The 53,813-nt window shown below is 59.4% G+C and carries 63 protein-coding genes (1 of these 63 running past the window's edge); 44 read left to right on the top strand and 19 right to left on the bottom strand.

Going from position 1 to position 53,813, the window contains the following annotated elements; all coding sequences use genetic code 11:
* The 9 genes from ACK8OU_RS14420 to ACK8OU_RS14380 form a co-directional block, all read right to left on the bottom strand.
* Positions 1-272: the 5' portion of a hypothetical protein gene (locus ACK8OU_RS14420; RefSeq protein WP_410304122.1), read on the bottom strand. Its footprint begins 61 nt before the window's first position; only the first 272 of its 333 coding nucleotides appear in the window; the start codon lies at positions 270-272; its stop codon lies beyond the left edge, outside the window.
* The gene (locus tag ACK8OU_RS14415) at positions 269-1,300 is read right to left on the bottom strand and encodes a hypothetical protein (protein WP_410304121.1); all 1,032 of its coding nucleotides are present in this window, start codon (positions 1,298-1,300) and stop codon (positions 269-271) included. The genes ACK8OU_RS14420 and ACK8OU_RS14415 overlap by 4 nt, the downstream gene beginning before the upstream one ends.
* The gene (locus ACK8OU_RS14410; protein WP_410304120.1) at positions 1,297-2,277 is read right to left on the bottom strand and encodes a hypothetical protein; all 981 of its coding nucleotides are present in this window, start codon (positions 2,275-2,277) and stop codon (positions 1,297-1,299) included. Before ACK8OU_RS14410 ends, ACK8OU_RS14415 begins: the two co-directional genes overlap by 4 nt.
* Positions 2,274-3,023: a hypothetical protein gene (locus tag ACK8OU_RS14405; protein WP_410304119.1), complete on the bottom strand. Its 750-nt coding sequence runs from the start codon at positions 3,021-3,023 to the stop codon at positions 2,274-2,276. Before ACK8OU_RS14405 ends, ACK8OU_RS14410 begins: the two co-directional genes overlap by 4 nt.
* Positions 3,016-3,471: a hypothetical protein gene (locus tag ACK8OU_RS14400; protein WP_410304118.1), complete on the bottom strand. Its 456-nt coding sequence runs from the start codon at positions 3,469-3,471 to the stop codon at positions 3,016-3,018. Before ACK8OU_RS14400 ends, ACK8OU_RS14405 begins: the two co-directional genes overlap by 8 nt.
* Complete coding sequence (locus tag ACK8OU_RS14395) at positions 3,468-3,641, bottom strand: hypothetical protein (RefSeq protein WP_410304117.1); 174 nt, start codon at positions 3,639-3,641, stop codon at positions 3,468-3,470. Before ACK8OU_RS14395 ends, ACK8OU_RS14400 begins: the two co-directional genes overlap by 4 nt.
* A gap of 63 nt (positions 3,642-3,704) precedes the next feature.
* Complete coding sequence (locus tag ACK8OU_RS14390; protein ID WP_410304116.1) at positions 3,705-4,625, bottom strand: DnaA N-terminal domain-containing protein; 921 nt, start codon at positions 4,623-4,625, stop codon at positions 3,705-3,707.
* Between the two features lie 340 nt (positions 4,626-4,965).
* Positions 4,966-11,166 carry a strawberry notch C-terminal domain-containing protein gene (locus tag ACK8OU_RS14385; protein WP_410304115.1) on the bottom strand — a complete coding sequence of 2,067 codons (6,201 nt, stop codon included), beginning with the start codon at positions 11,164-11,166 and terminating at the stop codon, positions 4,966-4,968.
* Between the two features lie 15 nt (positions 11,167-11,181).
* Positions 11,182-12,450: a hypothetical protein gene (locus tag ACK8OU_RS14380; RefSeq protein WP_410304114.1), complete on the bottom strand. Its 1,269-nt coding sequence runs from the start codon at positions 12,448-12,450 to the stop codon at positions 11,182-11,184.
* A gap of 666 nt (positions 12,451-13,116) precedes the next feature.
* Between ACK8OU_RS14380 and ACK8OU_RS14375 the strand changes: the two genes are divergently transcribed.
* On the top strand, positions 13,117-13,815 hold the full coding sequence (locus tag ACK8OU_RS14375) for a ParA family protein (protein ID WP_410304113.1): 699 nt from the start codon (positions 13,117-13,119) through the stop codon (positions 13,813-13,815).
* Positions 13,815-14,168 (top strand): hypothetical protein, encoded by a 354-nt coding sequence (locus ACK8OU_RS14370; RefSeq protein ID WP_410304112.1) that lies wholly within the window; start codon positions 13,815-13,817, stop codon positions 14,166-14,168. The genes ACK8OU_RS14375 and ACK8OU_RS14370 overlap by 1 nt, the downstream gene beginning before the upstream one ends.
* Positions 14,169-14,434: 266 nt before the next feature.
* Here the strand turns inward: ACK8OU_RS14370 and ACK8OU_RS14365 are convergent, their stop codons facing one another.
* Positions 14,435-15,370, bottom strand: coding sequence for a site-specific integrase (locus ACK8OU_RS14365; RefSeq protein ID WP_410304111.1), 936 nt, complete (start codon positions 15,368-15,370; stop codon positions 14,435-14,437).
* A 167-nt stretch (positions 15,371-15,537) separates the two neighbouring features.
* On the opposite strand from ACK8OU_RS14365, the gene ACK8OU_RS14360 reads away from it, so the two are divergent.
* The 23 genes from ACK8OU_RS14360 to ACK8OU_RS14250 all read left to right on the top strand — a co-directional run bounded on the left by ACK8OU_RS14360 (position 15,538) and on the right by ACK8OU_RS14250 (position 34,347).
* Positions 15,538-15,678, top strand: a complete 141-nt coding sequence (locus tag ACK8OU_RS14360) for a hypothetical protein (protein WP_410304110.1) — start codon at positions 15,538-15,540, stop codon at positions 15,676-15,678.
* Positions 15,678-16,745 carry a hypothetical protein gene (locus ACK8OU_RS14355; RefSeq protein ID WP_410304109.1) on the top strand — a complete coding sequence of 356 codons (1,068 nt, stop codon included), beginning with the start codon at positions 15,678-15,680 and terminating at the stop codon, positions 16,743-16,745. Before ACK8OU_RS14360 ends, ACK8OU_RS14355 begins: the two co-directional genes overlap by 1 nt.
* Positions 16,745-17,050 (top strand): hypothetical protein, encoded by a 306-nt coding sequence (locus ACK8OU_RS14350; protein ID WP_410304108.1) that lies wholly within the window; start codon positions 16,745-16,747, stop codon positions 17,048-17,050. The genes ACK8OU_RS14355 and ACK8OU_RS14350 overlap by 1 nt, the downstream gene beginning before the upstream one ends.
* 8 nt (positions 17,051-17,058) lie before the next feature.
* Positions 17,059-17,967, top strand: a complete 909-nt coding sequence (locus tag ACK8OU_RS14345; protein WP_410304107.1) for a type IV secretory system conjugative DNA transfer family protein — start codon at positions 17,059-17,061, stop codon at positions 17,965-17,967.
* A gap of 2 nt (positions 17,968-17,969) precedes the next feature.
* Complete coding sequence (locus ACK8OU_RS14340; protein ID WP_410304106.1) at positions 17,970-19,139, top strand: ATPase, T2SS/T4P/T4SS family; 1,170 nt, start codon at positions 17,970-17,972, stop codon at positions 19,137-19,139.
* Positions 19,129-19,695 carry a YcbK family protein gene (locus ACK8OU_RS14335; RefSeq protein ID WP_410304105.1) on the top strand — a complete coding sequence of 189 codons (567 nt, stop codon included), beginning with the start codon at positions 19,129-19,131 and terminating at the stop codon, positions 19,693-19,695. Before ACK8OU_RS14340 ends, ACK8OU_RS14335 begins: the two co-directional genes overlap by 11 nt.
* A complete protein-coding gene (locus ACK8OU_RS14330) occupies positions 19,692-19,979 on the top strand; it encodes a hypothetical protein (RefSeq protein WP_410304104.1) in 288 nt (95 codons plus the stop codon). The genes ACK8OU_RS14335 and ACK8OU_RS14330 overlap by 4 nt, the downstream gene beginning before the upstream one ends.
* Complete coding sequence (locus tag ACK8OU_RS14325) at positions 19,964-20,500, top strand: hypothetical protein (RefSeq protein ID WP_410304103.1); 537 nt, start codon at positions 19,964-19,966, stop codon at positions 20,498-20,500. Before ACK8OU_RS14330 ends, ACK8OU_RS14325 begins: the two co-directional genes overlap by 16 nt.
* Before the next feature lie 137 nt (positions 20,501-20,637).
* Positions 20,638-21,387: a hypothetical protein gene (locus ACK8OU_RS14320; protein ID WP_410304102.1), complete on the top strand. Its 750-nt coding sequence runs from the start codon at positions 20,638-20,640 to the stop codon at positions 21,385-21,387.
* Between the two features lie 85 nt (positions 21,388-21,472).
* Complete coding sequence (locus ACK8OU_RS14315; RefSeq protein WP_410304101.1) at positions 21,473-22,225, top strand: hypothetical protein; 753 nt, start codon at positions 21,473-21,475, stop codon at positions 22,223-22,225.
* Positions 22,225-22,560, top strand: coding sequence for a hypothetical protein (locus ACK8OU_RS14310; protein ID WP_410304100.1), 336 nt, complete (start codon positions 22,225-22,227; stop codon positions 22,558-22,560). The genes ACK8OU_RS14315 and ACK8OU_RS14310 overlap by 1 nt, the downstream gene beginning before the upstream one ends.
* Positions 22,561-22,569: 9 nt before the next feature.
* Complete coding sequence (locus ACK8OU_RS14305) at positions 22,570-23,220, top strand: DotI/IcmL family type IV secretion protein (protein WP_410304099.1); 651 nt, start codon at positions 22,570-22,572, stop codon at positions 23,218-23,220.
* Between the two features lies 1 nt (position 23,221).
* A complete protein-coding gene (locus tag ACK8OU_RS14300; protein ID WP_410304098.1) occupies positions 23,222-24,610 on the top strand; it encodes a DotH/IcmK family type IV secretion protein in 1,389 nt (462 codons plus the stop codon).
* A 15-nt stretch (positions 24,611-24,625) separates the two neighbouring features.
* Positions 24,626-26,233 (top strand): DotG/IcmE/VirB10 family type IV secretion system protein, encoded by a 1,608-nt coding sequence (locus tag ACK8OU_RS14295; RefSeq protein ID WP_410304097.1) that lies wholly within the window; start codon positions 24,626-24,628, stop codon positions 26,231-26,233.
* Positions 26,234-26,242: 9 nt separating this feature from the next.
* Positions 26,243-26,527 carry a hypothetical protein gene (locus tag ACK8OU_RS14290; RefSeq protein ID WP_410304096.1) on the top strand — a complete coding sequence of 95 codons (285 nt, stop codon included), beginning with the start codon at positions 26,243-26,245 and terminating at the stop codon, positions 26,525-26,527.
* Entirely contained in the window at positions 26,524-26,850 is a 327-nt protein-coding gene (locus tag ACK8OU_RS14285; RefSeq protein ID WP_410304095.1) for a hypothetical protein, read from the top strand. The genes ACK8OU_RS14290 and ACK8OU_RS14285 overlap by 4 nt, the downstream gene beginning before the upstream one ends.
* Positions 26,850-29,810: a hypothetical protein gene (locus ACK8OU_RS14280; protein ID WP_410304094.1), complete on the top strand. Its 2,961-nt coding sequence runs from the start codon at positions 26,850-26,852 to the stop codon at positions 29,808-29,810. Before ACK8OU_RS14285 ends, ACK8OU_RS14280 begins: the two co-directional genes overlap by 1 nt.
* A 26-nt stretch (positions 29,811-29,836) precedes the next feature.
* Complete coding sequence (locus tag ACK8OU_RS14275) at positions 29,837-30,241, top strand: hypothetical protein (protein ID WP_410304093.1); 405 nt, start codon at positions 29,837-29,839, stop codon at positions 30,239-30,241.
* A 94-nt stretch (positions 30,242-30,335) separates the two neighbouring features.
* Complete coding sequence (locus ACK8OU_RS14270) at positions 30,336-30,908, top strand: hypothetical protein (protein ID WP_410304092.1); 573 nt, start codon at positions 30,336-30,338, stop codon at positions 30,906-30,908.
* Between the two features lie 6 nt (positions 30,909-30,914).
* Complete coding sequence (locus ACK8OU_RS14265) at positions 30,915-32,714, top strand: secretion/conjugation apparatus DotM-related subunit (RefSeq protein ID WP_410304091.1); 1,800 nt, start codon at positions 30,915-30,917, stop codon at positions 32,712-32,714.
* A 27-nt stretch (positions 32,715-32,741) separates the two neighbouring features.
* Positions 32,742-33,869, top strand: coding sequence for an LPD7 domain-containing protein (locus ACK8OU_RS14260; RefSeq protein ID WP_410304090.1), 1,128 nt, complete (start codon positions 32,742-32,744; stop codon positions 33,867-33,869).
* Positions 33,866-34,102 (top strand): hypothetical protein, encoded by a 237-nt coding sequence (locus tag ACK8OU_RS14255; RefSeq protein WP_410304089.1) that lies wholly within the window; start codon positions 33,866-33,868, stop codon positions 34,100-34,102. Before ACK8OU_RS14260 ends, ACK8OU_RS14255 begins: the two co-directional genes overlap by 4 nt.
* Entirely contained in the window at positions 34,099-34,347 is a 249-nt protein-coding gene (locus ACK8OU_RS14250; RefSeq protein WP_410304088.1) for a hypothetical protein, read from the top strand. The genes ACK8OU_RS14255 and ACK8OU_RS14250 overlap by 4 nt, the downstream gene beginning before the upstream one ends.
* Positions 34,348-34,352: 5 nt before the next feature.
* On the opposite strand, the gene ACK8OU_RS14245 is transcribed toward ACK8OU_RS14250, so the two are convergent.
* Genes ACK8OU_RS14245 through ACK8OU_RS14235 form a run of 3 tightly spaced genes read right to left on the bottom strand, consistent with a single transcriptional unit; the run spans position 34,353 to position 35,438 of the window.
* Positions 34,353-34,823 (bottom strand): thermonuclease family protein, encoded by a 471-nt coding sequence (locus ACK8OU_RS14245; protein WP_410304087.1) that lies wholly within the window; start codon positions 34,821-34,823, stop codon positions 34,353-34,355.
* Positions 34,816-35,232: a PIN domain-containing protein gene (locus ACK8OU_RS14240; RefSeq protein ID WP_410304086.1), complete on the bottom strand. Its 417-nt coding sequence runs from the start codon at positions 35,230-35,232 to the stop codon at positions 34,816-34,818. The genes ACK8OU_RS14245 and ACK8OU_RS14240 overlap by 8 nt, the downstream gene beginning before the upstream one ends.
* Positions 35,232-35,438, bottom strand: coding sequence for a type II toxin-antitoxin system VapB family antitoxin (locus tag ACK8OU_RS14235; RefSeq protein ID WP_410304085.1), 207 nt, complete (start codon positions 35,436-35,438; stop codon positions 35,232-35,234). Before ACK8OU_RS14235 ends, ACK8OU_RS14240 begins: the two co-directional genes overlap by 1 nt.
* 137 nt (positions 35,439-35,575) lie before the next feature.
* Between ACK8OU_RS14235 and ACK8OU_RS14230 the strand changes: the two genes are divergently transcribed.
* The 5 genes from ACK8OU_RS14230 (at position 35,576) to ACK8OU_RS14210 (ending at position 37,062) form a co-directional block, all read left to right on the top strand.
* A complete protein-coding gene (locus ACK8OU_RS14230; RefSeq protein ID WP_410304084.1) occupies positions 35,576-35,947 on the top strand; it encodes a hypothetical protein in 372 nt (123 codons plus the stop codon).
* Between the two features lie 2 nt (positions 35,948-35,949).
* Positions 35,950-36,168: a hypothetical protein gene (locus ACK8OU_RS14225; RefSeq protein WP_410304083.1), complete on the top strand. Its 219-nt coding sequence runs from the start codon at positions 35,950-35,952 to the stop codon at positions 36,166-36,168.
* A gap of 90 nt (positions 36,169-36,258) precedes the next feature.
* Positions 36,259-36,507, top strand: coding sequence for a type II toxin-antitoxin system Phd/YefM family antitoxin (locus ACK8OU_RS14220; protein ID WP_410304082.1), 249 nt, complete (start codon positions 36,259-36,261; stop codon positions 36,505-36,507).
* Positions 36,497-36,781, top strand: a complete 285-nt coding sequence (locus ACK8OU_RS14215) for a type II toxin-antitoxin system RelE family toxin (RefSeq protein WP_410304081.1) — start codon at positions 36,497-36,499, stop codon at positions 36,779-36,781. Before ACK8OU_RS14220 ends, ACK8OU_RS14215 begins: the two co-directional genes overlap by 11 nt.
* Positions 36,782-36,783: 2 nt before the next feature.
* Positions 36,784-37,062 carry a hypothetical protein gene (locus tag ACK8OU_RS14210; protein WP_410304080.1) on the top strand — a complete coding sequence of 93 codons (279 nt, stop codon included), beginning with the start codon at positions 36,784-36,786 and terminating at the stop codon, positions 37,060-37,062.
* A gap of 1 nt (position 37,063) precedes the next feature.
* On the opposite strand, the gene ACK8OU_RS14205 is transcribed toward ACK8OU_RS14210, so the two are convergent.
* A complete protein-coding gene (locus ACK8OU_RS14205) occupies positions 37,064-38,344 on the bottom strand; it encodes a Y-family DNA polymerase (protein WP_410304079.1) in 1,281 nt (426 codons plus the stop codon).
* Here ACK8OU_RS14205 and ACK8OU_RS14200 point away from each other — a divergent pair.
* Positions 38,334-38,657, top strand: a complete 324-nt coding sequence (locus ACK8OU_RS14200) for a hypothetical protein (RefSeq protein WP_410304078.1) — start codon at positions 38,334-38,336, stop codon at positions 38,655-38,657. The genes ACK8OU_RS14205 and ACK8OU_RS14200 overlap by 11 nt on opposite strands.
* 4 nt (positions 38,658-38,661) lie before the next feature.
* Here ACK8OU_RS14200 and lnt read toward each other — a convergent pair whose 3' ends face one another.
* On the bottom strand, positions 38,662-39,996 hold the full coding sequence (lnt, locus tag ACK8OU_RS14195) for an apolipoprotein N-acyltransferase (RefSeq protein WP_410304077.1): 1,335 nt from the start codon (positions 39,994-39,996) through the stop codon (positions 38,662-38,664).
* A gap of 48 nt (positions 39,997-40,044) precedes the next feature.
* Between lnt and ACK8OU_RS14190 the strand changes: the two genes are divergently transcribed.
* The 10 genes from ACK8OU_RS14190 to ACK8OU_RS14145 all read left to right on the top strand — a co-directional run bounded on the left by ACK8OU_RS14190 (position 40,045) and on the right by ACK8OU_RS14145 (position 47,863).
* Positions 40,045-40,593 carry a single-stranded DNA-binding protein gene (locus ACK8OU_RS14190; RefSeq protein ID WP_410304076.1) on the top strand — a complete coding sequence of 183 codons (549 nt, stop codon included), beginning with the start codon at positions 40,045-40,047 and terminating at the stop codon, positions 40,591-40,593.
* Positions 40,565-40,918, top strand: coding sequence for a hypothetical protein (locus ACK8OU_RS14185; RefSeq protein WP_410304075.1), 354 nt, complete (start codon positions 40,565-40,567; stop codon positions 40,916-40,918). The genes ACK8OU_RS14190 and ACK8OU_RS14185 overlap by 29 nt, the downstream gene beginning before the upstream one ends.
* Positions 40,919-40,935: 17 nt before the next feature.
* Complete coding sequence (locus ACK8OU_RS14180; protein WP_410304074.1) at positions 40,936-43,224, top strand: DNA topoisomerase; 2,289 nt, start codon at positions 40,936-40,938, stop codon at positions 43,222-43,224.
* Between the two features lie 105 nt (positions 43,225-43,329).
* Positions 43,330-43,629 carry an SPOR domain-containing protein gene (locus ACK8OU_RS14175; RefSeq protein WP_410304073.1) on the top strand — a complete coding sequence of 100 codons (300 nt, stop codon included), beginning with the start codon at positions 43,330-43,332 and terminating at the stop codon, positions 43,627-43,629.
* A gap of 86 nt (positions 43,630-43,715) precedes the next feature.
* The gene (locus ACK8OU_RS14170; protein ID WP_410304072.1) at positions 43,716-44,822 is read left to right on the top strand and encodes a protelomerase family protein; all 1,107 of its coding nucleotides are present in this window, start codon (positions 43,716-43,718) and stop codon (positions 44,820-44,822) included.
* Positions 44,823-44,832: 10 nt separating this feature from the next.
* A complete protein-coding gene (locus tag ACK8OU_RS14165) occupies positions 44,833-45,114 on the top strand; it encodes a hypothetical protein (RefSeq protein ID WP_410304071.1) in 282 nt (93 codons plus the stop codon).
* Between the two features lie 27 nt (positions 45,115-45,141).
* Positions 45,142-45,378: a glutaredoxin-like protein NrdH gene (gene nrdH / locus ACK8OU_RS14160; RefSeq protein WP_410304070.1), complete on the top strand. Its 237-nt coding sequence runs from the start codon at positions 45,142-45,144 to the stop codon at positions 45,376-45,378.
* Between the two features lie 16 nt (positions 45,379-45,394).
* Positions 45,395-45,700: a hypothetical protein gene (locus ACK8OU_RS14155; protein WP_289896635.1), complete on the top strand. Its 306-nt coding sequence runs from the start codon at positions 45,395-45,397 to the stop codon at positions 45,698-45,700.
* A 14-nt stretch (positions 45,701-45,714) separates the two neighbouring features.
* Positions 45,715-47,349 carry a hypothetical protein gene (locus tag ACK8OU_RS14150; protein WP_410304069.1) on the top strand — a complete coding sequence of 545 codons (1,635 nt, stop codon included), beginning with the start codon at positions 45,715-45,717 and terminating at the stop codon, positions 47,347-47,349.
* Between the two features lie 19 nt (positions 47,350-47,368).
* A complete protein-coding gene (locus ACK8OU_RS14145) occupies positions 47,369-47,863 on the top strand; it encodes a lysophospholipid acyltransferase family protein (protein WP_410304068.1) in 495 nt (164 codons plus the stop codon).
* Here ACK8OU_RS14145 and ACK8OU_RS14140 read toward each other — a convergent pair.
* On the bottom strand, positions 47,860-48,303 hold the full coding sequence (locus tag ACK8OU_RS14140; protein WP_410304067.1) for a hypothetical protein: 444 nt from the start codon (positions 48,301-48,303) through the stop codon (positions 47,860-47,862). The two genes, ACK8OU_RS14145 and ACK8OU_RS14140, sit on opposite strands and share 4 nt — an antisense overlap.
* A gap of 185 nt (positions 48,304-48,488) precedes the next feature.
* On the opposite strand from ACK8OU_RS14140, the gene ACK8OU_RS14135 reads away from it, so the two are divergent.
* Genes ACK8OU_RS14135 through ACK8OU_RS14125 form a run of 3 tightly spaced genes read left to right on the top strand, consistent with a single transcriptional unit; the run spans position 48,489 to position 52,235 of the window.
* The gene (locus ACK8OU_RS14135; RefSeq protein WP_410304066.1) at positions 48,489-50,066 is read left to right on the top strand and encodes an RcgA family putative transporter; all 1,578 of its coding nucleotides are present in this window, start codon (positions 48,489-48,491) and stop codon (positions 50,064-50,066) included.
* The gene (locus tag ACK8OU_RS14130) at positions 50,047-51,066 is read left to right on the top strand and encodes an alpha/beta hydrolase family protein (RefSeq protein ID WP_410304065.1); all 1,020 of its coding nucleotides are present in this window, start codon (positions 50,047-50,049) and stop codon (positions 51,064-51,066) included. Before ACK8OU_RS14135 ends, ACK8OU_RS14130 begins: the two co-directional genes overlap by 20 nt.
* A gap of 17 nt (positions 51,067-51,083) precedes the next feature.
* A complete protein-coding gene (locus ACK8OU_RS14125; RefSeq protein WP_410304142.1) occupies positions 51,084-52,235 on the top strand; it encodes an OmpP1/FadL family transporter in 1,152 nt (383 codons plus the stop codon).
* Between the two features lie 71 nt (positions 52,236-52,306).
* Here the strand turns inward: ACK8OU_RS14125 and ACK8OU_RS14120 are convergent, their stop codons facing one another.
* The 3 genes from ACK8OU_RS14120 to ACK8OU_RS14110 are packed head-to-tail and all read right to left on the bottom strand — an operon-like array spanning position 52,307 to position 53,531.
* Positions 52,307-52,678 (bottom strand): hypothetical protein, encoded by a 372-nt coding sequence (locus tag ACK8OU_RS14120; protein ID WP_410304064.1) that lies wholly within the window; start codon positions 52,676-52,678, stop codon positions 52,307-52,309.
* Positions 52,675-53,175: a hypothetical protein gene (locus tag ACK8OU_RS14115; RefSeq protein ID WP_410304063.1), complete on the bottom strand. Its 501-nt coding sequence runs from the start codon at positions 53,173-53,175 to the stop codon at positions 52,675-52,677. The genes ACK8OU_RS14120 and ACK8OU_RS14115 overlap by 4 nt, the downstream gene beginning before the upstream one ends.
* Positions 53,169-53,531, bottom strand: coding sequence for a hypothetical protein (locus ACK8OU_RS14110; RefSeq protein WP_410304062.1), 363 nt, complete (start codon positions 53,529-53,531; stop codon positions 53,169-53,171). The genes ACK8OU_RS14115 and ACK8OU_RS14110 overlap by 7 nt, the downstream gene beginning before the upstream one ends.
* Between the last annotated feature and the right edge of the window lie 282 nt (positions 53,532-53,813).

Here is a 53,813-nt window from a genome sequence, read left to right as displayed (position 1 = left end):
ATAGATACCCCCGTTGAATCGACGCCCAGAGAGCGCAGCCGCTCCAAGAACAGATCGCCCGGCATCTTCGGGGTCTGATCGGCCATCGGTTTCAGATCTCGCACAAACGCCTGCAAGCCAGCGCCCAGCACAGCCGGGTTCTGCTTCCACCCAGCAACCCCTCCCTCAAAGATTTCATCGGACTGGCCGACCATGCTGGCCGGGGCCAGCTGATCGGCAATGTCGTCAGCGTCTACATCGAAGGGGGCAAGGGATGGCAGTGCGAGCATCATTGTGCGGATTCTCCTGCCACGAGCGTTCCGACGATGACGGTCATACGATCCGTCGATTCCTCGCGCAGCTGACGAACCGTCATCGCAAGTGAACGGATGCGGGCAATCTCTTTCAGGATGCCCGGCTCCGACTTCGTGACCATCGATGCCGCCCATTGCTCATATTCGGGACCGCCGCCATAGCGGGAGAGCATCCATTCAAGGTGCTCATGCACATCGGCCGAGGAAGACTCTGGTCCTGCGCTGACACCAGCGCGGATGGAGCGGATATGCCCCAGGGACACCAGCGCCGGAGACTGGAATGCTTCCAATCGCGCAGCGAACAGATTTTGGGTGGCCTGTGCCGCGCCCCCTGCCGAGGCCGAGGCACCGCCCTCGCCCAGCGCGAATTTCTGCAAAGGAAGGCCAGTCAGGTTGTTGATGAATGCCTGAACGTCTTCCTCGCTCGCATTGGGATCAAGCAGCGATGCTCGCACATTCAGCGTGACCTCATTCGCGTCGGCAATCCGGCGACGGATGATCTCGTCAACATTCGGCGTCCCACCCGGACGAACATCAATCCCCTCATCCGTCACAAAGTCCCGTGCAGCTGCGCTGGCAACAGTGACCGACTGCGAAAAGTCGGAGAGCCGGGCTACAACCGCACAGTTGTCGGGCGGCTGTCCCGCATCGCCATAGGTCTCATAGGCCCGCGCAACGGCAAGCCGAGCCATATTGGCCGAGACGGCCTCGGCATTGGCTTCGTTCGCCTTCAGATCGGTCGTAGCGATCTGGTTGTCAGTGACAGCCCGCTGCGCGGTAAGCACCCGGATTGCCGAGGTCACATCACGCGCTGTTTGCGCATTTTCGCGAGCAACAGCCGCCGAATAACCATCGACCGCCGTCTGTATGGCCGTCTGGGTGGATGAATGCTGGTTCTGCCAAGTCGGATCGAACACCGAACACACCGCGCCACCGCCCGCAAAGGCAGGAGCGGCGCCAAAGGCGATGAATGATCCGAGCAGAGAAATGCGGAACAGCGTCTTCATTGTCGAACCTCTGCTGTTGTCGTTGCCTCAACCATTCTGGTCGCCCGTGCCAGGGAGAAGGACGCAAGCCCAAGCTCAAGATCGAGCTGATGTTCAAGAGCACGAATTTCGGCCACGAGGTTCGCGGCCTCGGCGCGGCTCATGTCGAGAAGAACCGCTCGAAGTGGCGAAGTGGCGAGGCGAGCCGCCCATTCCGCACCGCCATCTGTTCCTGTCCAAGTTCCCGACAGCTCCGAAATCGCAGCGTCAACGCTCCCCTCTTCGTTGCTGACGGCCGAGCGCATCAGCAGATACTGCGACACCGACCGCTGCGCATCGCGCTGCAAGCGATCTACTTCCTGGATTGCGCCAGCGGCATTGCCCTGCCCGCTCTGCGGTGGCCCCATCAGCCAGTCGATATAGCGAGCGATTTCGGCATCCGTTCCGCCGTTGAAAATGACCGAGCTTGACGTGCCCTCGCCTCCTTCGGTGAGGGCAAACCAATCCGCAGTTGCTCGACCATCCTGAGCGACGTAAGGGCGATTGACGATCTGCGCCTGGATAGCATCCATCCGTGCCTGTTCGCTGGCACGAGCGTCGGCCACCGCCCGGCTACGGTCCACCACAGCGCAGGCGTTGAAACCTACGTCACCATAACGCTCCTGTGCATCAAGCACTGCTTGCCGGTTCTGCGCCGCTACAATCGCCTGCGCATTGGCCTCTTCGGCTCGCAGCCGCACAGCTGCGTCCTGGTTCCCGCTCACAGCCGTCTGCTTGGTCGCGACCGCGAGGGCCGAAAGGATCTGCGCCCGTTGCGCCGCCTCTGTCTGGATCATCGTCGTCTGATGCCCGCGGATCAGCTCGACAATCGACCGCTCCAGGGCGGTCGTTCGATTGTTGACGCGCATTTCGACGCCAGCACATGTTGCCGCGATGGCGCTTCCCGCGCCCGACAGCATCAGAGCCGTCGAAACAGCCCAGATACGGATACCCTTCATTCCAGGCCCTCCATGATCGACCCGCCGATGATCTCTCGTGCCATGCTGCGCTCCGCTGCTTGGCGCTGTGCGATCAGGCGGGAAATGGCACTTGCGGCCCCGGTCTTCGGAACCACGGTCGGCAGTGGTGCAACGCGGTCGATGTAGTCGATGCCGGTTGCCACCTCTTCAGCGCCGGATGCACCGCCATTCATCCAGATCGAGGCGTTGGTGTCGCCAGCTGTCGGACCAGTGTTGTAGCCGACGCCAGCAAGAGACGCGCAAAGCCCCGCGTCGAACTCTTCCTGCGAGCAGTAGAATTCTGCGCGGCGGCGGTTGAGCGTGGCCTGAACCATACCGGCATCCCCATGGCTATCCATGAACGCTTGATCGGCTTCGGCTAAGACCGACCCAAGCTGCGCATTGCGCTGCGCCGCCGTCTGCGCCAGCTGGCGCATCTGGACAGGGCCACAAGCCGCGTTGGTCTGGTCCCGGCCGACCGAGAAAGCGCTGACAGCAGCATTCAGGCCAGATCGCACATCAAACTGCGCGATTGCGGTCGCGTTGGCTTCGGCGCTTTTCAGCGCGGCCGTCGCAACCTGGTTGCCGCTTGCACCTGTCTGGGCCGTCTTGATCCGCAAGCCAGACACCAACTGCTGGAACGCAACTTGCAGCTCGCCCATCGCCTGGCCGAACTGCTGTGCGGATGCGGGTGTGGTTGCGACGGCCAACGCCAGAACAAGCGCTGTCCCTTTGATCTTAGCCATTGCCGCCGCCGACCCGTATCTGGCCGTCCGAGATGATCCCCCGGATTTCCTCGGACAGTCCGCTGTTCCAATCGACCAGAGACGTATTCAGGTTGTTGGTCACATCCCCGATTTGCTCATTGGCAATATCGCAGGCTTTCTGAACTGCGTCGTTCAGAAGGTTGTTCACCACATCCTGACCAAGGTTCGCAACCAAACCGGAAAGGTCTGGAATCGCGCGGCTAAAGTCGATGACGTTCAGAAGGTTCGAGTTGATGCAGCTGCTCTCGCCCTGGAAGAACGAGGCCACATCCGTTTGCGCGGCTTCGATGCTCTTGATCTGACGTTCAAGCGCTGCCTGCGCTGCCTGCTCAACAACGCACCCGCCACCCGCAGTCTGTGCGCTCGCGACGGATACCATTCCCATGCTGGCGATCACCGCCAGAAACGCAGACGCTCGATGCTTCACGGCTCATCTCCTTCCGAAAGAACAGCTTCAACCGTAGGCGCACTCTCAACGAGCTGATGGAAAATCCAGGTGCGGATCAACGATCCGTCATCCACTTCCTCGGCGTCCGGTTCATTACCGGCGAGCGTGAGGACGGCCGCACCAACCTGTTTTTCTGCCAATTCACTCATGCAGAGCACTCCTATCCGTAAAACAACAATATGTTTTTAGATAGTATTGGTCAATCTGGAACTCTACCGGAACTCCACCTGAACCGCTGGACCGGCTGCACGGCTGATCTCGTCTGCAAAGTGTTGGGAAACATGCGATTTGATGAAGCTGGTAGACGAGACAACCGTAAGGATTGACCCGGTGCGTCGAAAGGTCAGCCGCTCGATCCATGCCTTGAAGACGCACGGGTCCATGTGCTTCCGAAGCGCAGCTTTTGCCGGATCTTCATCCTTCGGCGCAGCAGCCACGGGCGCAGCCCGTGTGACCTTTGCAGCTGCGGGCTGATAGCTTGGAGCCTTGGGGCGCTGGAACTCGGTAAAGCGCTTGGCAAAGCCAATAAGAGCTGCAACCCCGATCTGGGTGGTTCCTTTGCGCATGTTGTAGGATCGGAATTTATCGAAGACGAGCTGGCAATCCGCCCTGTCACCGCTTGCAAGTTTTGGGTCAGCCCTGCGGATCATGTCTTCGAGCGGCCCAAACTTCACTGATTTCACTTCATCAAGATCAATAATTTTTTGAGTTTTGTTATTATGATTTCTCTCCGGTTTTTCGGACCCCCCCCCACCCGAAGGCTTGGATGGGGCTACACCCGCCTCAAAGCGCTCCTGTAGCCAGTTGAGAAAACCAGTGAACCACAGGCGGCAGTAGCGGATCGCGCCCTTGGCATCTGAAACCGGCTCACTGCCGATGATTCCAGCCTCTCGTAAGATCGCAAGATGGTCGTGGACAGTGCTGGGCGAGCAACCGAGTGCATCAGCCATCTTACGGACAGTCAGATGGTTGATGGTTCCGCGCGGCCCAAAGCTCTCGTCGGACTGCCAGTTAACCTTCGCCAAAAGCAGAAGCGCGAGGCCCGCAGCTTTGCCCATGCGGCCAAGTTCCGTTGTCAGGTAATGCGCCAGCATACCCGAGTTAAATTGCGGTGTCTCAAGTGCATACGTCATTGGTCTCTCCTGTGCAGACAGGCGAGGCCGCAGGCCATCAGGCAACAGAAAACCGTCCGCTCAAGAGCGATTTTTCAGTTGCAAATTTTCGGGAAATCGATAGGGTCGGTGGTGACAGATTGATCCAGCTGGTAACTGGTTCGACCCTACGGATTGTCCCGCGATGGCCCCGCGCCTCGCGGGGTTTCCTTTTTTACAGCTGGGCTTTGCCTCTTGCTCGCGTTAACCTCTTGTGACTCGCGGCGAGTCTCGCACTAGCTATAGCACGATTCCCCGTGATCCCCTCAAAATCTATACGCATTATCTTTTTCTCCGGTCAATCTAAATTCGGCATGACTTTTCATGCGCTTGGTCCAGACGCGGCCCGTCTAGGCCGCGAAGCGTTCACGTTTTCCAGCTCTGCGTGGGCATCCAGAGACTGATCGATTTCGCGTTGAAGCTCGAAAGACGCAGAATCGAGTCTTTCTGCCACTACCCGCAAAGCGCCTGTGAGCAGCACTGGCTGCTCGGCTGTTTCCCCCAGGCGGATGAGTGCTTCCGTCACCCGTTGGTGGATTCCTCGCGCCTCTCCCCTGATCTGCCCGTCTTCGTCGTAGCTCCACGGAAAGGCGATGCCGATCATGCTGGTGGGGGCGCTGAAATACTTCCCGTCCATGTAGATCGCTTGCTTGCTTGATCCGCGCTCTACGAGGTCAGGGAATTCCTGCTGAAGAATGGCGTTTTTCGGATCGAAGATGACCGAGGCAACGCCTTGCAGAGGGAAATAATACATGTCGCCGCGCTTCAAATCCTTGAAGCTCGATGCGACCGCATTTTTCAACTGCTCGTAGGGCGTTGAGAAAGCGCCGACCGCTCTCATGTTCACGTCCTCTGGCAGGTAAGGCTTCAAGTTGACCCCGGCGTGGGCATTGAGGCCCTTGTAGACGTTGTTGCGAGGCTCAAGCAGCTTCTCGCTGAACACATCAGGCCCGACGAACGCGCAAGCCGGAGCGCGAATGCCCTCGGCAATGGGGGGTAAGCCTTCGACCTTCAACCGCTCTCCAAGCGTGGTGCCGCCAATCTTTCCGTAGATCGCATCCGCGCGATCAAGGGGCGATGGCGGGCGAGGCTGGCCCTCCCGGTGGAACGGCTGGCGCACATCCTGATCCATGACCAGGCCGAACAGTTGTGACAGCTGATCGGCGGTCTTGATGGTCGCGGAGCTGCTGGCCGTCACCTGGGCCTTATCACGAATGCGGCGCATCTTTTCGTTCTGCGGCCCGCCCCCGACCTCGATCCCATGGTGCCAGATGCCCTTGTCATCGCTGAACAGGATCTTCGTTCCGGCGCTTTGCCCGTTCTTTTGCCGAGTGAGCAGCATCGAACGGAACATGTTGCCGGTCAGGACGGTCTTTTGCTCCATGACCTCGCCTGCCACAGTCCGGTCAAACAGGGCGCTGAACAGGGCCTCATGTTCCGGCCGTCGCGTCAGGACCGTTGGCAGGTTCTTATCGAAGCGATAACCGTCCGGTTTGGCGCGGCTGAACAGCGTTGCGTTTTCGGCATGAGGGACAAGCCAGTCCTGCACAGCTTCAAGGTTCTCTTGCTGCGCATAGCGGATCAGAAACTCATCGACCGGGACAACAAAACGAACGTCCTGCCAGTTGTTCGCATACTGATCCATTGCGCGAAGATGCCGGGCGACATTGCCCAGCTTCACCTTGATCGGTTCAGCCTCGCCGGGGACGGCAACTGTGAACGTGTGATAGTCTGGATCGAGAGGATATGAACCGGAAGCGCTGTAGCTCGTGACGACACCGGGAATCCACCCCTCGCCGCCTTCGGTCATCTGCACCACGTTCGTGAGCCGCGTTTCCTCAAGGTCAGGGACCAGGGCGGGGTTTAGGAAGACGGCCCGGCCGACTTCGACGCTGGCCGAGAGGTTTGACAGCATGATTGCACTGCGAAGCGTCATCAGCTTGGCCCTGTCACCCTCCTGCTTCAGCTTGGCGGCATCGGTGTGCGACAGGTTGTGACGCGAGTAGAATTGCCGAAGCTCTTCCACCATCTTAGGCACGTCCCGCGTATCGCCAGCCTCGAAGTGTGAGCGATCCATCAGCCCTACCGTCTTCAGCCAAGGACGGCCGTTGAACTTCGGTGTGCCATGTTCGTCAAAGGCTTTGCTCATCAGCTCCGGCAGATCACCGATCAGCTGGGCTTGTGAAAGACCGCGTTTAACTGCCTTCACCACCTGGTCATAGGCGAGTGGCGCAACCACCGTCGGCGCTTCGATAGTTGTCATGTAGACGGGCTTTGACCCCATGCCGGATGCACGGTTTTCGGCCAGCAACACATCCTGGTCAACGACATGGCCGCGCCAGTCCCGGCGCGTGTTCTTGTTGGGATTGAGGCCACGCCGGTCAAGAAATTCCGAGCGCATCTGATACTGCACGTCGATTTCACCGACAACGCGCATCTGTTCATCCAGTGGCCGCACGATCAGCCGCCCTAGCAGCTTGCGCGTCAGGCTGTCGTCGGGCGTGACATCCTTGCCAACGTCAATGTCCAGCCCGGCCGCGAGCTGCGGGTTGCGCGTCAGATAATCGAAAACGACCTCGCGGCCCACGGGGTTCAGAAGGTCCACCACCTCGTCGATGTTGGTGCTGTTCTCGCGTGTCGCGTTGGTCGAGGCTGACAGCGAGCGGTTCTTGCGGTTGAACAGGGACGCAAGACGATCATCCGAAACAAACCCGGTCAGCGGCGCGACATAGCGCGGGCCTTCGACCTGCCCCTTGCGGTTAACGCGGCCCTCAATCTGGCGCTCATCCACAATATCGCCTTGCAGCTCCATCTTAATCATACAGCGCCGCCGAAGATCATCCCCCACCGACTTCGCCGCATGAAGCGAAATGCCCGTGGACGCCGACTTGTTCAGAACCAAAGCGTCAAGATCACCGTTGTTGAACTTGTTCGCGACCTGGAGATTAGCTTTCGCCCCCCCCTTCTCGAATTCGTAAAGATAGAATCGCCCGTTATCCTCGCCCAGGACGCCAAGCCCGCCACTGGATGTGCGGCCTGTCAGCTCGCCGCTGCTTAGGCCCATCCGCGCCAAAGCGGCATGGATCATGTCTGCGCCATCCACCCGCATTTCTGTCAGGTCGGCCTCATCGATCTGATCGGAAAGGCCGCGAATGAACCCGCCCAGCTCTTCGGAAAGGTCAACGATGATCTGGTTGCCCAGCGCGTTCGTGGCTTTGACCTTCATGGCCTCGTGGAGATAGCGCTTGAGCACGTCACCCAGATTGGGGGCAGTGTCGAAGTAGCGCCCGCCATTGCCATCTGTCCGCAGCTCACCTGGTTGGGCCATCTTCCACGCGAGGATGCTTGCGCCCAAGTGCTCGATGGCAAACACCTGCTTTTCGCCTCGCGACAGGCTGTCCGTCACCAGCTCTTCAATGAACTGGCCCTTTGCCGCAAGCGTCAGATAGCCGGAAAAGTGGTGCAGGTTCGTGACCGGCGAGTTGGTGTCGAGCTTGAGCTTGTCCACCCCGTTGCGGAAGATTGACCCGCCGAACTCATCCTTGGCGATCCTCGTGGCAAGCTCCTTGATCGTGGGAACAAAGTCGATCACGTCTTGAAGGATCTCCGTTGCCGCATCGACCTTTTCGCGCACACGGGTGATCTTGTCGGGGTCGAAGTCTACCAGTCGTGGCAAATCGCGCTCAATCCCTTGGTCAGCCAGCTGCCGGACAAACAGGGAGCCGCTTGCCGCCATTTCGTGGGACAGGGCTTCTTGGAGTGAAAGGGAGTCGCCACCGGCCATGATTTCCAGCAGCTCGGCCTTACCCAAGCCGGTATCTGGAAGGGCGCTGTAGTAGAGGTCGATATGCTGGCCGGTTTTGATGCCGGTGGCGGATGACCAGATTACAGACCCCCCGCCTTCTTCCACGAACCGGCAAAGGTTGGCGAAATACATGCCGGTGTTGGAATCCGGCGAGGCGGCTTTGTGAGCCTCATCCAGTAGGATGCGCGGCTTCCTGCCCTGGTCGAAGTGATGCTGAACCCATTCCTTGACCGCTTCGAGACGTTGCGCCCCCGTGTCGGCCTTCTGGAATTGGGAATAGGTGCTCGCCACCACATTGGCATCAGGTGGGATTGCGTAGCTCTTTTCACCTTTCGTCCCCCCCTTCTGGCGGTAGATGGTCTTTTCGTTACGATCCAAAAGGATCGCGTTATCGTTCACCAGGTGGACTGTGATTTCCCCGCTTTCCAGCCGCTCTGCTGTAGGGCGCTGGCTCACGTCAGTCAGGTCGCGGACGAGGAAGTCGGAGAAAAGCGAGGGCTTCACGGTCACAAACATGATCGGATCGCCATCTGCTAAGGCGCTCTCGACAATCGCGCCCTGCTCGCGGCCCTTACCGAGGCCCATCAAATCCCCAATCAGAACGCCGCGCCCTTCGGACATGCCGTCCAGAGACAACGCAACGCCGTCGATCTGCTCGGGCGAAAGCCGTTCGCCCTTTAGCAGCTCTTCTTTCGGGATGCGCAGCGCATCAGCGACATAGGCGTCAACGTCATAATCCCGACCGTGCTCGCGTTTGAGCTTGGCTGTCAGGTTCTCAAGCGCACCGTAGATCGCGCCAGACAGAGAGCGCGGGATCACAGAAGTGGCTGCGCCTGCTTGGGAGAAAGGCCGGTAAGCCTGATTTTCTTCGCTCGCCAGACTATCGGTCAGCCAGCGCGGCAGCGGATCGTCTTTCAGAACCGGCTCGGCCGTCTCTACGGTGGCTGGCGGCTCTGGCACGATTGGCGCGGCGGCGGGGATCGCAGGAGCTTCCGGTGCCGGTTGCGCTTGACGGGTTGCCCGTCCCCGACCGCTTGCCCCCCGCTGCGCCCCGTTGCTGCGCGTCGGCTCCGTAGATGCCGGTTCCCTGCCGCTAGAGGGGTCAGCGGGGCTGGCGGGCTCTGTTGGTGCTGTGCGCGGTCCTGACGGCTCGGGAGCTGATGTAGTCTCTTCGGGCGCTTCAGGCTCGTGCCGCACCGGCAGAGACGCGAGGCCCAGCGGTTCAAACCCAAACCGGGCGCGGCAATCGTCAGCCCAATCATAGAGGTCCGAATAGGTTTTGAGGCTGCGCACAGCACCCATGAACTCTGGATCGTTCAGCTTTGCAAAGGGATGCAGCTCGGCACGAAAGCCATGCGCGGCATAAACCTGGACGGGAACAGTGGTGCCCATACCTTGGTAGAGGCGTCCATCGGCAACAGCTTCTTCAACCTGGTCGAATGCGAGCTTCATCAGGTTATGGAAGCGCTTGGCCGTTCCTTCCTTGACCTCTGGGTTGATGAAATTGGTGGGCAGAACAAAGAATGCGCTGCCACCAACCTTCAAGCGCTGTAGTGCTTCAACCGCTATGGCATAGTGAAGGCGGTCAGTTGTGAACTTGGTTCCCGCAATGGGAATATCGGTGCTGGCAGGCATTCCGTCGAACGGTGGGTTCGCCAGCACGAAATCAAACGCCCCCTGCCCCAGCCCCTGCGCGGCAGTCAGGAAGTCGCCATGCTCGATAGCTGCGCCGTTATCGCCCAGCGCTCGGGTGGCCCGCATGAACCGCCCGTGATCGATCTCGAAGCCGGTCACATCAGCCCCTAGAGCGGCAAAGGGCGCGACCAGAGCGCCGTTGCCGATGGTGGGTTCCAACACCGTCTTGCCTGCAATGTTGTCGAATATTTGCGAGGCGGCGAGGCCGAAGGGATAGGGCGTCGAATACTGCTGATTGATGATCGTTGCCGCAGTGCGTTCCCGCGCTTTCGGGAAGGTTGCCATAAGGGCATCAAGGGGTGCCCTGCCCTCGATTTCACCTGTCGCTATGCAGCGGCTAACCTCGGCCTCGACATGCTCCATCAGCTCGCGCGGACGGACACGGAATTCGGGAGTTGTCAGGGCGCTGGCGAAACGGTCTACATCCGCCTCGGTGAGCGGATCGCCGTTGGCCATCTGGATGAAGACGGATCGCGCATTTTCGGCAAGATCGTAGTCGCTTCGGGCGCGGAAGAACATTTCCGGGTGTTTGTCGCCGTAGACGTGGCCGTCTTTGCGATGCCACTCCGGCACGATTTCACGATGGTTGCCGACCTTATGGGCCGTGCGCCCAAAGCTACGATCATAGACCGAATAGCCATAGCGGTTACGGCCTATAAGCTCTGGGTCTCGAAGCTCGATCCCCGAAGCCTCGTTCAAGCGTTCGGATGCGGCGTTCAGCTTGTCAGCTTCGTAAAGGTCGGCAGCAATGCCTTTGCTGGCCGGATTGTCGATGAAATCCGCCCAGAAGGGTGCGTTCGCAAAGCGCAAGGGAAGCAAGAAGACGGTTCCACCGTCAGGCGCATTCACCTCTGCAAGGTTGACGCGGGTGCGCATGAGGGTCGAGCGGATGCGCGTCCTGGCCTTCCCTTCATCCGGGCCGGTCCAAACGGCAAGGGAGTGACCTTGATTCCCGTCAATGTGCTTGTTTTCAACGATGGCCGAAACAAACCGGCCATCGTCATGAGGGATAAAATACGCCATGACAGTCCCTCGGGGTTAGAGGCCGGGGGCCGCGTCGTATTTCTTCTTGCGACCGGCTTCCTGCTCCGGCTTGGCTTCCATCTCGGCCTTTGCGGCGTTCGCACCGAAGGTTTCACCGAACACGCGAACAGACGCTTCCGCGCCGATCTCGCGCATCTTGCGCGGCAGCACGTTCTCCTTGACGTTGATGTCGCCAAAGCTGAACTTGTTCTCCGGCGTAAGGATACGGGCCGAGGCCGGAGAAATGTCCGGGCTTTTCGGATCGCGAGACATGGCGATCACCGCAGGAACGAACCCCTTGCCCTGGAAACTCTTGCCCGGATCGGGCTGCTTGTTTTCGCTGGGCTTTCCGTTCCGGGTGCCGTGATAGTCCCGCAGGAAGTTGGTCAACGAGTCGCCGGGGATGAACTGCGTCTTCGCCATAGGCATGACGGTGATCTCAAATGGCGGATTATCAGGGTTTTCGGCCACCAGATCATAGATCTTCCGGGCGATTTCAACCTTCTTCGGATTGACCTGCTCGTTGATCTTGAGGTCATCGAATTCGCGGAGGCCAGTTTGCGCGGCGACCACGGCAGCGGCGAAAAGCTGGTAAGTGCCCTGTGGCGCGTCCAGCGCAGCTTCCAGTGACGGTTCCGGTTCATATTTCCGATATGGCGTGGTCAGGTTCGCTGTCGTGACTTCCCCACGCTGATTGCGCAAGGCAATGACCACGCCGGTTTGCGTCAGGGGCAGATCGTCCCACGCACCAGTAAAGGCCCCTTCCAGGTCGAAATCGGTGATGGGTTGCGCGGCGTCTTCACGAACAACCGTCACATCAATCCGCTGCCCGGCCTTTGTCTCGTAGTGCGTGGCTTGGACGGTTCCCGTCAAAACGGCCTCTTGCGCGGGGTCGCGAACAACGGACTTCGGCCATGCAGTGGCGGTCTTCTCTTCGCCGTCCGGGGTTTGGAATGTCCGCGTGTTTTCGAGCAGCACCACCGAACCAACTTCAACGTGCAGCGTCTTGGCCTCTTCCCCGCCTTCAACAAGCGCGGGACGATCCTCGAAGCGCTTTTCGGCAGCTGTGACACGTTCAGCGAAGGGTCGATGTTGATCCTGCGAGCTGACAAAGTGCTTGGCGAATTCCTCGGTGGTCGCGAGTGCGACCTTGAAGGTTTCACCACTACGCAAATCCACGCCGGAGACGGCGCGTTCTTCTGGATGGACCGCTTCGACCTGAAGAAGCAGGTCGCCGTGGTGCTTCCGTTTCGGGCGTTCGTCGCCAAAGCTGAAATCGACCATTCCCTTGTCTCCCATAGAGATTAAACCGCAAAAGCCGAGGTCTGCGCTCGACTCCGCGTAAGGGTGGCGGCGAATCTAATAAATGTCAAACTGTAAAAAGATTGAGTATGCCTTGCCCCCTGCCCCGCGTAAAGCCGAAAACAGCACATAGGCACATATGTGCTTATACCCATATGCGCCTATGCCGCGTGGACCCGCGCAGGCACATCAGCACATCTGCGATTGAGTGTTTAAGTGTTTAGGTGTGGAGACACAGATGCGCATACGCTGGTAAGCGCATAAGGTAATGTGGCACTATGCGCACAAGCGTATGTGTGTGCAGTAGCCTAGTGGCATCAACGCATATGCTGTTATGCGCATATGGCACTATGGGGCTAATACCGTATGTTGCTAGGCGACTAACCACATATGATGCTAACCACCTATCGCCATGTGTGAATATGCGACTAAGCGTTTATGCGTGTATGCGGTTAGGTGCTTAGGCACGGACGCACATACGCACATATACACATAAGGCCCTTTACACAGGTGGGCCTATGTGCTTAAACACAGGTGAGCGGATGGATGGAACCCGCTGCGCACATATGGCCACAAGTGCATAAGCACATATGAGCATATGGCATTAAGCGCGTGAGCTGTGGCGCAATGTAGGAGGCAGGTGATCGAATGGCAGATGCGAAGGTAATCACGATCTACACGACCAAGGGGGGTGTCGGGAAAACGACCACGACAATCCACCTGGCGGACTATCTTCATGAGCGCGGCGCAAAGGTGGCGCTGATCGACGCGGATGAACGGGCGATGTTGACCGAGGCAGTGATGGGTTCACCTGAAAACCTGCCGTTTCCGGTGCATTTCCTTGAGAACCCCTCGGGCGGCGACGATGCTGATGCTGCCGGGCGTCTCGTTGGAGAGATGATCGACAAGATCGAAGAGGCCAGTGACGGTTTCGATTATGTCATCATCGACTGCGGGGGCTACAACTCGCAGGCATCGCTGGCGGCTGCGGCCGTAGCTGATCTGACGATCATTCCTGCGAATACGGGCCGTTTCGACCTGGTGCAGACCGAAGAAGTCTACGGCAAGATCAACACCATCGCAAAGCAGATGGGCCGTGAACCAAAGGTGAGGGTGCTTGTCTCGCGGGTGAATCTCGCGACGAACCTCTATGCGGGGTTCATGGGTGCGCTAAAGGCCAAGGGAATCAGGGCCTTCGAGCATTCGATCCCCACATATGCAGCTGTAGCGGAGGCTTCTTTCATGGGGGCCTCGATCTTCAAGCACAAACCCACTTCGCCCGCCGCTGCTTTCATGCAGCGCTTTGCAGACGAGGTGATTGAAACCCTGAATTCGGAGGACGACTAATGGCGGCAAAGACCGATAAAACCAAGCTGGCAAGCGCAATTATGAGCGTCGGGCAGGAGCGGGCTTCCGGCGTGACGCGAGGCGGCACCGTGAATGTGCCGAAGCCAGTAGAGGCACAAATGCCCAGCGTGGTGGCTGATGTTCCGCCGCAAGCTCAGGAGCCTGCGCCAGCACCTGTTGCGAAGGTGGAAGGGCAGGGCGGTGACGGTAAGGAAAACCGCACTGCTCGCGTTGGATTTCTCTGCACTCCGAAGGAAAAGCGACACCTGAAACAGCTGGCGTTGGATAAGGACACCGATGTGTCGAAGCTGATCTATGATGCGCTCGTCGCAAAGGGTTATCTCGAAAGCTGACGGGCCACGTTCGCGCGTATCCTCTGACGATCTGCTGCGATACTTGAGGTCTTCGCAGATCGTCAGAGTGGGCGGGGATTGCGCCTGGCGGGCGTTGACAGTTTAGGGCCGCGCATCATAGGTTCGCCATGCGCTGCGGCACTGGAAAACGGGCCATGCGGCGGTAGCCGGATCGGCCCTTTTCACATTCATATGGGTGCCTCGGTCGAGCATATGGAATACGGCATATGCACCATATGCGCCATTACATATGCCCTTTGAACACGTCAGAAGGACAGCTTGATCTTGCCGATTTTCCCGAGCGGTGCCGGGGTCGGGGTGGCGGGTGGTGTAGGCTCTTGCACGGGGTAAAGGCGGCGCACATTGGCTATGCTTTCATCGGTTGGCCGAACCTTCATGCCGCCCTTGCCGTGCTTTCTGCGGCCATAGTGCTGCACGGCTGTATCCTCAACTGAATGGCCCATAGCGGCCGCTACCATGCCGGTTCCGATGCCCCATTCATGCTTGGCATCCGCGCTGAATTGGTGCCGGAAATCATAGAGGCGAAGCCGGAGGAACCAGCGGCTTTCACCAAGGTGTCGGATCGCATCGGCCAGTGCCTTCTTGAAGGCTACGGAAAGGTTCGGCCGCACGGTCTTGTAGCCCTTGTCTCCGATCAATTTCATGGTGCGCTCGATGGCTGCGCGTTCATCCTCGGTGAGCGTGTCCAGCAGCTCAAGCTCGCGCATTTCCCCGTTTCCGCGCAGTTCGGAATGCTTGGCATTCTTGACGCGAAGCACACGACCTTCAATCGTCGCGGATGCCCATTCAGTCGGGCGCAAGCCGGTGATGGCCGTGGCTACCAGCAGGTCGGCCGCGTGGTGGGAGGTCTTCGATTTACTCTCTCGGAGGTTTCGCAACGTGCGCTCGAAAATGCTGTGAGGCACCCGGCGAACGAGCTTCAGCTTGCGACCGCGAGCTGGATTATCCACCTCTGAAAAAAGGTCGCGCAGCTCTTCGGCTTCATCGTCACGGCCAGCCTCTTCGAGGCCGAAGCACACCGACCGCTTGTAGATGCGGATGGTGTTCGTGCAAAGCTCCGTGGATTTCTCCATCAGGTAATCGAAGTAGCCCTCCGGGGTGGCCGAGCCGTAGCGAGCCACGACCTCTGCGGTGATCCGGGCAGCGTTTGTTCTGTAGGCCAGACTGGTATTCTCGTGCATTTTGATAACATACACTAACGGGGGGGTGGTGGTCGTAAAAGTATACTGTAGCCTTCGCAAAAATGCCAGCGTTTACGAGGGCAAGGCGTAAATTTCTGTATTGTATTTAGATTGAGTGCGGCATATCGTCGGGCGGAAACCCTCTGCATTTTTCAGGAGTATCCGTCATGAAGATCCTGGCACTCGTCCTTGCCCTCGGGGCGCTCTCGGCATGTGCTTCCACGCAGTCAACGATCAAGCCGGAAGAGACGACAGAGCAGTTCGTCAACCGCGTCATCAATAGCTCTGGCGGGTATGTGGGCTACTGATGCTGATCGTGATCGACACGGGCTTGGCGTCAACGAAAGCCGCTGCGCTGGTCGGCCAGACTGTGCGCGGGATCAGCTTCTCTTCGTCTGTGGTGCGAGGACTTGTCAGCGAACAGGCCGGGGGCGTTTATTGCCTCGGGAAGACCACGAACAATTTTCAGATCTACTCGGCGCTCGCACAGGACTATGGGGTGTTCCCGGTCGGGGCAGCTAACTTCCGCGAACCCTCGAATGCCAAGCGTCGTGTGCTGATCGAACATGCGATGACGAAGCTCTCTGTGACGGGGAAGACGAACGTCATTCTGACGCAGCCCGCGCCCATCCTCTTTTGCGGTGGCGAAGATCAAACGAACCGGGTTCGGGAGGCGGAAACCTCACTTCTGAAAATGCCGGTCGGCACCATCGATCCGGCGTCCGGTCGGCCCGCTGCATCGAAGTGGAAGTTGCATCAGGCAACGGCCAGCGTGGAGACGGCCTGGGCCATTTACGATCTCGCCATCAAGTCTCCTGCGACGACGCAAGATGATCTGGTCGAGTTCACCGAGGATCGCGTCAGGGTAGGGGCCACCGTCGCGGTCGTGGACTTCGGGGCGACAGGGACACGCATCCACTATGTCGAGTGGACGGGAGAATTGCTGCCAACGCTTGTCATGAGCCGCTATCACGAATTTGGCCTCGGCACCGAGGAAGCGGCCTCGCAGATCGACCAGCGCCTGGTCGAGCGTCACAGCTACCGAGACGTGATCGATCTTCCCCAGCTGCGCACAGACCCGACAATCCTGACGGCGGGCACTCGTATCGATGTGAGCGATCTTGTCGATGATGCCATTCGCGAGGCCGTTGCCCTCATGCGGGTGTCGGGGTTGGACCAGCTGAAAGGCGAGGTCGAGGCAGGGGAGGTTGACCACGTTCTGTTTGTCGGCGGGGGTGCCCGTGTGTTTGGCGGTATCGTTGCTGAACAGTTCCCCAGCGATGCCGTCCTTGGCGTGGAGAACCCGGAGCAAGCTCCTGTGCGTGGTCTGCTCAAGGCGCGGGCGTCCAATGGCAATGGTGGGGGGCGCTCGTAATGGCGAGGCGAGGTCGCAAATCCGAGCTGCGCCAGTCGCGGACGTATCTCAACCCGGAGAGCGAGATCGAGGCTGCGATCAGCGAGTTCATCGACAAGTCGGTGCGGATGCGCGGCAGTCACGCCATGCGGGCGATGCTGGTCATAGCCTGGCAGCAGATGCAGGGCTTCGACCGTGCCGAGTTCGACCGGCATTTCAAGGGAAGCCACAACTTTTCCGTCTTCGAGCGAATTCGCTCGAAGCAAGAGGCGAGCACGGGGGCAGACTCGCTGTTGTCAAATCCGCCCACACCAAAACTCAAATAGAGGCCGATATGATGCTCAAGCGCACTCTCATCATCGCCTGCGCCGCCGCCTGCATGTCCGGGTGGGGTGCGGTCGCCCAACAACTGCCGACGCCGGGGACGCCGCTGGTCGCCCCAGCGCCGGATTGCTCCGATCCTGACGAAAGACGGCAGAGCGCCTGCCGGGGCATGGAGGATGAATCGTCGTCGTTCGTCCTCAACACCGTCAACGCCCCGTCCACGAACGTGCGCTATAACGACATCGTAAACCCGAACAGCAACTTCTATCGCCGGACGCAGAGCTTCGTTCCGTCCGATCCCAAGCTGCGGGTGATCTACGATGCAGCTCGTGGCGTTGGCATTCGCGCTGGTTATGCCGACGAGGCGCGGCGGATCAACGAGATCGTTCAGCGGCGCTATGTGTCGAACCTGAACCAACGGTTCAATTTCCGCAGGCTGATGATCCAGACCTATGTGATCCCGCCTGTCATCACCCGGATCAACAATATCCAGGAGGCATCCGGCCAGCTCCTTTATTTCTCGAATAGCTCCTTCGAGATCGTGAAGGATGCTCGCTTGGCGATGGAGCCGCCGCGCTGGCAATCATACCTGACATTGCCGATCCAGCCGATTGCCGCGCCACAAGGTCTTTCGGTTGAGACGGCAAAGGAAGAAGAGGCGTGGCGCGAAGGTGCTTCGACCGGCTGGTATGCTGGCATCACCGAGGCCAGGCGCGGCTTTGTGACCGGCTGGAACATCCTCAATCGCGACTATGGTGGGATGCTTCGCTACCACGAGCTGTCGCGCCAAGGCGTCGTTTCGCTGCCGAATCTGAACACGGAAGTCAGCCGGTGGCGCGTCACCGAGGGTGGAACGCGGGCACACCAGAACGAGCGCACCTTGCGGCTCAACGTGGCCCCTCGGTTTCGGAGGCCCTAACCGTGTGGATTGGCAATCCTCTCGATTACAGCGGGCCGCATCTGTCTGATCCCGATGCGGTCATTCCGCTCTTGGCGTTTCTTGCCCGCATGAAGGTGGATGATATTTTCATTTCCACCGACATGCCGGTGCTCACCCTGCACAAGGGTGAAATGCTCTCGGTCACGCGCTACACCTTGAACGGGAGCCAGGTCGAGCGGGTTCTCAAGAAGATCACCGGGTCGGACAACGTGATTGCGAAAGTCGGAAGCGGCTCCGATTTCGACAAGGCAATCACCGTAGATGATCCGGTTGAGAAGGACGAAAGCGGTGAGCCTTTGCAGCACCGCTTTCGTCTGAACATTACGGGCGGGTTCGCTGGCAGTGGGCTTGGCTTTGACGCCACGATGCGCCGCATCAACTCGGTGCCGCTGACCATGGATCAGGTGGACTTTCCGAAGGCGCTGCGCAGCCGGTTCGCGGTGACGCAAGGATCGTTCCTGATTGCCGGGCCGACAGGATCGGGGAAATCGACCACCTTTGCGGCCTGCCAGCGCGAGATCCTCGAAGGCGATACCGCGATCAAGGGCAAGATCGTGACCTATGAGGCTCCGGTGGAATACCTGTTCCACTCCATCCCCTCGGCGCACTCCTATGTTCACCAGGCCGAAATCGGGACGCATCTGCCGTCTTTTGCCGCTGGCGTTCGTAACTCGCTGCGCCGTCACCCGTCTCTTATCGTGATCGGGGAAATCAGGGATACCGAGACGATTGAAGCGGCGCATGAGGTGGCCGCAGCGGGCCACCCGCTGTTTGGAACCACCCACGCCAACAGCTGCCTGGAGATCATCCAGCGCTTGGTGCTGAACTTCCCCGTCTACCAGCATGACCGCATGTTTGCGGCCCAGGTGAATGCGTCCAGGCTGTTCATGTCGCAGGCGCGTATTCGTGGCGCGGACGGCGAAATGGTTGTGCTGCGCGATTGGATCTACCTCACGAACGCCGACAAGCAGCGTCTGCTTGAGGCTGGATATTCCCGGCATATCGAGGTTCTGCGCGAGCTGATGAAGAACCCCGAAAACGCTTGCCCAATGCGAGCTTCTATCGATGAGGCGTATCACGCCGGTCGGATCGATGACCGGATGCGCCTCACGCTCTACCGCACCTATGGCGAGGATGAAAATGGCCTATGATCTGTCGCGGCGCAGCGCCGTCTTCGGCATCGTTGCCGCTCTCGGCTCCTATGCCCTCCCAAGCCCCAGCGAAGCATCGCCGTGGGATGAGGTCGGATATGACCGCATCTGGGTGAAAAATGCGAAGGGGGAAGAGCTGACCATCCGGCATTGGGATGGTGTTAACTATGAGCCACAGGCGATCCGTCTCCTGTCCTGGCTGTGGCGGGATTGGCGCGACGAGGATGCTGCCGTCTACATCGACCCGATGCTGTTCACATTTCTGGCGAACATCCAGACCAACCTGTCGATGAATGCTGGGGCACCGTGTCGGATCGACATGAATTCAGGCTACCGGACGGCGCGGCGCAACGCCACTATCGAAGGCGCGGCTCGCAACTCCTATCACATCACGGGCAGGGCAGGGGATTTCAACCTGCGCAGCTTCCCACCCGATGCCGTGTTCCGCATGGCGTCTTCGCTGAATGTCTCGGGGCTTGGGCGCTACCGAACATTCACCCATGTTGATACCGGCGCGACGGGCCGACGCTGGGCAGGAAAAGGGATGAAACTATGAGAGACGACGATGAGTTTGACCGCGAGAGCGTCTTAGTCTCGGAGCGGTGGCGCTTTACCGGGGTGCCCACGACCGTGGCGGGGTTGCACTCTTCGATCCTGCTCGGGCTTCCGGCGATGATCCCGGCCGCATGGTTGGGGATGTTCAAGCCGGTGGCCTTCGGCTGGCTGATCTACGCCGGGCTGATCTACTACCTGAATGCCAAGTGGAAAATCACACCCTTTGAGTGGGTGCGAATGATGATTACGCGGTTCGTGAAGGGCAACAAATGGCGGGTCCGTTAGAGGTTTTCGAGGCGGCGGTCTTTGAGGCTGTCTTCGAGATCATGAGCGTCAAGGATGGTGATGCCGCCTGCGACATTGTTGCGGTCGGCCTTGCCGAGGTTGTTGATGGTCTGGCGCCGATGGACGCCTTGGAGTTCATTGCGCCAAACGCGCCCCGACTGATCCCGGACGATGAGGGCGTGGACGGCGCAGCTGCGATGGTTGTGAACGACTTCTGGTATCGGAACGAGACTTTCGCGCCGATCTACTATGCGGTTGCGCGTGAATACTATGAGCGAGTTCGACCGTCTGCATACCCAGCGCCGCCGGTTGCTACCATCCGCGAGAACGACGCAGCACTGTTTGGCTGCGAGCTGGTTGATATGAAATTTGAGAGCGGCCGGGAAGGGACACAGGATGCAGCCATGGTCCTATGGGCCGGTTGCGCCGCCGCTTCCGTGCGATTTTGCTTCCAGAAGAGCATCGCCATGCCTTTGGGATACGCACTTTTGTTCGCGTTCGTGAGCGCTTCCGTGCCTTAAAAGACAAGAGGAAGCGACGAATCTGCCTATAGCGCGTTGGGTTCTCGCAGGTTAAACTCTTTATCTAAACACAAGTTGAGAGCATATAGAGATACTGCTCCTATGAGCGAACAAGAGAAGAAGCACCGGAGCGCCATATGTCGTCGTCGCTAAAGGCCCTTTTTGACCAGGCGATCCAGCCAGAGTCACCCTATTTGAAGCTCCTTCAGGAGCGTGGCTTGGTGCGGCGTGACCTGTCAGCGGAGGATCTGCGCTCGGAACCTGTTCGCGGGGATGCTGTTGAGCAAGCGCTGATTCTGTTCGCGGCCGACACACAGCGCGAAGAGCGTCAGGAGATCTTAGCGCAGTTGCAAGCCAGCCAGCCGGAGCAGGGTATGGAGGTCGCAGCCTTTAAGGGTTTCGAGCAATCGGCTACGCCGGAAGCTGTGTTCCGGCAGTTGGAAATGAAGGCAGAAGCCATCTGGGAAAAGGCTGTTGCGGCCACCCGTGAGAATGCACGGCTGGTTTCCGTTGCTGTCGGCGCAGCAGCGACAGCGATCACAGAGAAGAGCTACGACAAGGCGGCACAGCTTCTTGAAACCGCTGCGGCCGACCAGGCGAAGATCGAAACGGAGTTTCAAACGGTCTACTCGGAAGCCCGGCGCGGGCTTCGCCGCGAATACAACGCGCAGTTCCAAAGCCGCGTATGGAGCGATCCGGCCACTCGGCATTTCGACACGCTGGTAAACCGCTCTATGTTCGTGCCACCCGAGGAAATGCGCCAGTCAGCCCATCAGCTGGCAGAAACCAAGCAGCGCCTCATTTCCGAAAAGTCCTATTCCACGGAGCTGGAAAAGCGTGTCCAGGCTCGGCCGGAACGCAACCCAGGGCAGGGGTTCCGCCCGTAGCGGCAAACGCTAAATCTATCTAAAAACCGATTGTAAACTCTCGATTGGCCGAGTATAGTTTTCTTGGTCAGACGGGAGTTTTTTCATGTCCAACACCAAATACGGCCTGCTGGTCGGGGGCGCGGTCGCCCTTGCTGGAATTGCGGGCGCAGGCGGCTTCTATGCTGGGAGTCTTTCCCAGAAGGTCGCATTTCTTGAACGGGCCTCGGCGCGACCGGCAATGCCCGCGACCCAGCCCGTTCCGGCATATCCAACGGTTCCTTATGCGGCGGCTCCGACCATTGCGGCACCGGCACCGGCACCGCTGCCCGCGCCGTCTCTGAATGCGGACGGTGTTCCGGTGCAGCTCGCGCCAGTCCTGCAAGACGCAGAGTCCGTCGCTCCGCTGCTTGCAGCGCTGGCGCAGGCAACCGCGTTCAAGGTCGAAGGCGAGCTTGCTCAAGATCAGCCGATATTCGCCTTCTTCGATCCGCGCTGCCCCTACTGCAAGCGGGCGATGCAGGAGCTGAACGGCAAGGCGAACATCAATTGGATTCCCGTCTCGCTGCTGGGCGATCTGAAAAGCGGCGCAGACATGATCGAAGGGATGCGCACCCTCGAAGGGCAGGCGGCAATCCAGTCCGTTGTGGATGGTGCGATTCCCGCTGCGACGGGCAGCGCTGAAACGCAGGGCCAGCTGCAAGACAATGCTGCCATTCTGTTCGCTCTCTATGAGGGGGCGAACGATGTGGTTGCCGTCCCTTCATTCGTGATCCCGCGAGCGGATGGCACGGCAACCTTCTATCGCGGCTTCAACAACGATGACGCTGCCACGATCCTTGAGGCGTATGGCTCGTGATGTTCTTCGGCAAGCGCAAGAACGATAAGCTCCCTTTGCAGCTTCCCGCGCTTGTGCAGCCGGAGCTGCCGGTTCCACCCTCGTTGCGGATCATGCAGGTCGCATCATTGCGCTCGCTGGCCTACGGCCTGCTGGTCGCAAACGCCATTTCCCTTATCTGCGCAGGCGGCTTCTTCGCCCTGATGCTCTCGCGGATCGAGGAAATCCCCTATGTCGCGGATGGTTCCTCTTACGGCTGCATACCTGCAAGGCAGGAGTTCGCGCCTGCTGCGGCCGAGGCACCAATCACTCCCCGGACACCAGTCTTTGAGCCGTTGGCTCCCATAGAAGGATGACGGAAGTCGATGGACGCACACGCCCAGATCGAAATTCGTGACAATCATGTGCGCTCGCAGAAGCGCTTCACGATCATTACGCTCGTCGGGCTTGGCGTTGCGCTGGCCGTGTCGCTGCTCTTCAACCTCGCGCTTATCATCGCGTTCAATTCCTACCCGAAGACGGAATGGATGTGGACGAAGGACGCGAAGGCGGTTTGCGAGGCTACACCGCTGACGGAGCCGAATATCTCGCAGGCGCTGTTGGCGGATTTCGCGGCTCGGGCCGCGATCAGCGTTCACACCTATGACTATATCAACTGGCGCGAAAACCTGTCCTACGCGGTGCAGAATTACTTCACGCCGGTCGGCGGGCGGTATTTCATCGACGCTTTTGCGCGATCCAACATCCTGCGCCAGGTGCAACGCAACTTCTATGTCGTCTCGGCTGTCACCGATGGTCCGCCTCTGATCCAGTCCACCGGCATCGATCACGGACGCATGTTCTGGAAGGTCGAAGTGCCCCTGACGATCACCTATCGCTTCGGGGCCGACTACCGCGCCGAACGGCGCATCATCGAGCTGACCGTTTTGCGGGTGGACCCGACGCCCGCCAACCCCAACGGGGTCGCTATCGACGGCTTTGTCTCTGTCCAAAACACCAACGCCCGCAGGAATTAACATGATGGTCAAACAATATGTGTCTGCCATTGCGATTGCTGTTGCCCTGCTCGGGGCTGCGCCTGCCGTCGCACAGGATCTGAATCTTTCGGCCGAAGAGCTGCAAACCTTCCTCGCTGCCAATCAGGGCTTGCCGCCCGAAGAGCTGGCGGCGCGGTTGAAGGAGCTGAACGACCGAACGCTGGACGCCCAGCGCGATCAGTCGCGTTCCGGCTATTCCTATGCCAGCCAGCCTGATCTGCAAATGCGGGCGGTGCGGGTGCGCTCGAACGCGACCCCCACGGGGCCGCAACCGCTGCGCCTCGGGCAGGGCGTTATCACGGCGGTCAATTTCGTGGACGAGGATTTCCGGCCGTTGCCGATTGTTTCTGTCGTTCACGATCCGAACGTCTTTTCCGTCAACGGCAATGGTTGCCCGCAGCCTGGCGGCGGCGGGCAGGGTGGTGGTCAGGGACGAGAGGCCGGAGGTAACGGCAATACGCTCAACATCTACCCCTGCCAGTTCTGGGCGAACGGCACGATCAACGTCACAGTGAGCGGTGCCGCGCAGCCGGTGATTTTCTCCGCATCGGCCGGGTCGGCCGAGGAACGGCCGCAGGTCGATGCCATGGTGACGGTCGAGGTCAACGATGGCGTCACGAATGCCTTGCCCGAATTCGCCTCGCGCCGCCTCACGATCAATCCGGTGGATCGCTCGACAAGCGGCGTCACCCCGATCTATCCGGGCCTCGGCGTCATTACCGATGTGGCCTTCATCGACGGATCGGGCAATCCGTGGCCGATTGAAGAGGTCGTTTATCAGGCGTCCATGGTGTCGGTTGGAGGCTCGGCCTGTGCCGCCGAAGATCAGAACGGCGGAACGACCGGAAAGGGCACTGGCAACATGCTCTACCTGTCGCTTTGCCGCGACCGCAGCTCGAATATGTCGGTGAAGCTGCAAGGCGCTCCTGCTGCCCTCGGCCTTCTGCTGGTTTCGCCTGGGACGGATCAGAGCGCCGCAAAGCGCGATGTGACGCTGACGGTCACGGTTCCGGGGCGCAGCCCCACGGCTGTGGCAAATGCTACTGCCGCGTCCTCGGCTCTGGCGGGGAACAATGTGGACCGCACTGGCTTCCAGCCGGATCGGTTTCTGACCGATTTCGCCAATGGCACCCCGCCGCGTGGCGCTCGTTTTGTCCAGATGCTCGGCGCACCGAATATCGAGGGCTACATCTACAACGGCCAGCTCTATGTGCGTGGCCGCTACCGCCCCGTGAACCCCACTGCTGATGCCTCGGCGTCCAGCAGTTCCGGGGGAGTGAATGTCTGGCGCTACAACCAGCCCGTTAACAGCCTGATCGTGGCGGATGCACAGAGTGGTCGGGAGTTTTCCCTGACCGCCGATTACTGATCGGAGGTTGATCCCATGGCGAACATGAAAACCATTCTGCTCATTTCGGGCGGTGTCGTCGCGGCTTTCGGCGCAATCGTCGTGATGAATATCGCGGCATCGAACACGGACGCGGAAAACTTCGGCGGCGGCGTCAGCCAGCAGACCTTGCCGCGTCAACTGCCGGAATCGAACGCCGATCCCTTCCAGGTCATTTCAGACGAAGATGAAGCGGCTCGTCGGGCGACGAGCAACCGCAATATTGCTGATGAGGCGATCAAGGACAGCGGTGGCACCTTGCAGAGCTATACCGCACCGCCAGTCATCCAGATGGAGGGCAGTTCGGGGGATCAGCATGATCCAATGGCCGGGGCCTTGGTCAAAGATGCAGCGCCCGTTCCCGAGGCGCTGGCTGAAACCGCAATTGAGCCGGTCCGGGCACCGGAGATCGAATACAAAGTGCCGGAAGCGGCAGGAACAGAAGCTGCGCCGGTAACGGGCGCGACAGGCGGCGATCCACTCACGGACAACTTGCTTCGCCGGGCTTTGTTGAGCGGGAGCCGCCAGCAGGGCATCACCATCAACAGCTATAACCATGATGGCGGGAACGGGCGCGTTCCTATGACCATCATGGAGTTCCAAGAAGGTCGGGACGGTGGAAGCACCGGAGGGCTTCCGGTGACGCGCCTGCCCGATGCTGCGCCGTCGATGGCACCGGCAGCGCCCGCAACGGGCAATGGCGCATCCCGTGCGCCAATCATGACACTGCCGGAAACGACCCGCAGCGATGCGAGAGCGCCAGCCACAGGCAACGGTGTCTTGCGCACCATCGATCCGAACACGCCGTCATCCTATATCGAAGGCTCGCTGCTGGATGCAGCGCTCGGCTATGACCGCTTCGCGGCGGTCACGAGCGAACACGATGCAGACTATGACTGGCGCAAGCCCTACCAGATCGCCCAGGTCGCCATCGACAACAATTCCCGCATCTACGATACGGCGCGGAATGGGCAGAGCTTCGATGTGGGGACGCTGCTGCTGCCGGGCGATCAGCGCTATGCCACGCTCATGTATGGGTTCAACAGCGACGACGCTGCCCAGCTGCCGGTGTTTGCGCAACTGCATGATTATGGTCCCGCAAGCTCGGCATATCTGAATGGTGCGCGTGTGCAGGGCACCCTGCGTCTTTCCAACGAAAGCGCGGTGATGGAGTTCGACCGCCTCATTCTCCAGGACGGACGGGTGATCCCCATCACGGCCATGGGGATCAGCGCCGATCAGCTGCGCGTCGGGGTCTTCAAGGACGTCAACAAGCACACGCTGTCCCGCTATTCGTCTTTGCTGGTGTCTGGCTTGATTCAGGGTGTGGGCGAGGTTGGACAGCGCGTTGTCGATAATCGCTTTGGCGGAAACGATGGAAACGTCATCATCATCGGTGACGGCAGCACGACCGACAGCTCGCATGATAAGTTCACGGATGACGATTGGGCCGTGATCGGCATGGGAGCAATGCGGCCCATCGGGGACGCGATGGCTTCTAACGCCGCTCGCGGGTTCAACCGAAAGCCCACCGTCACCGCCCCCGCAGGGTTCGGCTTCTCCATCGTCTTCCTCGAAGGCTTGCCCTTCGCGCAGGTCCAGTAAGGAGCTGACATGGAAGACGATAGGCATCTTGGCACTGTGTTCCAGAGCTGGACAAGCTGGGCCGGATTGAGTTTCAGCGTCCTCGTTCTCGGCGCATCGGTCTTCGGGCTGGTTCTCTCGCTCGTGTCGTTCATCAATATGTTCCGGCATGTGCGGGAGCGCGGAGGCGATCCGGCAGGTGCAGGGTTCCCGGTCGGGCACATCCTGGCTGTGATGATCGCGGGTCTGATTTCGGTGTCGGGCGTGGTCTACGGGCTTGCTTCGTTGCTGTGGTCCCCGATGGGTGCGCCATGACCCGGCGTTATTACTACACCGGGCCGGTTGTCGCCGGGGATGCCGAGTTCATGACGGCCGAGGATCGCGCTGCATCGAAGGCGGCGATCCGCAAGATGCACCTGTTCTGGCGCAGCATCGAGCGCGGAGAGCAGGAGCACCGAAACCTGTCTGATGATGTGGTTCGCCGGATCGAGACAGAGCTGGAACGCCGGGCGGATGTGGGGCGCACCGCCCTGATCCGGGTTCTTCGCTGTTCGGCGGCAGAGCTGGAACAGATCCATCCCAAGACCTTCGACACACTGCCGGACATTTTGCTGGTCGATGACCAGGGGGGGCACTGATGGCATTTTCCGACGAATACTGCGATCTGCACGGCTTTGAGCGTGGCAAGCCGTATTTCACCGCGCACGATCACGGAAACTGCTCGGTTATTCGCGTCCAAGGTTGCGACAGCCTTGCGACCGAGAGCGAATATCAGCAGCGAATTGCGATAGCTGCACAGGCTATCGGGGCGCTGTTGCGCGGACCCAACCACTCGATCAGCATCACCTTCGAGCGCTCGCAGAACAATGCTGACTACATCGAAGCCATGCGCCGTGAACGCGAGCGCGATGCGCAGGCGAAGCGGCTCAATGCGAGTGTCTTGATCGAAGAAACCCTTGGGGTTCTTCAGGAGCGCGTTGTTTACGAGGAAATCCTGGTCGCCTGCTGGACTGGCATCGGCGCTGGATACGCGGAAGAAACCAACAAGGAATTCGCGGCGAACCGGGCGAGCTGGGGCCGCATCAACGCCAAGAATGCGATGGACCCGCTTGTGGCCGTTCGCAACCTGGAAGGCCCGCATATGGGCTTCGTCAACGGCGTTCTCGATGCTCTGCGCTCTGCGCAGCTGAAATGCGAGATTCTTGGGGAGACCAAGGAAGGCGTTCGCCGTGATCTGGCGGCTGTGCGCCGTGCCGCGCTGTTTCACGAAACCTCGGAAGATTGGACACCCCAGACCACTTTCGAGCGCAATTTCTTCGAGTTGAAGGAATACGCGACCAAAGACCTGTCGGGTCTGTTCGCGCCGCCTCTGGCGCAACAGATCATGACCAGTGCGAGCAAGGCGTCCTCTGACATGCGGTCGGTCGAGTTCGGGGGGCGCACATATGCTGTTGTGTATGCCTCGATATTCCCGCGCGAGATGCCGCTCTTCCACCAGCTGTCGAAGCGGCTTGAGCGATACGATGGGCATGGCGAGGCGGATATTCCCTGGCGCTACGCGCTCCATCTGGCGGGGGGCGTCCAGATTTCGGCCGTCCAGGACATTTTCAACACCATGATCTCATTCCTCTCCCCGATGAATGAACAGAAGCGGCTTGCGAACATGGAGGTGAAGGCGCTCGCGCAGGCTGACAAGGAAACCTTTGTCGGTGCCCGGATGATGGCCGTGACATGGATCGAGCCGCATGAGGGGCGCGAGGTTCTGGCCCAGCGCCGTGCTCGGCTTGTTCGCGCTCTTGAGAGCTGGAACAGCCCCACTGTGGTCGAAGTGTCGGTTGATCCGATGCGGGCGCTGGCGGAAACCTGTGCAGGCATGACGCGGCGGGCGATGATTGCCCGCAGTGCGGTTGCGCCGGTCACGGAAATGGCGTTGTCGTTTCCTTTCCACCGGACGGCTCCATTCTTCAGCAAGGGGCAATCGGTGATGATCTCGCCGGAGGGGAAACCTGTCCCTCTGCAAGCGCACTCGCCCGATCAGAATTTTTGGCTGACGCTGATCTCCGCGCCGCCCGGCTCGGGTAAGTCGGTGTTCCTCAACCGCACCAACGCTGAATTTGCGGTGTTCACGCCAGGCGGGCAGCTGCCCTTCATCGGCGTGGTCGATATTGGCCCATCGTCTTCGGGTTTCATCGAGCTGGTGAAGGCGATGGCTCCCGACAACATGCGTCATCAGATGCTGCTCGTTCGCCTCAAGAACGACCGGCACGACAGCACGACCTGCATCAATCCGTTCGAGCTGGGATTGGGCAATCGCAAACCTACTGACCGGGAGCGCCAATTTGTCGAGGCGTTCACGACCGAAATCCTTGGCGACGAAAACGGCCGCACGAACCCTGACTTCGTGGCCTCGGCCGTCAAGCAGCTCTACGCGCAGCTTTCGGACCTTGAGATTTCCAGCCAGCCCAAGCGCTGGCAGGAGGGCATGTGCCCGGAGATCGATGCGCTCTGTGAAAATCTCGGCATCGCGCTGCGCGAGACCACGCGCTGGTGGCAGATCGTGGATCTTCTCGCCGCGCGTGGTCTGTTCCGTGAGGCCATGGTCGCACAGCGCTATGCTTCGCCGCTGCTGGAAGACATGGCGAGGATCATCACGCAACAGGACTTCCGCCAGGACTATGGAGAGCAGTTCTGCAAGGACGCGAACCTGCGCCTGCTCGGGGCTATCGAACAGTTCCCGATCTTCTCCCGCCCGACGACGCTGGACATTGGCGAGGCTCGCATCTGCTCCATCGACTTGAACGATGTTGTAGTGGGCGGATCGTCCAAGGATCGCGGCGTGTCTCGCAACAACGCCCTCATGTATATGATCGCGGCGCAGCTCTTCCTGCGCCAGATCAGCGGCAATGAGGAAGACATTCCGGCAATGTCTTTCCCCGAAGGCGAGCTGCGGGATCGCTATCAGACCTACTGGCGCAAGCGCTTTCAGGACATTGCGGAGACGCCAAAGCGCTTCTGCATGGATGAATTCCACAAGACCGGCTCCACCCCTTCAATCGTCAGTGCGGTTGAAGTGATGGCGCGTGAGGGCCGGAAGTGGGGGCTGGAAATCATGCTGGCCTCGCAAAAGATCGATGACTTTGAATCCTTCAAGGAACTGGCATCGACCATCGTTCTGCTGGACGCGACGGACAACGCGACCAGGAGGAAGTTGCAGCATCAATTCGGCTTTTCGGAAGCCGTGGTTGAGCAGCTGCAAGAGCTTCACGGGCCTCGCCCCAATATGGGCGCGGCTTTCGTGATCGGTGCGAAGCTCAAGACCAACTACCACTGGCTTCGCATCTACAACCATCTGGCGCCCACGCTGCTGTGGGCGCTGGATACGACCACCCAGAACCGCCTTCTTCGGAAGGCTCTGGTCAACAAGCTGGGCCTGGAGCGCGCGCTGAAACTGCTCGTGGCGCGTTTCCCCAGGGGGACGGCGGTGGATTACGTCGAGCAATGGAAAATCGACAGGACTGGCGGCGACGAGGATAGCGGCATTTACGCCGATATAGCCTCTGCGCTGATCCAGGATTTTGTCGAGGTCATCCCGGCATAAGCTCCGGCAACGTGGAAGGTGATAAAATGAAAATCTGGAACAAGATCAAAGACGCGCCGCTCGCTGTGGCAGTTTATGCCACGACCGCCCTGATGGCGGGCAAGCAGGCCATGGCGCAGACTGCTGACGTGCTGAACCCGATCCAGCAGGTCGAGGATGCCCGTGTCGCGGCGCAGAACACCACGCTGGACGTGGACTCGGCCAAGTCGGGTGCGGAGAAGATCGCTGACGTGGCCATCGTCTGGGCCGCGCCCATCGGCCTTCTGATCGCGCTCTTCGGCTTCTACCTGCTGCACAAGGCCAACCAGGACGAAAGCGGCCGCACCGGCAAGGGTATGGCCCTGGCGACCATCGCCATCGGGGGCTGCACCTGCGTATTCTCCGTTCTGACCTTCGTCTTCGTGGAATATGTCGTCGGCACCAAGACCTGATCCCGCTGGCTGCGGCGAACGTGGCTTTGTGCTACGTTCGCCGTAAACCGAAAGACGATGGGTAAAGTCCATCGTAATCAGAAGGGTGATAGACTTGAGCAAAGAAGAAGACACCGAGGTTTATGGCGAGAATGTTCTTGCCCTGATCCGACACAACTTTGGTGACACCAAGAAGGCGCGGGCCGAATTTGCAGCGCTTTTTGAACGTCGCCCAACGTCTATCTGGCCGTGGGTGGGTGGTGTGCGTCAGGGAGTGCCTGCCGCCCAGCGCGAACGCTTTGAAAAGCTGATCGAGAGCGGTGAGCTTCGGCTGATCGATGGATCAGCGGTCAATGACTACGTTCGGCCCGGCCCCAAAAAAGAAGAGGTGGAACGGGAGCCGAGAAGGAATGAAGATCTTCTTGCGCTGATCTGGGATGTGGCTCGCCACAAGAGCCTTGGCCCTACGGCGCTGGAAGCGCTCATGTCTGATACCAATTTCCGGGAGCGCAATCGCACCCCAGCGTTGCTGCTTCGATGGGCCTACCATGAGGGTGGTGTCCCGAAATCTTACCAGGAACAGTTCACCAATGCCTTGGTGCGCTCGGGGATCGCAAAGGTTCTGCTGGATTACGATGATCCGCATGGCCTTTTCGATATTCGCGTGAGTTCCTTTTTCGCGGAGTGATCGAGAATGGCAGTAAAGAGCAAGCGGCAACAGGAATTTCAGACGCTTGGCATCATGCTCGCGATGGCGGTTTTCTTCGTGGGCATCCTCTTTGCGGCCTTCTGGATCGCCAAGCCCGATCTGGTGGCGAACCTCTACAAGACGGTTCGCATGGTCGAGTTCGGCACATTCTGGGATGACCTGTTCCCGCAGGCGCGGCGGTTCATCGCGGAGACGGATCGTGACGTGTTCAGCCTGGCTTCGCTGGTCAAAAGTTCGATTCCCACAGCTGTGCTTGCCGGGGTCGGCATCATGACTATCGGCATCATTGCCCACAACAAGGTGACGAGCGAACACCTGGACGCTTTTATCACCCACAAAAAGCCGCCGTCGATGATGGAGATCCTGCACAAGTTTGCGATCTTCAAACCGGCCGTGCGTTTCGTCCTTGATTATAAGGACTACAAGCTGTCGTCAGCCAAAGGTGATGGCCGACTGCCGTATCACCCTCTGACCTTCCTGCAAGAGCACGGTTTCATTCGGAGGATTGGGGTTCCCGACGAGTGGAAAAGCCCCGATTCAAACCCGGATTTCCCCGAGGCGTTGCCCTATCCGTTTCTGGAAGTCGATAAGACCGGCATCCAGTCCTTTTTCGCTGGCACCTTTGGGCCGCGAAATCCCTTCCTTGACCTCAAGAACATGAATGATCTGGACGCGGTGCGCCGTGCGGTAAACGCCCTTCCGTTCCACATGGTTCTGGTCATGGCCCCCGCCTTGGCGCGGGTGCATTACTCGATCTTCTTCGAGGAAAAAGACTATGTGCGAGCCGTCCTCGATCTGCACAAGTTTCCCGATGAAGTCTGGTTGGAGCTGAACGCCATGAAGAAGGCGGAAGGCGGAAGGCTGCGCCTCGGCTTTGACGATGACAAGCATCGCGCCTCGGAGAACAGTCTTTGGCTTGAGGATCGAGCCAGCAAGAAGACCGGGAAGAAGGGCAAGGATAAGGCATCGCCCCGCGATCTGGTGACGCTGGCCGAGTATCTGCACGAAACCGTGACCGTTGACGGCAAGGAGCTGATGCGCGGTGACACCATGAAGACCGTGAAGAAAGCGCGTGATCTGATGTGGGACGTGCTGACGATGCACCGTCTCGAAGATCGTAAACGCTGGCCGGTCGGGCAGGATGAGAAGGCCAGGTTTATCTGGAAAGACTCTCCCCCGGCCTCGGCCGCGGAACGGGCCTATCTGGACAAAGTGACCGAGCGGTTGATCCGGGCATCCGAGGAATGCACTCAGCTGGTGAGGTCCAACGCCTACAGCTTCGGACTTCTGGGGACGCTGGTTGAGCGCACCCGGCAGATGGGGGTCTATACGCCCAATGTGTGGCGTTGGATGCGCTTCGTGGAGATCCACCACTGGCGGTTCCTGCTCGATCTGGGCAAGCCGATCAGCACGGTCGATTCAATGGGCATGTGGGAGCACTACAACGCCGAGAAGGCGATTGGTGCCCCTATCTATTCACCCTTCCTGCGCCGCACGGCCAACGATCTGTCGCGGCAGGCCGCGCGGTTCGTCACCAAGGAGTTTATCGCCGGTTACAAGCGTTCCGCTGTGATGGATGATACCGGCGCGACATTCGACCTTGAAGCGATCTATCGCGAGGTCGAGCGGGCCGAGGCCCAGAAAGAGGCCGAGAAGAGCGCGGCGCAGAGTGCCCTTGACGTGAGTAGCGCCCTGCAAGGCTTCGACGCCTCGGCCGCTGCCTCGGCGGCGGTGGGCGGGAGGCCCATCACAATCAAGAAGACTGACCGGCGCATCGTCTCCTGATGACGCCCCCAACCTGGGAGACAAGATATGGCTGAAGACCAAGAAAACTATCTGTCGGATGGTTCTGATCCTCGGTTGCCGCGCAAGCAGGCCGAGATCGAGGCGCAGGCGGAAGATCAACACAACACCGAAGTCGCGAAGAAGCGGGCAGAATACGAGGCTCTTCAACTGCGTCACCGCGCCATGATGGACGCCCTGACAGCGAACACGAAAAGCATGTTTGGGAAAACGCCGCCAGAAGTCAGCGTGAACGCCTTGGCCTTGGCCGTCGAAGAAGCCCACCAGCTGACCGCTCTGCGTCAGCTCGAAGGCAAACCGGCAGATGATGCCCGCGACATTCGCGCGTTCAGCCCGCAGATCCACGGCCGGGAGGTGGCGTTCTATTATGAGGGCCGTCCGAAGCCCTCATTCGTGGATGACGGCAAGAACATCTATGTGCCCGACTTTGAAGAGGATGCCGCGCTGCTGGCATCGCTCCAGCTCGCACAACAGCGGTGGGGTGTCGTCAAGGTCAATGGCACAACCGAGTTCAAAGAGCGCGTGGTGCAGATGGCTGTCGAGCACGATCTGAAACTGTCGAACCGCGACCTGGCTGAAATGGTCAGGGCGCGACGGGAAGCCGAAGGAGTTCTGTCCGCGCCCAGCGCAGAAGAGCGCCAGGCAGCGGAAGAATTCCACGCCAGCCCGGCCGAGGCGACCGCACCGGCAGCACCAACGGCCGCAGCAAAGGCCCCGGCCGCGCCCGAACCGCAGGCACAGCCCGTGGATGAGGATGAAGTGATCGAGGCAAGCCCGGAGACGGCACCGGCCGCGTCCGACAGCCCGGCCCCGGCCGAAGCCTCGAAGCCGGAACCCGCAGCGCCTGCGCCAGCGGCGGAACCGGAAGATGACAAGGCTTGGATTCGGGCGATCCAGGAAGAGCGTCGATTGAAAAAGGAGGCGGCTATGCAGGCCCAGAAGGAAGCATCGGCGGAAGCCGACAAGGCCGTGGTGAACACGGAAAACGCAGTGGCGAGCATCGTTTTTGATGAAGATGTGCCGGAAGAAGAAATCGACCTCGGCATGGGCGATGACGACGATTTCGATCCGATGGCGACGGCCGATCCGGTTCCGGCCAGCCCCCAGAAAACCGCAGCCGTGGGGGTGCGGCCATGAGCACGATGTGGGAACAGCGCACCGCGTCAATGTTGGACGCCCTGGACGGATCGGGGGTTTCGGTGAACAGCGCAACCCTGCTTGATGACCTGATCGAGGCGGGTTTGGAGCATCCAAAGGTGGAGCGCTTCTTGGTCAGTCTGCCGGGTTATCCCAACGATCCGGCGACAGCGCTGACGCATCTGGAATACCTGACGAGGACGGCACAGGCTGGCGGGGTATCGCAGGCTTGATCCACCAGCTGAAAACCGGCCTTGAGAAAGTGGCGGTTGTTATTGCGCTCGGCGTCCTGTTCTGGGTGCCGAGCGCTTCTCTTTATCGGGGTGAAGTGCGTTTTGGGCGGCGAGCATATGCCGTGGACCTGACACCAGAAGCCGATGGCATTTGGTTCTATCTGGCGGTGGCGGTTGGGTTTGCCATGGCGCTTCTACTGCTGGCTGGCGTCATCGCTGGGATTTGGTTGAAGCGGCAGCGCTGATCCGATCATCCGCCCCAGCGCCACGCTTCGGGGTTCTCGAACGATCCTGACCAGATCCCGCGCCCCTCGGCGCGGGCTTTTTCTTCGGCTGGAACATAGTCGGCAGAATAGCGGCGATAGGCTGTCGCCCATCCATTCCGCACCATCCATTCCCCTATATCGATCGATCCTACCCGGCACACGGCAATGATGCGCCCGTAGCGGTCCTGATCGCGTCGATCACAGACCAGAACGCGGTCTTGAAGAAGGTCGTCGAGGGCGAACGCAGCCTCTCGGCCGCAGCGCCACTTGGAGCCGTCAGGGTGTGAGCACCGCTGCCGGGCCTCTGGCGCGTCCATGCCGTGGAGGCGGATGCGCTGGCCGTGCAGTTCGATGGTGTCGCCGTCGATCACGGAGACTCGGCCGACCAGGCCGTCACCGGCAATGGCTGCTGTCGCCGTGTTGGCGATGAGGGCGAGGATCAGGATGCTACGCAAGGTCCGTCTCCGCAAAATGCTCGCTGGCGTGGAGCAGGGGCATCCCCGAGGATTTGGCACCGGCATAGGCCATGCAGTCGGCCATGGTCAGCTGGGCAGGGTGCCCAGCGCTCACGCCATAGACTGCGGCCGTCTCAACCGCGAGGCGGCTGATCTTGTTCGTGACCATGATCTCCGAGCATTCGAGCAGCTTCAGAAGCTCGTCATAGGCTTCGGTGGCAAGCTGCACATCCTCTGGGGTCATGGAGCGTCCTCTGGCGCGACTATCGGCCAGCGTCATGACCACCTGGGGGCGGGTGGTGGCGGTCGTTACCGGCTTGCGCCGTGAGGCTTGTAGGCGGGATAGAAGATCGGGTGCGGCCGGGTCGGCCAAAAGGATTGCCAGAAAGGCCGAGCTGTCGATGAACATCACTGGCCCCCCGGCGCGATGAAGCCGTCTTCCTTCACCCTGGCCTGCAAGGACCGGATGCTTTCTGTCAGCGATGGCTTAGATTGAATCTGCTGAAGGTGATGCGCCAAGGCTTCCTTGACCACGGCAACCTTCGTTTTGCCGGTCGCGGCGACCAGCTGCGCGGCGAGGGTCACAACGTCTTCATTGTCGATGAAAAGAGCCATATGGGTTTCCTCATATGCGGCATAGGATCAAGAACATATGCCTTGAACATAATCAGGAGCGCGGGCAAAATACAATTCATATTTAGATAGAGAAAGGTGGAATTATGGCTTCGCACAGCACTAATCACGGCTTCACCATGCGCAAGGAAGCCGCCATGGGTTGCTACCGTCTCGGGTTCGCGACCACGCTCTATGTTTTGGGCTTCTGGATGCTCCTGGTCCTCGGGGGCAGCTTTGTCGGACTGTTTGCGGCGCTGATGGATCTGGGAAGCTCCACGCTGGGTGATGGTGCCTACACTCTCTTCGGTCTATCCGGTGATAGCGCTTTTGGCGCGCTTGATGCCGCCGTGAGCGGGTTCATGGAGCAGCATAAGGCGCTGGTCATCCTCTCCCTCGTGTCAGGCGCAGTAATGGCATGGGTCAGCGACCGTTGCGGCCCCCTTGCGCAACTGATCGCGAGCCTCGGCACGATCTGCCTGCATGTGATGATCGTCGGGGCGTTGTTGTGACGATGGGCCACAACAACATCACAAGCCGCCCGGCTACCGAGGCGGAAATAGCCGCGCTCATGTCTGCCGATCACGCCGAGATTGTCACCTTTACGGAAGGCTTCGGCCTCGCGCTCGACGTTCGATCAGATGACGATCCGAACGAGGTTACGCGGCAATACTTCGTTTTCGAGGAATATGAAGCTGCCCAGATGTTTGTGGCTATGCTTCAACCCAACTGACTGTCATGCCGCCAGCCGCGAGCGGGGTATTGAAAAGCACCCGAAAGAGTGCTATTTAATGCCCTGTTTAGGGTGCGAAGGAGAAAGCCCGTGGCACATTCCATACATGCGAGCGTGACCGCCAGCGTGACAGAGTTGAAACGCAACCCCATGGGAACCATGGCGGCGGGAAATGGGTCGGCGGTTGCGATCCTGAACCGCAATGAACCTGCGTTCTATTGCGTTCCGGCCGACGAATACGAGGCCATGCTGAACCTGATCGAGGACGCCGAGCTGAACGCTATCGCGGACGCCAGAGCCAACAGCCGCGAAATCCCGGTCAATCTCGATGACCTATAAGCTGCGCTTCCGCGAGGAAGCCCAGAAGGAATGGGACGGGCTTGGGGCTACGATCCGCGCCCAATTCAAGAAGAAGCTGGCAGAGCGGTTGGAGAACCCGCATGTGCCAGCTTCAAAGCTCCATGGATCGCCCAACCGCTACAAGATCAAGCTGCGATCTGTCGGGTATCGTCTGGTCTATGAGGTCAGGGATGCAGAGCTTGTCGTGAGTGTGGTGGCGGTCGGGAAGCGCGAACGCAACGCTGTCTATCGGGACGCGGCAAACAGGGTCTAGTGATGCGCCAGCCTATCGCCCAATGCCTGAAAGCCGTCATGCTTGAACAGGGTGCCAAGCGGGCGTGGGCTGGTGATCCGACCCTTTGCCATGATGCCTATGAGCGATCTGGCGGAAGCCGGAGGCATCCGTTGAACAAGATAAAATCTGTGATTGACGCGGCCCGCCGTTCGCCTGACTTTGTGCAGGTCGGCTATATCCGCGCCTGCGATGCCTCGGGCCGTAGGGAAATCTTGCACCCGGTGTTTGCCTTGCGCCAAGCGCCAGCATCTGAGCTGTAGTCTACCCGCGTTCAAAAAAGCCAGGGTGCGGTTTATTTACACCGAAATGGATTGAGCCAGCGCCGAACCTTCGATTTATCAGGTCAACTACACCAGAGAGCCTTTCGCCCTGAGTAGGGGTGGCCGGGCTTCTGGGCGCAAACAGATCACCCGGCCGATCCGCAAGCATGGACACGTCAGCCAAGTGGACGCCTACCGACATGACCAGTCGGCCGCGCAGCATCGGCCATAGCTGACGCCATAAGCTGCGGTGCAGATCGAGGAAGTAGGCCGTGTCTTGGCTTGCTTCGCATCGGATCGAGCGTGTGAAGCCGCCATCGGGCATAAGGTGGACGGACAATGTGAAGCGGCACGATACGCGCCCATCACGGCGAAGACGTGAGGTCGATTTCTCTACCAGCCACCTTCCTACCAGATAGGCTTGCGGCACCGGCCGGTTCTCCGGCGACAGGATCTTGCTGTTGCCGTAGCCGTTCCTCTCTGTCGGAACCACTGGTATGTCCGCGCCTTGTAAGGCCCTGACAAACCGCTCGCCCTCGACAGAGCGCCAGATCATGCGGGCGTGGCGCGGGTCCAAGGCATAGAGGGCTGGTATGTCCCATACGCGAGCTGCAAAGAGGCGAGCCTTGATGCCCTTGCTGATGCCGGGGAGGTCATCGAGCTTCAGATGCGACAGGCGGTCCGGCATGTTTCGCGGGCTTAACCACTGGCACCCATCTGGCTTTTCCAGCTTGCCTGCAATCTTGCTGAGAAGAGCGTTTGGCCCGATGCCAGCGGAAAACTTGATACTTGAACCGATCTCGCGCGACACTCGGTCCTTCATGCGCCGCACCAGCTCATAGGCCCCGGCCTGCTCGGTAGCCTCGCCTGATAGCCTGATCTGGAATTCATCGACAGAGCGGATGCGCTCGACTTCCGCCATCTCGTCCAGGATGCCAGATATGCGCAGATTGTAACGCACATAAAGCCTATGGCGCGATGGTAGGAAAACGACCTGGGGGCACAGGCGCTTGGCTTCCCAGACGGGCGTCCCTGTTTTGATGCCGAATGCTTTGGCCTCGTAGCTGCAAGCCACGCAGGCCCCGCTTTTGTCATCGACAGCCGTGATCGCGACCGGCCGACCACGGAGTCGCGGGTTCTCATGCTGCTCGACACTCGCGAAGAAGCCGTTCATGTCGATGTATAGGGTCCGAAACTCTCCCATCCGGTTACTCTTCAACGTGACTCTACATTGCGCATGTTCTATATATGTTCTTTTTCCATTTGAAAGGATGAAGAGCATGGAGCGCAGGCAGCAGTTGCGAAATGTCGCGTTTGGTGGCGACTGGTCGGAGCAAATCCCGATCCGTGAAGATCTTCGCGCAGCGCTTGATACTTTGGAAATGGCAGTCTTGGCCTCAGCGGATGAAGATCCCTGCGAGGGCGCGATTTTGACGGCCGTTGACGCTTTGTGCAGGGGGGTGGCGAAGGGCGATAGAATGGCCCGCTCATGGCGCGAGGCGAGTGCGATCCACGATCAGGGCCTGCGCTATGCTGCCCTTGATCGCGTTTTCAAAAACATCAGGAGCGGTGTCGGACTTGCCGCACAGGGCTAGTCGATCACAGGAGGTTCCCCCGCGCGTCGAAGGTTGCGGCGGGATGCTTGTTAGGAACGCGGACCAGCGGCAAGCCTGCCTCGATAGCCCGAAGCCGGGCTTCCTGTTCGACAAAGCGAGCGCCAACACCAGGCCACCAGGCGTCATTGCTGATATTGATGATGTATGCCCCAGCAGCGCCCCTATCAGCGCGGGAGACGGCATAGGAGCCTTCATAGCAGATTTGGGCTACGATGGTGCCGGGCAGGCCCGGAAGGGTTATGAGCGGCGATCCTGCGCCGTGTGCTATCGCATTTGGACTGGCAGCGATGGTGCTCATCCCAAAGAGGCGTTCAAGCTCTTCGGCATACGGGATGTATTCGCCAAAGGGAAAGAGCTGGCGCTTATCATACCGGGCGACTTCGTTCAGATCGGAATCCAGGATCAGGAAGCTGTTCCAGAACCGACCGGGTTCAGCCTCGATAGGCGTCATGATGCCCAGAGCCAGATAAGCCCCTTCGGGGGGCTTGGCTGCGGCCAGCTCGGCCGTCAGCTCGTCGTAGAAGAACGGCACCGCAACTTCGGGCCAGATCACCAGCTCGGCTCCGGCATCGAATGCCGCGCGTGTGCGGTCGGTCAGATCAGCGATATAGGCGGGCATCAGTGCATCGTTCCAGCGCTCTGCCTGCGGGATCGCGGTGTTGATCGAGGCGATGCGCGGCATTTCAGGGAGCGGCACGGGTTTGCTGGCCCAGAGGCCGAGAGCCGACGCTCCAAGGAAGATCGCGATACTTGCCAGAGGCCAGCGGCGGTTCGCCATGTCGAAAGCCGCTGTCGCACAGATCGCGATCAGGAATGTGCCTAGCAGTTCGACGGTGATGAAGCGTGAGAGCTGCACCATAGGCATCTGGGAGAGGATCGAGGCGATTTGCGCTACCGGGATCGCCGGGAAGACGTAGCTGCGCAGCAGCTCCGCGAGGCTCCATAGGACCGCAAGCAAGAAGGGAGCGTAGATGCCCCGCCCATAGCGGAACGCCAATGCGAATGCGACCGGCCACCAGAGCGACAACAAAGCATAGAGAGCGACAACGCCTATTACGGGTTTCAGGCCGGTGATGCCTATGGCGGCATAACCAGTCAGCAGGAAGGGTAAGGCGGCGGCGAAGTAGAAAAAGCCACCGATCCAGCCCACCAGCGCTGCGCTCCTGGCCGTCTTGGCCTGCGTAAATGCCAGGACGATGCACAGCAATCCCAGGGGACCATAGGCCCATTGGCTGGCGCTGTGGACCGCGCCCCCCGCTGCGGTCCCGCCCCCCATGGCGATCATGGCGATGGCGAATTGCGCCTGAACAGGCTTCATAGGACTCCCTTTCCATAATTTGCAATTTGTATTTAGATTGAATTATGCTTGACCATCGGCTACCGTGCAAGTCGTCAACATAAGCAGGAGTTTCGGGGAATGCTGAACATCAATGAGGTCCGGTTGCTTGGCCGACTGGCGGATGACCCGACTTTCGGGCAGACGCCAGCTGGTCGAGACTTCATGCGGGTTCGCGTGATTACATCGCGCAGCTACCGCGACCAAAACGATCAGTGGCAGGAGGTCACTGTCGGCCACAATGTGGTGACGTTCGACAAATACCGCATCAAGCATGGCCGTGACCGGCTGCGCAAAGGCATGTTGGTCTATGTCGAGGGCGAGAACAACGAGTCCCGGCGCGAGGTTGACGGCAAGACCGTCTATAATCGCGGTGTCCTCGTGCCCATGGGCGGCAAGCTGCATTCCCTTGAGCGCAGCGATGCGAATGACCGCGACGAATCCCAATCGAATGAAAGCAGCCGGGGTGCCGCGAGCGGCGGCAAGGCCAAGGGCAAAGGCAAGGTGCCGGATGGCCCGCCTATCGATGGCCGCAATCCCATCGATCAGCATGACTACGACGACGAGATTCCGTTCTGAAATGGGACCGCGCAACCAACTCCGCGAGGCGACGGCGACCTTAGAGGCCGTCCAACAACAGATTGCCGTCATGGTCGAAGTCATGACCGTGATCCGCAACATCGCAGAAGGTCGCGTCTTTTGGCGCGATCTGTCGCCCGAAAGCAGGATTCGCGGCATCCAGGCGCTTTCGGATTTGATGCACAACTTCATTCCCGGTGATCCGGTGATGCTGTCAGCGGTGCGATCACAGTTTGCAATGCAACAGGCCAGATCACCAGAAGCCTTTGAGCTTTGCCCTGCACTGCTTTCGTGGGCAGCGCAAAGCGAAGTCGAGGAAGACTGATCCATGGAGGTGCGCCCATGAAATCCATCGTGCTGTGCGAAAAGCCGTCCCAAGCCAGGAACGTCCAGGCTGCGGTAGGTAATCGGTTTGGGCGGGTGATTGGTCTGCGGGGCCATATCATCCGGCTGGCTGATCCCGAAGAGGTCAATCCCGATTGGGCGAAGTGGAGCTGTGAGCTGCTGCGCCCGGAATCAGGGTTCTATCCCTTCTCCGAAGACAAGTCGGGTGGGAAAGACAAGCTCTTGCGGGAAATCAAGGCCGAGCTGAAGGATGCGGATCGCGTCATCATCGCGACGGACTGTGACCGCGAGGGGCAGGCAATCGGGGAGAACCTGACCCGCTATCTCAAATTCAAGGGGCAGGTTTTCCGCGCTATGTTCAATGCGGAGGATGAAAAATCCCTGCAAGAGGCATTCGCCAACCTGCGGCCGAACAGCGAGCATCTGCGGCTCTATCAAGCTGCTGTCGCTCGCGCCCAGGTCGATCAGATCGCCAACCTTTCCGCGACCCGAGCCGCGACGGTGGCCCTGAAACCGGATGGTATGCGCGGGGCCATGGGCATGGGGCGCGTGAAAACTCCCACCATGGCTATCGTGTGCAAGCGGCAGATCGAGGTCGATGGGTTCACGCCGCGTCCCTATTGGGATTTGTGGCTGGAAGCGCAACATGACGGCGAAGTCGTCAGGCTTAACCACCGGCCGGGCGAGGACGCGAGGATTTTCGATAAGGCGGTAGGAGAGGCAGTAGTCGCCGGGCTGCGGACATGGGCGGGGCCTTTGTCTGTCGTGAAGGAAGAGAAGCGCCAAGGTCCACCGAAGCTGAACGACCTTCCCACGCTGCAAATCTACGCTTCGCGCTGGGGCTGGTCGGCCAAGAAGACGTTGGATGTGGCGCAGGCCCTCTATGAAACGCACAAGATCACGACCTATCCCCGTGCAGAAAACCGCTATCTGCCGGAAGTCGAGATCGGCAATGCGCAGGCTATGCTGGATGGGCTGAATGCGCTGGGCAAGCTGGGCGTGAGCTATCAGACGCCGGTGATCCGCAAGGGCAAGGCTGGGCACTTTTCGGACAAGGCACTGGAAGGATCTTCGCACCATGCCATCGTGCCGAACATCAAGACTGTCGAGGCTTGGGAAACGATCTACAGCCGGTTGAGCCAGGATGAAGGCAAGCTGTTCGATCATATAGCCCGAACCTATCTGGCCGCTGTCGGGCCGGATCGCATCTATGATCGCACTGAAATCTCCATGTCGGCCGAGAAGCGGAAGTTCTCGGCCGTGGGGGTGGTCGAGAAGGTCGCAGGTTGGCGCGAGGCCATGGGGGCCAGCGCCGCCGAGGCCGAAGAGGATGACGAGGAATTCCCTGCCGTCCCGGCATGGCCGAACGGAGCGCAGGCCACAGCCAAGGATGCTGGTGTGGACGCGAAGATGACCAAGCCGCCGTCGCTCTATACGGAAGGTTCTCTCATCAAGGCTATGCAGGAAGCCTGGCGCTTTGCGGACGATCCAGCGATGGCCGAGCGTCTCAAGGAGGCCAAGGGGATAGGGACACCTGCGACACGCGACAGCATTATCGCCGGGCTTATCAAGCAGGGATACTTCATGGTGGTGAAGGGCAGGCTCAATGCCTCGCCCCTCGCTCTGGAATTCTACCGGGAGCTGATGAAGGAATGCCCGGAATGGCTTGATCCAGCCGCGACCGCCGAAATGGAAATGGCGCTGGATGCGATTCTGCGGGGTGAAGCTGATCCCCGGCATGTGATCGATGAAATCCTGATGAAGACACAGCGCTTGCTTGAGGCGATGAAGCGCCGCGCCGATGGTGCCGGTGCGCTCAAGGTTGATGTGAAACAGCCCCCAAGCGCGAAGATGCTGGCCGCTGCGAAGGCAAAGGCCAAACGGGATGGTGTCAGCCTGCCACGAGGCGCAGCTTCGGACGCTCGCATCTGCCGCGAGTTTCTTGGGCCGATGACCGAGGGCGGCGGTCCTAGCGAAAGCCAGCTGGCCTTCGCTCGCAAGATCGCCGGAGCGCTGGGCGTCACCCTGGATGATGAGGTTCTGCAAGACCGCAAGCAGCTGTCTGCTTGGATCGACAAGCATAAGGATCAGATGCCCAAGGGCGAAGGCGATGATCTCCCCAGCTCGAAGCAGGTTGAGTTTGCCGAGAAGATAGCCGGGCAGAAGGGGATCGAAATACCCCCGGAAACGCTGAAATCGCGGTCGTCTCTTTCCAAATGGATCGACTCGCACGGATCGAAGTCGGGCAAGGCGGCAACCGGGCGGAAGCGCAAGGCTCGCGCATGAGCGGGCCATACATCAGGAAGGAAGGATAGGGCGGTGAGATCGAGGCTAATGCTGGCGGTTGCGGCTATTGCTGTTTTGGGGACCGTCCCTGCGATTGCGCAAGATATGGAATGGGACACTCTGCCGGAACCACGGCACCTGTCACGGGTGCTCGATGTGAAGGTCTTTCTCGGCCAAGGCGGTGCTGGCGCTCGCTATGTCCAAGTTGGAGCCTACCGGCGTCAAGCGGGGGCAGAGGCGCAGATCGAGCGCATCAAGGAGGCCGGGCTTGAGGCTCGCCTTGGGCGGCAGGGTTCGTGGCATCTCGTTCTGATGCCGGAAACGGAGCGAAACACGGCCGATGTTCTGGCCGGATGGGCGCGGAGGTCGGGATACCCGGATGCGTTTATCAGGGTGATTAGGTAAAAATAATGTATACCCCGGAAACAGCTTGCCAGCAGGTTTGCCCTGTTTTATATATACCTAAACAAACCCGACAGGAGTTGAGGTATATGGCACGCTATCCCCTTACCAAGAAGATCGATGAATTCGCGCACCAAGTTTCCCTGATGGTCGGCCAGCACGGCTGGCAGGGGCGACTTACGGCTGCGTGGAACGCCAAGCGTGAAGAGTTCGCGGACAAGGCCCTTGGGTCGCAGAAGCTCTACATTGTGAAGTTTCGCGCAGGTATCAAGGAGTGGTTCGAGTCCCTGGACGAGGGCGACGAGCGCCGCGAGCTGGAAGGCCGTGTGCTGGCGATCATCACCTTTCCCGAGGGCATGATCGAGACGTTGAACCGCGATTATACCAAGGCGGTGAAGTCTCGCGCAGAGAACCTTGTTCTGTGCCCCAACCCGGAGCAAATGGTTGCGGCGTTTGTCGAGTGGCTGGACAGCACTGACGTGCGCCAGAAAGCATTGGGCGTCATGGGGCTGACCGGGCGGCGCTTCATTGAAGTGGTGCGTGACGGCGAGTTCGCGCCGGTTGTCGAGCAGGTGAAGAAAGGGCGCGTTCGTCAGAAGTATGTGCTGGAATTCACCGGCCAAGCAAAGACGCGCGGTGCCGAGGGCACCATGCACGGCGCGACCTATCGTATCCCGGTTGTCCCTCATGGGAAGGTGGATACTGTTCCCTTGGTCCTAAAGGCGATGGAAGAAATTCGGGAATCCAAGCTGGGGCAGCGCTGGCAGGGCTTCGATTATCGTGATCTGAATTCTGGCGAGAGCGGCCGGTTCAACGCGCAGCTGCGCGGTTCTCTTTCAAACATTGAAGGAATGACAGAAGAGCTGCTGGACAAGCTCTCGGTCAAATGGCTTCGCGCTCTCTATGCCGAGCTGGCATATGCGCGGTTCGGGTCGATGCGCCGCACGAAGTCGGCTTTCTTTGCCCAGATCCTCGGGCATGGCGAGGACGATCTGAAAACCTCGCTCTCCTACATGGTGCTGGCCCTTGGGAATGACCAATCCGAGCACGAGAAGGCCAAGGCCGAGGTTCAACGCCTTCTGGATGCCGTGAAGATGAAGACCGCCGAAGAGCGGGCTGCGAAGCGAGCCGCTGGCGTGATGGTGGCCGATGATGACGACGATGATGTTGTGATCGAAAACGACGACATGGATTGAGAGGCACGGGATGACGACACCAAGAAAATGGCCGCGCAGCCCCGAGGAAATTGCTGCCTTGGCAAAGCAGGTTCTGGCGCTCAATGAGCCTGACACCATGCGTTTCTGGGCCTCGTTGAAGACGCAAGCCGAAAGCAAGGGGCGGGAGGTAGTGTTGATCTATCGGCACCCGGAACCGGAAGAGATCAGGCGGTGGGCGAATAGCGCTCTGCGCAATTCGGAGATCGATTTCCTTGACGAAGATTTCGTTCGCGATTTCGCGGACGGGCTTCCGGCACTGATGGTCAAATAGAGTTTTTCTCAACAGACGGAGAGTGACGTGACCGTAACAGTCTACACAAAACCCGGTTGTGTCCAATGCACCGCTACCACGAAAGCATTGGAGGCAAAGGGCATTCCCTACGAGCTGATCGATCTGGTCGAGGACGCGGAGGCTTATGCCTTTGTGGAGACGCTGGGCTATCGGCAAGCCCCGGTGGTTGTTGCCGATGACGAGCATTGGGCAGGTTTCCGGCCGGATCGGATCGGGGCGCTTGCGGTCGATCCGCGAGAATAGCAGCGAGGAAGGGTCAATGGCACAGGCTGACAGATGCCCCGAGGCGCGGGTTTTCTTTGACCGGCATATCTTGTCGGTCATGATCGACGGGGAAGCGCCATTCGGGCGCTGTGAGACGTTCTACAGGCTTCAACACTTCACCACGGAGTGGATGCCGCGAGAGGTCGCCAGGGGCTTCCTGCGCGATCTGACGCAGCGAGGATACTGCCAATACCGCAATGGCCTATTCACCGAAGATGGCGAGGTCGCCGGATCGGGCTATGGGGTCACGGAACGCGGTGTGGACTATTATCGGGAAATTTCGGCCCCTTCGGCCATCTGAAACAGGAGGGAGCCATGCTGCTTCGCTTTGATGACATTCCGCGTGATGCGGCAAAGGTTGAGGACACCGGGTTTCTGGATCGACAGAACAACCCGCGTGTGATCGAGCTGATCGGCCGGTTGCCAGCAGTCGAGGCCGCGTTCAAGAAGACTGGCACCAAGGCGGTCCAGGCGGCGATACAGGGCCAGCCTCGCGCTTTGGCCGGTGCTATCGTGTTCGCCAGCCGTGAGCCAGACGATGACGTGTTCCTGCGGCGCATAGCGGAGCGCTGGGAGGCAGATTTTTTCCCCGATTTCGCGCGGCATGAGCACTATGAGATCGTCTGGCAGCATCTGAATTGGGGGGCGGGACACGAATTGCGGTTCCTGCTGCCTTTGTGGAACAAGGCCGAGCAGGCACCTCTGCCCCTGCCAAAGGTGATGATCGACAAGGCCGCGCTCTGGACGCGGGTGCAGGCCCTTACGTTCGATCTGCAAGACCCGATGCCTCGGCACCGGGCTGGTATCCGACCCAGCTTCCAGCTGGCCGACAGGGGTGCGAACAAAGGGCTGCGCCCGGCGCTGACCACCTTTGTCGAAGACGCGGTTATGGCGGGCGAGCTGCGCTCGCGGGGCGATGTGATTGCCGACCTGGGGAAGATCGGTTTCGAGTTGGTCAAAGCGGAACCCCAAGCGCTCACGGTTCGGTATGTTGGTGACGACGCCGAGCTTGCGGCGAAAGCGCGACGGCCGGTCGTTCTGACTGGACCGGCATTCAGTGATGGATTCGGCCAGATTGATGATCCGAAGATCCTCTTGATCGAGGAAGCGGCCAGACAGGGCGCAAAGCGTGTCAGGGATGCGGTTCAGGCCCAGATCGAAGGTTTGCAGCCCGCGATCTCCAAGGCCGTGGAACAGGCGCTTGATGCTCGCGCCAGCGATGCCGTGAGAGCGACGGACAAGCAGATGAACGCGCTCTTGGAGGGCTTCGTGAAGAAGGCCAGCGATGCAGCTGCTGTTCAGAACGCGGAGCTGGAGTTCGCCTCGGATCAAACCTCGAAGGCGGTCGAGGCAGCTCGCAGGACTATCAGTGGATGTCTGACAGATTTTCAGAAGGTGGCTACCGAGACGAAAGACGTGTTGGTGAAGGGTGCCGAGCGCGATCTGCATGATACGGTCGAGGTCGTGAAGGTGTTCACGCGCGAGGTTGCCGCGTCCAAGGCCCAGCTGGACGATCTGACAGCCAAGAAGGATGCGCAGATCAGGAAGCTGACCTTCGGCCTGGTCGGGGCTGGTGTTGTCGCTCTCCTGCTCCTGGTGCCCACGCTCTATTTCTCAATCGGTGGCGCTGGGATGGTGGCCGAGGTTCGGGCAGCGGCTACAGAGATCGCGGACGAGAAGGCCCGGTATCAGGCTCTCGCCGCCGCGACGGCCGAAGAGCTTGAGCAGCATCGGGCTGCGCTGTCTCATGCGGTGAGCCTTCAGGAACAGGTTCAGCAGTCCTTGCAGGGCTTCGCGCAAAGCATGTCGTTTCTGGGCGATGCCGTGAAGATCGAGCAGAAGGCGGATGGAACCAATGCGGTGACGATCTACACCAGGCGCATTCCATCTGTGCGCAACTGCGACCGCGATCCGGGGTGCGTGGCCCGGATCGACACCAGATCAAATTGACACCAGCTGGCTGACGACTATGAGGCTGTGGAAGCAGGTTGTTCTGAGTTTGCTGCGCGTCCGAGTGACGTTCACAGAGAAAGCTGGCGTGATAAGCTCGCAGCCCAGCATTGTGATATGCAACCATCAGAGCCTATTGGATGGAATTATATTCGCTTTGGCGGCTCCGATCTCCATGGATTATGCGGTCACGCCGAAATATGCGGTCGAGAACGGAATAACCCGGAGTCTGCTGAAACTCTTGGAATGGTGCGGTTTAGGCCGTGTTGTTCCGCTTTCGGCGGATCGAGCGTTATCAATCAGGTCTCTGCGAAAGTCCCTTATCTCCGGCCGGTCGGTGATGATCTTCCCGACTGGAAAGATAACTCCCGGCGAGGAACAAAAGGGATATGAGTGGCTGAGTAAAAAAACTGGCTGCCCTGTCGTTCGCGCTTCTATATCTGGGGCGGATAAGTCGAGGCTATTTTCTCGGACAGGAACAGAGGTCTGGCCGAAGATCATCTTGACGATTTAAGCCCGTGCCGTGTTGGAAGAGCGAGATGGTTGCGAAACCGGGGAAATGACTTCCAGCGCGGTGTTGTATGCGGATTGCAGCCATTCGCTCGTATAGTCGAGAATGCTGCATGAGCATATCTTTTTCGAGAGCAAAGATGTGCTGGCGGAATCGAATACATGAATTTCGGCCTGGATGCTTGCTGCGCTGTCGGAGCGGATTGCAAAGCCAAATGAGTATCCTTCCAGCGGCCCGGTGCCGGAGAACATCAGCATGATGTGATCGGAATGCTGCTTCACGTCGCCATCGTGGATGGTCGCGGTCGGGTTTCCAAATGAGCGCAGGATTTCCCTCTTGCGAGACAGGTCAGCTCCTAGCCGCTCGCTCACGAGCTGACGGAAGGTTGTCTGCGGGGTGTTCTTCGCCTGTCGCAGGCGGTCGAGGAATAGGATCTCTGCCATGGGTCTTCCTTCGTGGGGCGTCTCACATAGGGCATCACAGCGGCTGGTGTGCTGCAAGGCTTTGTCATGGATGGATGTGCCCACATGCTGCGTTGGCACGACTCTATCTAAATAGTGTTTGAAGCGAGAAGCACGATACGCTACGAATTCTCGCGAAACAAAGCGAAACGTATGCGTGTATCTAGTTGATTAAAAAAGGGAAATATTTCGTCGCGCCGCATAATGACGGCAGCACTTTCAAGCAGCTCTTTAAGAAACTGGCTGCTTCGGGGGCTGGTCGGCCTGTTGGTGATGACGGTTTTCCCTCTGGGCCATGGACGGCCGATCTACTCGCGGCGGCAATTTCGGAGATCGATGGCAACAAAGCTGGCGTCGAGTTGCGAACCGTGCAGCTCTGGTTTCAAGACAACGAGCGCGGGATAAGCCCAGAGAACATACGTTGGCTCGCAAGGGTCTTTGGGTGTGATGATCCTGTAGCAACTGCGGATTGGCAGGTTGCGTTGAGTGTAGCTCTGGCTGTGCAGAGACAGCGGCGACGGCAGGCCCGCGAACGCCCGGCTCCGAGCGATGGTCCGCCCGTAGAGGCAATCCCAGAAGCTCTGCCGGTCGAGCAGGTTCAGACAGCTGGTAGGAAGCGGTATCGATTGGCGCGGGCATCGGAAGCCTTGTTCAGCGCTGGATCACCGCTGAATTTGCCCGCCACCGTCTTCGCGGGCGCTGTGGCGCTGGGGTTCGTGGCCTTCATCATTGGTGTTCACAATGTCAGCTACGATCATGAAGGCATAGCCAAGCAAATAGGTTATCTATGGGCACCGAATTGGACCATCCTGTTCATGGTCTTTCTGCCGCTCTTCTTGGGACTTGTGGCTGAAACGCTGCTATATTGGAAACGAGAAGGCCGTGCTTTGCTGGTCGAACAAGTCGGCCCTGACAGGGCCGTGAAGACCTGGACGCAACATATCGATGCGTCATCATTTACGTTCTGGGCTGTCTTCCTGATCTGCACCGTATTCGCGGGTGTGATTCAGTGGGTCGGTGTGCGGCTTGGGCCGCTTCTAAACGGTCAAAATCCATATGCAATAGATTGGGGAAGTTTGGCGCTTGTGCGCCCCGAAGTCGTTTCAGTTCCGGTATCTATCGCGTTCACTGCCATCACCTATCTCTACATGAGCATCACGTTTTATGCGCTCTTTGTCGGTCTGATCCTGCTTTACACGATAGCCTATGACTGCGGGAAGTTGGCCGATGCGGCAAGGGTTGATGCAGGTCAGGTATTGACAGCGGATGGTCGATCCTTGGCGCGAATTGTCGGTATTGGAATATTCCGGTGCTCGATGCTCGTAATACTTATCGCCACGGCAATGAAATTGCAGAGCCTGTATCTTTCATCTGACACAGAAAATATTCTGGTGTGGATGATGATGGATATTAGCGCATTTATGAACCTGCCAACGACAGGCGGGGAATATTTTGATGTGAGTATGCCGAACCATTTCAGCAGTCTTGTAGTTCTTTTGGCAACCTGCTTCGTATTTGTCTATGGTGTCGTGCGGCTTCGGCTTCAATCTACCGATACAGTCATCGTTGCCAAGATGGTTTCTGTCATCGTCTTACTCTGCGCTTCATATATTTCTATGGGGTCTTTTGTCGGGTGGGTCGTTCTGCTTGCGGTGGCGTCGTTTGTCGCCACCTGTGCCCTTTTCGATCCAGAGTTCTCTCTAGGAAGGGAGCGGATTTTTCGAGGTGGGCACAGTGCTTCTTAGGTTGCTAGATCGATGGGACGAGGGCCGGGCGGTTCGCGGCGAGCAGGTTAAGTCGGTCGAGGATTTCTCTATCAGCTCGGAGCTTGCCTTTCCGCAAGCCGGGCCGGGCCTGTCCTTGGATGAATTCTGCGGATGGGCCGAGAACGCGAAGGCTGATCCCGCCTATTACGATCTGCCAGCGGGCTATGAGGCTCGGATAGATGCAGAGGACGGCTGGTTGCGCTTCCCGTCAGCAGTGAGGACGGGCGTTCCGGTCAATGATCGCGTCACCGCCAAGATCACCCATAATGGGGCATCACAGCGAGCGCTTATCGTTTTCCATCACTGGAACGCATCTTCGCGCCAAAGCGCCCTTGCGAGCTACTTTTCCCGAACCGGCTTGGCCGTTGTCGAGGTCGCGATGCCTTATCACTTCGAGCGCAGCCGTCCCGGCGCGGCTCATGCCGATTACATGCTCAGTGCCAATCTGGGCAGGACACTTCAATCATTGCGTCAGGCGGTGGTGGATGGGCGCACGGTCATCAGATGGTTGGCTGAACGTGGCTTCCAAGAGATCGCGGTTCTAGGGATGAGCTTGGGATCGTGGGTGGCCGGTCTGGTTGCTGCGCACGATCCGGCCGTGTCCAAGGCATCGTTGTTCCTGACAGCGGACAGCCTAGCAGACATGGTGTGGACTGGTCGCGCTACACGCGCCATACGCAAGGGCCTGGAGCCTGCCATGGACCTTTCTGGTTTGCGGGTAGCATGGGGGCCAGCCGACCTTGGTTGCTACGCCCAGCGCCTCGCCCGGCCTGATCTGAATTTGCATATGGTGCTCGCTCGTCGCGACACCGTAGTCTTGCCCGATCTGACCAGAAGGTTCGTAAGGCAGCTACAGGCGGCTGGTGCCGAACCCGTCATAAAGGAGTTGCCATGCGGCCATTACTCCTTGGCGCTACCGCCATTCGGGCTGATGGCTGGAATGAGCCTGAAGCGTTTTCTTGAAGGCGATTGCAGTTAGGAGACGTTGTGAAACGTATGTATTTTCTTGGAGCTGGCTTGCTCCTGCTCATGAACGATTCCGTCCTTGCCGGTGGTATCGAGCGCCGCAGCCAGTTCCTCGGGCCTCTTTTTGAAGAGGGAAACTATCTTGAGTTGAGCTATGGCCATGTGTCGCCCAGCGCCTCTGGGCGTGACCAGACACCTTTCGGTCCCGGTGCGGGAACAGGCAATATCCTCGGATCATATAACAGCGTCGGTTTCGCGTATAAGCAGCAGATCAACGACCAGTGGTCAGCTGCTTTGATTGTCGATCAGCCGTTTGGGGCTGATTTGCTTTATCCACTTGGCGGGTCCGCTATGCTTGGCGGCACGAGCGTTGATGTGAGCAGCGTGAACGTGACCGGCGTCGTTCGGTATGAGATACCGGACAGCCCCTTTGGGGTCCATGCAGGGGTCAGGGCGTCACGCACGGATGGCAGTGTATCCGTTGGCGGTGCAGCTTTCGGTCCCGTTAGCGGCTATAATATGAGCGTTGACCATGACACGGCCTTTGGTTGGCTCGCTGGGGTGTCGTGGGAGCGGCCGGAGATCGGCGCTCGCGTGAGCCTGACCTATAGTTCGCCAATAGACCACGATTTCCGGGCCACAGAGCGGGGGCCTCTTATTGACCCGGACGGTCCCGGCCCGGCCCCAGCCCTGCCGCTCCTGGACGGCTCGTCGCCTCTTAGGGTGTCAACGCCTGAATCGTGGAACCTCGCATTCCAAACGGGGCTAAATCCGAAAACGCTTTTGTTCGGATCGATCCGCTGGGTGGATTGGTCCAGCTTCCGTATCGATCCTGATAGGCTGTGGCAGGTTACAGGGCATGGGCTTGTCGATCTGGACGACTCCACGACATACACACTCGGCATTGGTCATGCCTTCAGTGAGCGATGGTCTGGGGCTGTGAGCTTCAGCTATGAGAAGGCTGGGGATGAAATGGTCTCGCCGCTCGCTCCGACGAACGGCAGCAAGAGCGTAACCTTGGCTGCGATCTACACGCAGGATCATATGAAGGTGACGACAGCTGTCACCTATGCCGCTTTAGGTGACGCCAGCCCGTCGCTGGGGACGCCTGCCACTGGCGTTGCGGAGCTGGAAGGCAGCTACGCATGGGGAATTGGTGTCAAGGTTGGTTACAGCTTCTGATCGGATGGCGCAGGGGTGCCCAGCGCCCCTGCGCGTTCCTTTGTCGGTCGCCGTGCGGCCGACTCGATGTTTTAGGCTTCGCCCTGTAGCAGTTGCATGGCCTTACGCAGGTAGGACAACGGCACATAGGGCGGATTTGCAGAGGATTTAAGATCCTTCATGGCGCTATCAATCAGCGCGATCACCTGGATTAGGACCGGATGCGTCACAGGGACAGTCACGTCCTCGGTCAAAAATTCCAGCTGCCTGCCCGTGGCCTGCTCATAGCGCTCTTCCAGCTCGACAGTCTGGGTAAACTCGGCCGCGCTCCGGCCGATGCTTCTGGCGATTTCAGCCATGCTGGCCTGCACGGCCGCGCTGCGCTCTTCCTCGGTGTGGTGGAACGAATGCTCCAGCTCTCCATCCCGAAGGATGAAGAGCGCGTATAGTGCGATCTGCGTCATTGCAGCACCTCCATGAGCGCTTCGCGGAGAGGCGTATAGGTGTGGTTGTCAAAGTCATCCTCGCGGAAGTCCTCGGGGTCGTCGTAGCCGGGGATTTCGTCGTGGATTGTCTCGGTCAGGATCATGGCGATCCTCTCAAGATCGATCTCGATGGTGCAGAAGTAGGGAAGCGGCAGATTGTAGGGCCTGTCGCTCGCCTTCGCAGCGATCAGCGCGAGCATGAAGACCGCGCTTTCCCAATCGTCATCCGTCTCTGGCATGGTCGGAACAGCCAGCGAGAAAACTTCGTTGTGGGGCGAGCCGCTGGCGAGTTCCAGCAGCTTATCCTTGACCGCCTCGGCATCGTCGGTTTCGAGGATGACCACATCATCATCGTTGCCCGCGATCTGCCAGCCGTTGAAGCTGGGCAGCTGACGGCCTTCGATCATGGCGGGGGTGATGGGTGCAAAGACGGGGGCGACACGCCAGATGGGCTGTGCGTTCATATCGATCACCATGCGATTTCAGGCAGCATCTCGAAGAGCGCTGCATAGGGTTCAGGAATGCGGAGGGTCGTTTCCTCGGGGGAGAAGTCCTTGCCGCAGCAAGCACACTCGTCATCCACCGCGCAGGACCAGCAGTCGGTCCAGCTCTGGTTGCAGTGGTCGCAGTGGTAGGAGTTCTCGTAGGCCAGCGGCAGGCCGCTGTCATCGAGCGTAAGGGCTGCGATGGCGGGGATGCAGGACAGATCAGCGCGGGAGCGCAGGGTTTGCGTGATGCCGAGCTTGCGGCATTCCGCGTCGATCATCGCGTGGCCGGTGGCCGCGTCGGCCTCGGTCGCGAAGTGCATGAAGGTCATCGGATCGTTCGACATGCTGGATGCTCCATTTAGGTAAAGATGCAGAACAGGCGGGGGCATATGTGCTTAGTGCCATATGTGCTTATGTGTGTATGTGCATATTACACTGCCGAGCGGTTAGGTAAATATAAAAAATGCAGGGGAAGGCAAGGTAATTATGCAACATGGGGGTGTTGCGCTAGGTATGCATGCGGCAGAACGGCAACAGCTAGGTATATATGCGGGATGGGCCAGGTGTTGCGGTTAGGTAACAATGCGGGACGGGCGTGGTAAACATGCAACACACTGTGGTATATT

The organism is Pontitalea aquivivens (genome assembly GCF_046507575.1).
GTDB lineage: Bacteria > Pseudomonadota > Alphaproteobacteria > Rhodobacterales > Rhodobacteraceae > Pontitalea > Pontitalea aquivivens.
The sequence above is the reverse complement of the archived record's forward strand: the minus strand, read 5'-3'. Positions and strand labels throughout refer to the sequence as shown.

What these genes read in the sequence shown, in the direction of transcription:
- ACK8OU_RS14415 (WP_410304121.1), bottom strand. Translation starts at nt 1,300, where the DNA reads ATGAAGACGCTGTTCCGCATTTCTCTGCTCGGATCATTCATCGCCTTT.
- ACK8OU_RS14410 (WP_410304120.1), bottom strand. Translation starts at nt 2,277, where the DNA reads ATGAAGGGTATCCGTATCTGGGCTGTTTCGACGGCTCTGATGCTGTCG.
- ACK8OU_RS14405 (WP_410304119.1), bottom strand. Translation starts at nt 3,023, where the DNA reads ATGGCTAAGATCAAAGGGACAGCGCTTGTTCTGGCGTTGGCCGTCGCA.
- ACK8OU_RS14395 (WP_410304117.1), bottom strand. Translation starts at nt 3,641, where the DNA reads ATGAGTGAATTGGCAGAAAAACAGGTTGGTGCGGCCGTCCTCACGCTC.
- ACK8OU_RS14390 (WP_410304116.1), bottom strand. Translation starts at nt 4,625, where the DNA reads ATGACGTATGCACTTGAGACACCGCAATTTAACTCGGGTATGCTGGCG.
- ACK8OU_RS14385 (WP_410304115.1), bottom strand. Translation starts at nt 11,166, where the DNA reads ATGGCGTATTTTATCCCTCATGACGATGGCCGGTTTGTTTCGGCCATC.
- ACK8OU_RS14380 (WP_410304114.1), bottom strand. Translation starts at nt 12,450, where the DNA reads ATGGTCGATTTCAGCTTTGGCGACGAACGCCCGAAACGGAAGCACCAC.
- ACK8OU_RS14375 (WP_410304113.1), top strand. Translation starts at nt 13,117, where the DNA reads ATGGCAGATGCGAAGGTAATCACGATCTACACGACCAAGGGGGGTGTC.
- ACK8OU_RS14370 (WP_410304112.1), top strand. Translation starts at nt 13,815, where the DNA reads ATGGCGGCAAAGACCGATAAAACCAAGCTGGCAAGCGCAATTATGAGC.
- ACK8OU_RS14365 (WP_410304111.1), bottom strand. Translation starts at nt 15,370, where the DNA reads ATGCACGAGAATACCAGTCTGGCCTACAGAACAAACGCTGCCCGGATC.
- ACK8OU_RS14360 (WP_410304110.1), top strand. Translation starts at nt 15,538, where the DNA reads ATGAAGATCCTGGCACTCGTCCTTGCCCTCGGGGCGCTCTCGGCATGT.
- ACK8OU_RS14355 (WP_410304109.1), top strand. Translation starts at nt 15,678, where the DNA reads ATGCTGATCGTGATCGACACGGGCTTGGCGTCAACGAAAGCCGCTGCG.
- ACK8OU_RS14350 (WP_410304108.1), top strand. Translation starts at nt 16,745, where the DNA reads ATGGCGAGGCGAGGTCGCAAATCCGAGCTGCGCCAGTCGCGGACGTAT.
- ACK8OU_RS14345 (WP_410304107.1), top strand. Translation starts at nt 17,059, where the DNA reads ATGATGCTCAAGCGCACTCTCATCATCGCCTGCGCCGCCGCCTGCATG.
- ACK8OU_RS14335 (WP_410304105.1), top strand. Translation starts at nt 19,129, where the DNA reads ATGGCCTATGATCTGTCGCGGCGCAGCGCCGTCTTCGGCATCGTTGCC.
- ACK8OU_RS14330 (WP_410304104.1), top strand. Translation starts at nt 19,692, where the DNA reads ATGAGAGACGACGATGAGTTTGACCGCGAGAGCGTCTTAGTCTCGGAG.
- ACK8OU_RS14325 (WP_410304103.1), top strand. Translation starts at nt 19,964, where the DNA reads ATGGCGGGTCCGTTAGAGGTTTTCGAGGCGGCGGTCTTTGAGGCTGTC.
- ACK8OU_RS14320 (WP_410304102.1), top strand. Translation starts at nt 20,638, where the DNA reads ATGTCGTCGTCGCTAAAGGCCCTTTTTGACCAGGCGATCCAGCCAGAG.
- ACK8OU_RS14315 (WP_410304101.1), top strand. Translation starts at nt 21,473, where the DNA reads ATGTCCAACACCAAATACGGCCTGCTGGTCGGGGGCGCGGTCGCCCTT.
- ACK8OU_RS14310 (WP_410304100.1), top strand. Translation starts at nt 22,225, where the DNA reads ATGTTCTTCGGCAAGCGCAAGAACGATAAGCTCCCTTTGCAGCTTCCC.
- ACK8OU_RS14305 (WP_410304099.1), top strand. Translation starts at nt 22,570, where the DNA reads ATGGACGCACACGCCCAGATCGAAATTCGTGACAATCATGTGCGCTCG.
- ACK8OU_RS14300 (WP_410304098.1), top strand. Translation starts at nt 23,222, where the DNA reads ATGATGGTCAAACAATATGTGTCTGCCATTGCGATTGCTGTTGCCCTG.
- ACK8OU_RS14295 (WP_410304097.1), top strand. Translation starts at nt 24,626, where the DNA reads ATGGCGAACATGAAAACCATTCTGCTCATTTCGGGCGGTGTCGTCGCG.
- ACK8OU_RS14290 (WP_410304096.1), top strand. Translation starts at nt 26,243, where the DNA reads ATGGAAGACGATAGGCATCTTGGCACTGTGTTCCAGAGCTGGACAAGC.
- ACK8OU_RS14285 (WP_410304095.1), top strand. Translation starts at nt 26,524, where the DNA reads ATGACCCGGCGTTATTACTACACCGGGCCGGTTGTCGCCGGGGATGCC.
- ACK8OU_RS14280 (WP_410304094.1), top strand. Translation starts at nt 26,850, where the DNA reads ATGGCATTTTCCGACGAATACTGCGATCTGCACGGCTTTGAGCGTGGC.
- ACK8OU_RS14275 (WP_410304093.1), top strand. Translation starts at nt 29,837, where the DNA reads ATGAAAATCTGGAACAAGATCAAAGACGCGCCGCTCGCTGTGGCAGTT.
- ACK8OU_RS14265 (WP_410304091.1), top strand. Translation starts at nt 30,915, where the DNA reads ATGGCAGTAAAGAGCAAGCGGCAACAGGAATTTCAGACGCTTGGCATC.
- ACK8OU_RS14260 (WP_410304090.1), top strand. Translation starts at nt 32,742, where the DNA reads ATGGCTGAAGACCAAGAAAACTATCTGTCGGATGGTTCTGATCCTCGG.
- ACK8OU_RS14255 (WP_410304089.1), top strand. Translation starts at nt 33,866, where the DNA reads ATGAGCACGATGTGGGAACAGCGCACCGCGTCAATGTTGGACGCCCTG.
- ACK8OU_RS14240 (WP_410304086.1), bottom strand. Translation starts at nt 35,232, where the DNA reads ATGTTCATCGACAGCTCGGCCTTTCTGGCAATCCTTTTGGCCGACCCG.
- ACK8OU_RS14235 (WP_410304085.1), bottom strand. Translation starts at nt 35,438, where the DNA reads ATGGCTCTTTTCATCGACAATGAAGACGTTGTGACCCTCGCCGCGCAG.
- ACK8OU_RS14230 (WP_410304084.1), top strand. Translation starts at nt 35,576, where the DNA reads ATGCGCAAGGAAGCCGCCATGGGTTGCTACCGTCTCGGGTTCGCGACC.
- ACK8OU_RS14225 (WP_410304083.1), top strand. Translation starts at nt 35,950, where the DNA reads ATGGGCCACAACAACATCACAAGCCGCCCGGCTACCGAGGCGGAAATA.
- ACK8OU_RS14215 (WP_410304081.1), top strand. Translation starts at nt 36,497, where the DNA reads ATGACCTATAAGCTGCGCTTCCGCGAGGAAGCCCAGAAGGAATGGGAC.
- ACK8OU_RS14210 (WP_410304080.1), top strand. Translation starts at nt 36,784, where the DNA reads ATGCGCCAGCCTATCGCCCAATGCCTGAAAGCCGTCATGCTTGAACAG.
- ACK8OU_RS14200 (WP_410304078.1), top strand. Translation starts at nt 38,334, where the DNA reads ATGAAGAGCATGGAGCGCAGGCAGCAGTTGCGAAATGTCGCGTTTGGT.
- ACK8OU_RS14205 (WP_410304079.1), bottom strand. Translation starts at nt 38,344, where the DNA reads ATGCTCTTCATCCTTTCAAATGGAAAAAGAACATATATAGAACATGCG.
- lnt (WP_410304077.1), bottom strand. Translation starts at nt 39,996, where the DNA reads ATGAAGCCTGTTCAGGCGCAATTCGCCATCGCCATGATCGCCATGGGG.
- ACK8OU_RS14185 (WP_410304075.1), top strand. Translation starts at nt 40,565, where the DNA reads ATGACTACGACGACGAGATTCCGTTCTGAAATGGGACCGCGCAACCAA.
- ACK8OU_RS14180 (WP_410304074.1), top strand. Translation starts at nt 40,936, where the DNA reads ATGAAATCCATCGTGCTGTGCGAAAAGCCGTCCCAAGCCAGGAACGTC.
- ACK8OU_RS14175 (WP_410304073.1), top strand. Translation starts at nt 43,330, where the DNA reads ATGGAATGGGACACTCTGCCGGAACCACGGCACCTGTCACGGGTGCTC.
- ACK8OU_RS14170 (WP_410304072.1), top strand. Translation starts at nt 43,716, where the DNA reads ATGGCACGCTATCCCCTTACCAAGAAGATCGATGAATTCGCGCACCAA.
- ACK8OU_RS14165 (WP_410304071.1), top strand. Translation starts at nt 44,833, where the DNA reads ATGACGACACCAAGAAAATGGCCGCGCAGCCCCGAGGAAATTGCTGCC.
- ACK8OU_RS14155 (WP_289896635.1), top strand. Translation starts at nt 45,395, where the DNA reads ATGGCACAGGCTGACAGATGCCCCGAGGCGCGGGTTTTCTTTGACCGG.
- ACK8OU_RS14150 (WP_410304069.1), top strand. Translation starts at nt 45,715, where the DNA reads ATGCTGCTTCGCTTTGATGACATTCCGCGTGATGCGGCAAAGGTTGAG.
- ACK8OU_RS14145 (WP_410304068.1), top strand. Translation starts at nt 47,369, where the DNA reads ATGAGGCTGTGGAAGCAGGTTGTTCTGAGTTTGCTGCGCGTCCGAGTG.
- ACK8OU_RS14140 (WP_410304067.1), bottom strand. Translation starts at nt 48,303, where the DNA reads ATGGCAGAGATCCTATTCCTCGACCGCCTGCGACAGGCGAAGAACACC.
- ACK8OU_RS14125 (WP_410304142.1), top strand. Translation starts at nt 51,084, where the DNA reads ATGTATTTTCTTGGAGCTGGCTTGCTCCTGCTCATGAACGATTCCGTC.
- ACK8OU_RS14120 (WP_410304064.1), bottom strand. Translation starts at nt 52,678, where the DNA reads ATGACGCAGATCGCACTATACGCGCTCTTCATCCTTCGGGATGGAGAG.
- ACK8OU_RS14115 (WP_410304063.1), bottom strand. Translation starts at nt 53,175, where the DNA reads ATGGTGATCGATATGAACGCACAGCCCATCTGGCGTGTCGCCCCCGTC.
- ACK8OU_RS14110 (WP_410304062.1), bottom strand. Translation starts at nt 53,531, where the DNA reads ATGTCGAACGATCCGATGACCTTCATGCACTTCGCGACCGAGGCCGAC.